This window comes from Desulfosalsimonas propionicica, assembly GCF_013761005.1.
Lineage (GTDB): Bacteria > Desulfobacterota > Desulfobacteria > Desulfobacterales > Desulfosalsimonadaceae > Desulfosalsimonas > Desulfosalsimonas propionicica.
Genome location: NZ_JACDUS010000009.1, coordinates 1 through 57,671, shown reverse-complemented (window position 1 = coordinate 57,671; position 57,671 = coordinate 1). Strand labels below are relative to the sequence as shown.

Annotated in this window: 51 protein-coding genes, 1 tRNA gene and 1 other RNA gene (1 of these 53 running past the window's edge); 40 read left to right on the top strand and 13 right to left on the bottom strand. The window is 55.1% G+C overall.

The annotated features are described in order from the left end of the window. The 5 genes in view from HNR65_RS13480 to HNR65_RS13460 are tightly spaced (at most 10 nt apart) and all read right to left on the bottom strand, a layout consistent with a single transcriptional unit that may run on beyond the window. On the bottom strand, positions 1-365 hold the 5' end (the start) of the coding sequence (locus HNR65_RS13480; protein WP_181552039.1) for an ABC transporter permease. It extends 775 nt beyond the left edge of the window; the window shows 365 of its 1,140 coding nt (coding positions 1-365); it begins with the start codon at positions 363-365; its stop codon lies beyond the left edge, outside the window. A 10-nt stretch (positions 366-375) separates the two neighbouring features. Beyond that, positions 376-2,211, bottom strand: coding sequence for a M48 family metallopeptidase (locus tag HNR65_RS13475; protein ID WP_181552038.1), 1,836 nt, complete (start codon positions 2,209-2,211; stop codon positions 376-378). After that, entirely contained in the window at positions 2,211-2,768 is a 558-nt protein-coding gene (locus HNR65_RS13470; protein WP_181552037.1) for an epoxyqueuosine reductase QueH, read from the bottom strand. The genes HNR65_RS13475 and HNR65_RS13470 overlap by 1 nt, the downstream gene beginning before the upstream one ends. Further along, a complete protein-coding gene (locus HNR65_RS13465; RefSeq protein WP_181552036.1) occupies positions 2,765-3,457 on the bottom strand; it encodes a YggS family pyridoxal phosphate-dependent enzyme in 693 nt (230 codons plus the stop codon). The genes HNR65_RS13470 and HNR65_RS13465 overlap by 4 nt, the downstream gene beginning before the upstream one ends. Positions 3,458-3,462: 5 nt before the next feature. Further along, positions 3,463-4,113, bottom strand: coding sequence for a Maf family protein (locus HNR65_RS13460; RefSeq protein WP_332309032.1), 651 nt, complete (start codon positions 4,111-4,113; stop codon positions 3,463-3,465). A gap of 203 nt (positions 4,114-4,316) precedes the next feature. Here HNR65_RS13460 and HNR65_RS13455 point away from each other — a divergent pair, with 203 nt between their 5' ends. From HNR65_RS13455 to HNR65_RS13400, 12 genes are all read left to right on the top strand, one after another. Continuing rightward, the gene (locus HNR65_RS13455; RefSeq protein WP_181552035.1) at positions 4,317-4,739 is read left to right on the top strand and encodes an NADH-quinone oxidoreductase subunit A; all 423 of its coding nucleotides are present in this window, start codon (positions 4,317-4,319) and stop codon (positions 4,737-4,739) included. Beyond that, positions 4,736-7,090, top strand: a complete 2,355-nt coding sequence (locus HNR65_RS13450; protein ID WP_332309031.1) for an NADH-quinone oxidoreductase subunit B/C/D — start codon at positions 4,736-4,738, stop codon at positions 7,088-7,090. The genes HNR65_RS13455 and HNR65_RS13450 overlap by 4 nt, the downstream gene beginning before the upstream one ends. A 163-nt stretch (positions 7,091-7,253) precedes the next feature. Beyond that, positions 7,254-7,730 carry an NADH-quinone oxidoreductase subunit NuoE gene (nuoE, locus tag HNR65_RS13445; RefSeq protein ID WP_181552033.1) on the top strand — a complete coding sequence of 159 codons (477 nt, stop codon included), beginning with the start codon at positions 7,254-7,256 and terminating at the stop codon, positions 7,728-7,730. After that, positions 7,731-9,041: a complex I 51 kDa subunit family protein gene (locus HNR65_RS13440; protein ID WP_181552032.1), complete on the top strand. Its 1,311-nt coding sequence runs from the start codon at positions 7,731-7,733 to the stop codon at positions 9,039-9,041. It begins immediately after the preceding gene. Further along, positions 9,022-11,067, top strand: coding sequence for an NADH-quinone oxidoreductase subunit NuoG (gene nuoG / locus HNR65_RS13435; RefSeq protein WP_181552031.1), 2,046 nt, complete (start codon positions 9,022-9,024; stop codon positions 11,065-11,067). The genes HNR65_RS13440 and nuoG overlap by 20 nt, the downstream gene beginning before the upstream one ends. Before the next feature lie 79 nt (positions 11,068-11,146). Continuing rightward, positions 11,147-12,136 carry an NADH-quinone oxidoreductase subunit NuoH gene (gene nuoH / locus HNR65_RS13430; RefSeq protein WP_181552030.1) on the top strand — a complete coding sequence of 330 codons (990 nt, stop codon included), beginning with the start codon at positions 11,147-11,149 and terminating at the stop codon, positions 12,134-12,136. Continuing rightward, on the top strand, positions 12,133-12,669 hold the full coding sequence (gene nuoI / locus HNR65_RS13425) for an NADH-quinone oxidoreductase subunit NuoI (protein WP_181552029.1): 537 nt from the start codon (positions 12,133-12,135) through the stop codon (positions 12,667-12,669). The genes nuoH and nuoI overlap by 4 nt, the downstream gene beginning before the upstream one ends. Positions 12,670-12,674: 5 nt before the next feature. After that, positions 12,675-13,199, top strand: coding sequence for an NADH-quinone oxidoreductase subunit J family protein (locus HNR65_RS13420; RefSeq protein ID WP_181552028.1), 525 nt, complete (start codon positions 12,675-12,677; stop codon positions 13,197-13,199). After that, complete coding sequence (gene nuoK / locus HNR65_RS13415; protein ID WP_181552027.1) at positions 13,199-13,546, top strand: NADH-quinone oxidoreductase subunit NuoK; 348 nt, start codon at positions 13,199-13,201, stop codon at positions 13,544-13,546. The genes HNR65_RS13420 and nuoK overlap by 1 nt, the downstream gene beginning before the upstream one ends. Before the next feature lie 24 nt (positions 13,547-13,570). Continuing rightward, a complete protein-coding gene (locus HNR65_RS13410; RefSeq protein ID WP_181552026.1) occupies positions 13,571-15,448 on the top strand; it encodes an NADH-quinone oxidoreductase subunit 5 family protein in 1,878 nt (625 codons plus the stop codon). 14 nt (positions 15,449-15,462) lie between these two features. Beyond that, the gene (locus tag HNR65_RS13405; RefSeq protein WP_181552025.1) at positions 15,463-17,010 is read left to right on the top strand and encodes a complex I subunit 4 family protein; all 1,548 of its coding nucleotides are present in this window, start codon (positions 15,463-15,465) and stop codon (positions 17,008-17,010) included. Further along, on the top strand, positions 17,007-18,428 hold the full coding sequence (locus HNR65_RS13400; protein WP_181552024.1) for an NADH-quinone oxidoreductase subunit N: 1,422 nt from the start codon (positions 17,007-17,009) through the stop codon (positions 18,426-18,428). Before HNR65_RS13405 ends, HNR65_RS13400 begins: the two co-directional genes overlap by 4 nt. A 13-nt stretch (positions 18,429-18,441) precedes the next feature. Here the strand turns inward: HNR65_RS13400 and lpdA are convergent, their stop codons facing one another. The 6 genes from lpdA to HNR65_RS18220 all read right to left on the bottom strand — a co-directional run bounded on the left by lpdA (position 18,442) and on the right by HNR65_RS18220 (position 25,727). Continuing rightward, positions 18,442-19,848, bottom strand: a complete 1,407-nt coding sequence (lpdA, locus tag HNR65_RS13395; protein WP_181552023.1) for a dihydrolipoyl dehydrogenase — start codon at positions 19,846-19,848, stop codon at positions 18,442-18,444. Between the two features lies 1 nt (position 19,849). Further along, positions 19,850-21,181 carry a 2-oxoglutarate dehydrogenase complex dihydrolipoyllysine-residue succinyltransferase gene (odhB, locus tag HNR65_RS13390; RefSeq protein WP_181552022.1) on the bottom strand — a complete coding sequence of 444 codons (1,332 nt, stop codon included), beginning with the start codon at positions 21,179-21,181 and terminating at the stop codon, positions 19,850-19,852. A 35-nt stretch (positions 21,182-21,216) separates the two neighbouring features. Continuing rightward, positions 21,217-23,979 (bottom strand): 2-oxoglutarate dehydrogenase E1 component, encoded by a 2,763-nt coding sequence (locus tag HNR65_RS13385; RefSeq protein ID WP_181552021.1) that lies wholly within the window; start codon positions 23,977-23,979, stop codon positions 21,217-21,219. Continuing rightward, positions 23,976-24,962 carry a lipoyl synthase gene (lipA, locus tag HNR65_RS13380; protein WP_181552020.1) on the bottom strand — a complete coding sequence of 329 codons (987 nt, stop codon included), beginning with the start codon at positions 24,960-24,962 and terminating at the stop codon, positions 23,976-23,978. The genes HNR65_RS13385 and lipA overlap by 4 nt, the downstream gene beginning before the upstream one ends. A gap of 120 nt (positions 24,963-25,082) precedes the next feature. Continuing rightward, positions 25,083-25,466: a redoxin domain-containing protein gene (locus HNR65_RS13375; protein ID WP_181552103.1), complete on the bottom strand. Its 384-nt coding sequence runs from the start codon at positions 25,464-25,466 to the stop codon at positions 25,083-25,085. 12 nt (positions 25,467-25,478) lie between these two features. Beyond that, positions 25,479-25,727: a thioredoxin domain-containing protein gene (locus HNR65_RS18220; RefSeq protein WP_181552019.1), complete on the bottom strand. Its 249-nt coding sequence runs from the start codon at positions 25,725-25,727 to the stop codon at positions 25,479-25,481. 337 nt (positions 25,728-26,064) lie between these two features. On the opposite strand from HNR65_RS18220, the gene HNR65_RS13365 reads away from it, so the two are divergent. From HNR65_RS13365 to HNR65_RS13355, 3 genes are all read left to right on the top strand, one after another. Then, positions 26,065-26,153 (top strand) — tRNA-Leu (locus HNR65_RS13365). Between the two features lie 38 nt (positions 26,154-26,191). Beyond that, positions 26,192-27,547 carry a UDP-glucose dehydrogenase family protein gene (locus HNR65_RS13360; protein WP_181552018.1) on the top strand — a complete coding sequence of 452 codons (1,356 nt, stop codon included), beginning with the start codon at positions 26,192-26,194 and terminating at the stop codon, positions 27,545-27,547. Between the two features lie 18 nt (positions 27,548-27,565). Beyond that, positions 27,566-29,413, top strand: a complete 1,848-nt coding sequence (locus tag HNR65_RS13355) for an ATP-dependent helicase (RefSeq protein ID WP_181552017.1) — start codon at positions 27,566-27,568, stop codon at positions 29,411-29,413. Between the two features lie 17 nt (positions 29,414-29,430). On the opposite strand, the gene HNR65_RS13350 is transcribed toward HNR65_RS13355, so the two are convergent. Continuing rightward, positions 29,431-29,862: a hypothetical protein gene (locus tag HNR65_RS13350; protein WP_181552016.1), complete on the bottom strand. Its 432-nt coding sequence runs from the start codon at positions 29,860-29,862 to the stop codon at positions 29,431-29,433. A gap of 244 nt (positions 29,863-30,106) precedes the next feature. Here HNR65_RS13350 and eno point away from each other — a divergent pair, with 244 nt between their 5' ends. The 11 genes from eno to HNR65_RS13295 all read left to right on the top strand — a co-directional run bounded on the left by eno (position 30,107) and on the right by HNR65_RS13295 (position 43,730). Continuing rightward, positions 30,107-31,381 (top strand): phosphopyruvate hydratase, encoded by a 1,275-nt coding sequence (gene eno, locus HNR65_RS13345; protein WP_181552015.1) that lies wholly within the window; start codon positions 30,107-30,109, stop codon positions 31,379-31,381. A 6-nt stretch (positions 31,382-31,387) separates the two neighbouring features. After that, positions 31,388-32,311, top strand: a complete 924-nt coding sequence (locus HNR65_RS13340) for a hypothetical protein (RefSeq protein WP_181552014.1) — start codon at positions 31,388-31,390, stop codon at positions 32,309-32,311. Between the two features lie 75 nt (positions 32,312-32,386). Next, entirely contained in the window at positions 32,387-34,033 is a 1,647-nt protein-coding gene (gene pyrG, locus HNR65_RS13335) for a CTP synthase (RefSeq protein WP_181552013.1), read from the top strand. A gap of 42 nt (positions 34,034-34,075) precedes the next feature. Further along, positions 34,076-35,026 carry a S66 peptidase family protein gene (locus tag HNR65_RS13330; RefSeq protein ID WP_181552012.1) on the top strand — a complete coding sequence of 317 codons (951 nt, stop codon included), beginning with the start codon at positions 34,076-34,078 and terminating at the stop codon, positions 35,024-35,026. Beyond that, on the top strand, positions 35,023-36,105 hold the full coding sequence (locus HNR65_RS13325; protein WP_181552011.1) for a serine hydrolase domain-containing protein: 1,083 nt from the start codon (positions 35,023-35,025) through the stop codon (positions 36,103-36,105). The genes HNR65_RS13330 and HNR65_RS13325 overlap by 4 nt, the downstream gene beginning before the upstream one ends. A 202-nt stretch (positions 36,106-36,307) precedes the next feature. Continuing rightward, positions 36,308-37,345 (top strand): rod shape-determining protein, encoded by a 1,038-nt coding sequence (locus HNR65_RS13320; RefSeq protein ID WP_269750886.1) that lies wholly within the window; start codon positions 36,308-36,310, stop codon positions 37,343-37,345. A gap of 4 nt (positions 37,346-37,349) precedes the next feature. After that, positions 37,350-38,189: a rod shape-determining protein MreC gene (gene mreC / locus HNR65_RS13315; protein ID WP_181552010.1), complete on the top strand. Its 840-nt coding sequence runs from the start codon at positions 37,350-37,352 to the stop codon at positions 38,187-38,189. Beyond that, positions 38,186-38,704 carry a hypothetical protein gene (locus HNR65_RS13310; RefSeq protein WP_181552009.1) on the top strand — a complete coding sequence of 173 codons (519 nt, stop codon included), beginning with the start codon at positions 38,186-38,188 and terminating at the stop codon, positions 38,702-38,704. The genes mreC and HNR65_RS13310 overlap by 4 nt, the downstream gene beginning before the upstream one ends. A 60-nt stretch (positions 38,705-38,764) precedes the next feature. Continuing rightward, positions 38,765-40,630, top strand: coding sequence for a penicillin-binding protein 2 (mrdA, locus tag HNR65_RS13305; protein WP_181552008.1), 1,866 nt, complete (start codon positions 38,765-38,767; stop codon positions 40,628-40,630). A 3-nt stretch (positions 40,631-40,633) separates the two neighbouring features. Continuing rightward, entirely contained in the window at positions 40,634-42,352 is a 1,719-nt protein-coding gene (locus HNR65_RS13300) for a glutamine--tRNA ligase/YqeY domain fusion protein (protein ID WP_181552007.1), read from the top strand. A 25-nt stretch (positions 42,353-42,377) separates the two neighbouring features. Next, positions 42,378-43,730: an acyl-CoA dehydrogenase family protein gene (locus HNR65_RS13295; protein WP_181552006.1), complete on the top strand. Its 1,353-nt coding sequence runs from the start codon at positions 42,378-42,380 to the stop codon at positions 43,728-43,730. A gap of 4 nt (positions 43,731-43,734) precedes the next feature. Here HNR65_RS13295 and HNR65_RS13290 read toward each other — a convergent pair whose 3' ends face one another. After that, entirely contained in the window at positions 43,735-44,841 is a 1,107-nt protein-coding gene (locus HNR65_RS13290; protein ID WP_181552005.1) for a DUF362 domain-containing protein, read from the bottom strand. Positions 44,842-44,962: 121 nt separating this feature from the next. On the opposite strand from HNR65_RS13290, the gene rodA reads away from it, so the two are divergent. The 14 genes from rodA (at position 44,963) to tyrS (ending at position 57,213) form a co-directional block, all read left to right on the top strand. Further along, on the top strand, positions 44,963-46,066 hold the full coding sequence (gene rodA / locus HNR65_RS13285; protein ID WP_181552004.1) for a rod shape-determining protein RodA: 1,104 nt from the start codon (positions 44,963-44,965) through the stop codon (positions 46,064-46,066). Positions 46,067-46,228: 162 nt separating this feature from the next. Beyond that, the gene (locus HNR65_RS13280; RefSeq protein ID WP_181552003.1) at positions 46,229-46,654 is read left to right on the top strand and encodes a F0F1 ATP synthase subunit B; all 426 of its coding nucleotides are present in this window, start codon (positions 46,229-46,231) and stop codon (positions 46,652-46,654) included. 62 nt (positions 46,655-46,716) lie between these two features. Then, positions 46,717-47,256 (top strand): F0F1 ATP synthase subunit B, encoded by a 540-nt coding sequence (locus tag HNR65_RS13275; RefSeq protein ID WP_181552002.1) that lies wholly within the window; start codon positions 46,717-46,719, stop codon positions 47,254-47,256. Next, entirely contained in the window at positions 47,253-47,804 is a 552-nt protein-coding gene (locus HNR65_RS13270) for a F0F1 ATP synthase subunit delta (RefSeq protein ID WP_181552001.1), read from the top strand. The genes HNR65_RS13275 and HNR65_RS13270 overlap by 4 nt, the downstream gene beginning before the upstream one ends. Next, positions 47,804-49,321, top strand: a complete 1,518-nt coding sequence (gene atpA / locus HNR65_RS13265) for a F0F1 ATP synthase subunit alpha (protein WP_181552000.1) — start codon at positions 47,804-47,806, stop codon at positions 49,319-49,321. The genes HNR65_RS13270 and atpA overlap by 1 nt, the downstream gene beginning before the upstream one ends. 56 nt (positions 49,322-49,377) lie before the next feature. Next, complete coding sequence (atpG, locus tag HNR65_RS13260) at positions 49,378-50,277, top strand: ATP synthase F1 subunit gamma (RefSeq protein WP_181551999.1); 900 nt, start codon at positions 49,378-49,380, stop codon at positions 50,275-50,277. 43 nt (positions 50,278-50,320) lie between these two features. After that, entirely contained in the window at positions 50,321-51,736 is a 1,416-nt protein-coding gene (gene atpD, locus HNR65_RS13255) for a F0F1 ATP synthase subunit beta (protein ID WP_181551998.1), read from the top strand. A 22-nt stretch (positions 51,737-51,758) separates the two neighbouring features. Further along, on the top strand, positions 51,759-52,178 hold the full coding sequence (locus HNR65_RS13250) for a F0F1 ATP synthase subunit epsilon (RefSeq protein ID WP_181551997.1): 420 nt from the start codon (positions 51,759-51,761) through the stop codon (positions 52,176-52,178). Positions 52,179-52,328: 150 nt separating this feature from the next. Next, positions 52,329-53,093, top strand: a complete 765-nt coding sequence (locus HNR65_RS13245; protein WP_232364776.1) for a sugar phosphate nucleotidyltransferase — start codon at positions 52,329-52,331, stop codon at positions 53,091-53,093. Positions 53,094-53,148: 55 nt separating this feature from the next. After that, on the top strand, positions 53,149-53,403 hold the full coding sequence (locus HNR65_RS13240) for a cell division protein ZapB (protein ID WP_181551996.1): 255 nt from the start codon (positions 53,149-53,151) through the stop codon (positions 53,401-53,403). A 36-nt stretch (positions 53,404-53,439) separates the two neighbouring features. Further along, complete coding sequence (locus HNR65_RS13235) at positions 53,440-53,748, top strand: cell division protein ZapA (protein ID WP_181551995.1); 309 nt, start codon at positions 53,440-53,442, stop codon at positions 53,746-53,748. Between the two features lie 63 nt (positions 53,749-53,811). After that, positions 53,812-53,991: non-coding RNA, 6S RNA (gene ssrS, locus HNR65_RS13230), on the top strand. A 262-nt stretch (positions 53,992-54,253) separates the two neighbouring features. Beyond that, entirely contained in the window at positions 54,254-55,816 is a 1,563-nt protein-coding gene (gene rny / locus HNR65_RS13225; protein ID WP_181551994.1) for a ribonuclease Y, read from the top strand. Positions 55,817-55,926: 110 nt separating this feature from the next. Continuing rightward, positions 55,927-57,213 carry a tyrosine--tRNA ligase gene (gene tyrS, locus HNR65_RS13220; protein WP_181551993.1) on the top strand — a complete coding sequence of 429 codons (1,287 nt, stop codon included), beginning with the start codon at positions 55,927-55,929 and terminating at the stop codon, positions 57,211-57,213. The last annotated feature ends 458 nt before the right edge of the window (positions 57,214-57,671 follow it).

Sequence of the window (57,671 nt, the reverse complement as noted above, 5' to 3'; positions counted from 1 at the left end):
ACGATCAGGTTGCCGGATTTGTGCGACGGGATACGGCAGTCCGGTTGGCCGAAATCCACCAGTGCAAGGGTTTTTTCATGGTCTGCGGCAAGATTGACAAAACTGAGCTGGTCGTGGTTGAGTTGCAGTATCTGAACAAGGCGCAGCAGCACCATGGCGCCGTAATCGTCAAATCTGGTGACATGGGCAAAATCCACCTTCAGCTGTTGGATCGTTTGGTTTGATGGCACAGCTGCCGGCAGCTGCCGGATGAGCACCGGTGCGGTGGTGATATCGGCCCGGCCGTGGAGGATCACGGTCAGGGTGTTTTCATCCTCCTGTTGCAGTTCAAAAAGCGGTTTTCCGGACGGCAGGGGGGGCTGCATTTTTTTGCTGTCACCGGGATCTGTGATTGTTGTTTAAGGCCTGCTCAAACCGCCTGAGCTGACCGCGGTAATAATCCCGCCTGTTTGTTGCTGCAGACAGGGCTTTTTCGGCGGTTTCAACGGCCTTTTCATATTGGCCGTTGATAAACCATGCCTCTGCCAGGGTATCTGTCACATGGGGCGCCAAAGACCTTTCTGCGGCTTTTTTGGCAAGCACAAGGGCCTGTTGCGGTTTAAACATTTCCGTATCCGGCTCTGATGTGGCATATAGCCAGGCAAGATTGTTTAATGCCGCCACATTGTCGGAATCCAGGTCCAGGGCCCGCTGGTAGGCCGCTGTTGCGGCGCTGAGATTGTTTCTGCTGTAATACAGATCCCCGAGCATCACGTGCAGCTCAGGGTCCTTGGGCTGCTGGCGGATTTGGCGGGTGAGGATCTGCTCGGCCATTTTCCCGGACAGTTGTTCCCCGGCTGCGCCGAAATGCAGACTGTAGCCCACTGATGCCAGCCCGAGGATGATGGCCAGGTAAACGGCCATGCTCACGCGTACCTTTCTGTGATGGCGCCGGATCCAGCCCGGATTGGCCTCGCATTTGCGAAGGTAGTCGATGCGGTCGGATATGCTGAAATGATGCCAGTTGGGCCGGTCCGGAGACTGGCCGCTGGAGGCCGCGATCTTGTGAAACGTTGTGATCAGCGGTACGGCCGAGTCCATGAGCCGGTAGACGGAGATATCGGCCTGGCGCTCGAAATTGCGCATGAAATAGCCGAATCCGAACCGGAAATAAACAAAAAAGGTCACAATCATGGCCAGGCTAAACACCACGGAAACAAAGGTTTCGCCCCCGGCATTGACCGCCCCGAAAACCGTCTGCAGATACACGGCCCCAAAGACGATAAAATCCAGGGCCGCAAACGAGATCACCATGTATCCGGCCAGAAAAATCAGGTAGAAATACAGGTGGCGGTGTTTGACATGCCCGATTTCATGGGCCACCACCGCCTCGATTTCCACGGGGGCCAGATAGCGCAGCAGCCCCGGGGTCACCAGGATATAGCGGAACTGCGAAACCAGGCCCATGACCCCGGCAGTGATCATGCCGCCGCCAAACAGCGGCCATTTCATGATTTCACGATAGGAAACCCCGGCCCGGCGGCACAGATCCTCGATCCGGGTGCGCGCATCCCCTGGTTCCAGGGGCCTGCATCCCCAGAAATACTGGATCAAGGCCGGGCCGAAAACCGCGATCACAAAAAGGAAAAACAGGAAATAAAGGATCTGGCCCGTGGTGGAATTCAGAAATGCCCGTGGCGCATCAAAGGGCAGCACATAAATCAGGTCCGCGGCCAGGGAGAGAAAAAACCAGGGCAGCAGCACCGGGATGGAAAAGGTAATATGGGACACCACATAGCGGCGCCGGGTGATGCCGGTTTGGTAAAGCTTTTCGTGGGCCTTGTGGGCAGATGCCCAGACAATGCACAGATATCCCAGAAAAATGCCCAGAAAAAGCACTGCGCCAAGGGTGGGCATGCTTTGGACAACAGGGATCCGTCCGAGGTATCCGCTTAATTCCAGTGCATAAATATTGACCGCAAACAGTCCGATGGCAATGATGCACTGGCGCACGATCAGGGATTCAAAGCTCTGGTGCAGGTCGCCGTTTCCGCCTTGTTCAATGCGGTCTTCGAGCTTTTTAAACAGAATCCGGGTCAGGGCGGCAAACAGCAGGGAAATGGCGGCAAAAAAGCCTAAGGCCTGGGAAAAAGGCATCTGCGGCTGTGCTGGCGGGGGATAGGTGGTGTAAATCAGCAGGGCGATGATAAAGTAGAGAAAATTGCCAAACATCAGCTATCGTCCTGCCGTTTTTTGGCCGCCCCGGTATAGAAGCGCTGTTTTTCACTGTAAATACAGCCGCAATAGGATTGACGGTACATGCCCAGCTGCTTTGAGGTTTCCACCCCGGTTTTCCACCCGGTTCTGAAATCCTCGTAGTAAAACGGCACGCCCGCGGATTTGCCAACGGCCTTGCCCATTTCGGCAATGGTGTCATGATTCTGGAATTTGCTGTAAAGCAGGGTTGAGGAGAAATAGTCGAATTTTCCCCTGCGGGCCAGTTTGGCTGTGGTCATGAGCCGGTCATGGTAGCAGAACCGGCACCTGTGGGCTTCCCTGAACACCACGCTTTGCAAAAATCCCTCGATATCATAGCCCTCCTGGTAGATCACCCGCAGGCCGGTTTGTTGTGCATAGGCCCTGAGGGTGTCTTCACGCTTCATGCATTCGGTAAACGGATGGATGTTATTTCTGTAAAAAAATCCCATGACCTCAAGGCCTTTTTGCTGCAGGCAGTCAACGGGATAGATGGCGCATGGCCCACAGCAGATGTGAAGCAGCAGTTTCATGAGCGCTCCCCGAAAATGGCGGTGCCAATGCGCACCAGGGTGGCGCCTTCTTCAATGGCGGTTTCAAAGTCGCCGGTCATTCCCATGGAAAGCTCTGCCATTTCCACGTTGGCAATGTTTTTGGCCGCAATTTCCCGGCGTAATGCCCCCAGCTGCCGGAAATAGGGCCGGACCTTTTCAGGGGCGTCAAAAAACGGCGGCAGGGTCATCAGGCCCCGGACAGAAAGGTTTTCCAATCCGGCAACATCGTAGACCAGTTCTTCTGCCGCCTGTTTTTCTGCGCCGGATTTGGTTTGTTCCCCTCCCAGGTTGACCTGGATCAATATTTTCTGGACCCGCCCGTGCCGGGCGGCCTGACGGTTGAGTTCTTTGGCCAGCTTCAGGCTGTCCACCGAATGGATCAGGTCAAACAGGCGCACTGCGTATTTGGCCTTGTTGGACTGCAGATGTCCGATAAAATGCCAGCTGATCCTTGTGTCGGACAGGTCTTTGATCTTTTTGTCCGCTTCCTGGATGTAGTTTTCCCCGAAACAGTCAAGGCCGGCTTCAGCGGCTTTTCTGATTTTTTCAGGCGAAACCGTTTTGGTGACAGCCACCAGACCGACGTCCTGCGGACTGCGGCCGCAGTCCAGGGCGGCTTTTTTGATGCGCTGTCTGATTTGTTTGATGTTTTCGGCGATGGCATTCATTTGTATCAACACTTTCCCCCGGCATCAGCTGTGGCCGGGCTGCGGGTTTGCCCGGTCCCGTGCCGGATGGCCCCATGCTGTGTCAAATGCCCGACAATTTCGCACATGGGCAGGCCCACCACGTTGGTATAAGATCCGTTTATGCTTTTGACCATGAACGCGGCAATGCCCTGGATGGCATAGCCCCCGGCCTTGTCCCGGGGCTCCGGGGTCTGTGTGTACCAGTTGATTTCATCTTCGGTCAATTCCTTAAATGTCACCTCGGTGATACAGACATTGCTGTGGCGGTGCCCCCGGCTTTCACACCAGATGCTGTAGCCGGTGATCACCCGGTGGGTGCGCCCGCTTAAGCGCCTGAGCATCTGCCCGGCCACGGCGGCTGACTCCGGCTTGTTTAGGATCCGTCCGTCAATGACCACAATGGAGTCCGCTCCGATCACCCAGGCATGGGGATATAGTTTTGCAACCGCTTCAGCCTTGGCCGCTGCCAGGATTTGCGCATGGCGCTCCGGCTCCGGTCCGCGGATGGCATCCTCATCGGTTCCGCTGGGCACCACGGAAAATGCGATCTGTGCCTGCTCAAGCAGCCGCCTGCGCCGGGGCGATTCAGAGGCCAGGACAATGCTGTTTTTTTCATTTAACGGATTCATAACCATTGATTAACAAATCCCTTCAGGATTGGCAAGAAAGAGCCGCAATGCCCGGCTGGTTGCGCTCATCGACGAACACTGCCGAGATATTGGCAAGACAGGATGTCTATGATTAGTATTGGTAAATAAGATTGGAATCGTCACCATGCCGCATAGACGCGGCACAAAAGAAATTGGCGCAATTGATGCGCACCGGCCGGGGAGTGACAATGGTTCCGGTAAATCACACATATGCGCTTTCGTCCTGGACGCCGGCAGTGTTCAGCTTCCTGGCATTTATTTTTGCCGTTTTTCTGATGCTGGCGGTGTTGATGATCCTCACCGGCTTTCTGGGTGAAAAACGCGTCAATGAAAATAAGCTTCGCCCCTATGAAAGCGGGATCATTCCAACCGGTTCAGTGCCGCTTCGCTACCCGGTGCCGTTTTTTCTGGTGGCGGTATTTTTTTTGATTTTTGACGTGGAAGGCGCATTTATCTTTTCCTGGGCCGTGGCCGTGGAGGCCCTCGGGGTAAAGGCCATGGTGCAGATGACCTTTTTTATTTTTGTTTTGCTCATGGGCCTGGTTTACATATGGTTCAAGGGAGGTCTGGCATTAAAGGAAGGAAAGGACAAAAGAGCCGAACGCCGGTGAGCCGGGCTGTGGACAGTGTTATCAACTGGGCCCGGGCAACGAGTCTCTGGCCCATGTATTTCGGGCTGTCGTGCTGCTTTGTCGAAGAGATCACCGCGTGGACGCCGCGATACGATATTGCCCGCTTCGGCGCCGAGGTGCTTCGCCTTTCGCCAAGACAGGCCGATTTGCTCATTGTTTCAGGAACCGTGTTTAAGAAGGTGGCGCCGGTGGTGCTGCGCCTCTATGAACAGATGGCCGAGCCCAAATGGGTGATATCCATGGGATCGTGCGCCAATACCGGCGGAATGTATGATGTGTACTCGGTGGTCCAGGGCGTCAATCAGATCCTGCCCGTGGATGTTTACATCCCGGGATGCCCGCCCCGGCCTGAAGCGGTACTCCATGGCCTGACCCGGCTGCAGGAAAAAATCCAATCCGGAGAACGGCCGTCGGGCAAGGTGTTTCATATGTCCGGGGGCAGCCACGGCACCGTGGCGCCCGTGCTCGTTGACGGCGAAACAAAGACCCGCGACACCCGTGGGCCGGGTATGAACGGAATTTCCGTTCGGGGCAGTTCCGTTACCCCGCCTGATTTCCACGGAACCCGCGCACAATTCATGTGGACCCCGCCTGCGGCGCAAATCACCCTGTCTCCGGTTGAAAACGAAGTCAAATCGCAACTGGTCCGGCGTTTCGGTGATGCCGTGGCGCCTGCAGAAAAAAGCGCTGACATGCTCACTGTTGATGTGGACCAAAGCCGGGCCGCCGAGGTTCTGCAGTTTCTCAAATTCGGGTCCAGCCCGCGCTTTCTGCGCCTGGAGGATTACACCGCAGTTGATCAATCCGCCCGGCAGAACCCGGAGCATTATCCGGATTTCACCCTGGTGTATCATCTGCTGGCCTTTGATCCGGCCGTGCGGGTGCGGATCCGGGCGCCCCTGTACGGCAGATACCCGGAGACGCAAAGCATCCACGATCTCTGGCAGAACGCCGCCTGGTACGAGCGGGAAATCTATGACATGTTCGGGATCCGGTTTTCCGGGCATCCGGATCTGCGTCGGCTTTTGATGCCCGAGGGCTGGCAGGGCCATCCGCTGCGAAAATCATACAATGGACGGGCTACGGATATGCCCGCCTACACCGCAGAAGATGCGCGCAATCTGCAGCCCAGGGCCGGAGAGCAGTTTTACCGGGTGGATGAACACGGCGAGTCCTATGTCTTAAACATCGGCCCGCACCACACCGGCACCCATGGCATTATCCGGTATATCGCAAAAATGGACGGGGAAACCATCACCGGCCTGGACATGGATATCGGCTACCATCACCGGGGGGCGGAAAAAATCGGCGAGCGCCAGCACTGGATCCAGTATATTCCCTACACCGACCGGGTGGATTATCTGGTAGGGGCGGCAAACGAGTTTCCCTACGTCCTGGCCGTGGAAAAGATAGCGGGCATACGCGTGCCCGAACGCGCCGAATACATCCGGGTGCTGTTTGCCGAACTTTCCAGAATTGCCAACCATATGGCCTACATGGGCATTACAGCCAATGACGTGGGCGCGCTTACCCCCAACTTCTATGCCTTCCGGGACCGGGAAATGATCATGGATATCGTGGAGATGATCTCCGGCGGCCGGCTTCATCCCGCGTTTTTCCGGCCGGGCGGCGTGGCCGCGGATCTTCCCGAAGGCTGGAAGGAGCCCGTGGAGGCTTTTTTGCGGGTATTTCCCAAAAGGCTTGGCGAGTATGAAAAAATTACACTCAAAAATCCGATTTTCAGGGCCCGTACCGTGGACGTGGGCCTGATGGAAAAACACGATGCAGTGGATCTGGGGGTAACCGGCCCCAATCTCAGGTCCACCGGCGTCAACTGGGACTTGCGCAAAAACATGCCCTATTCGGTATACGACAGCCTGGATTTTGACGTGCCGACCGATACGATCAGCGACTGCTGGACCCGGTTTCGTTTGCGGGCAGAAGAATGCCGGCAAAGCGTACGGATCATCCGGCAGGTCATCGACCAAATGCCCGGGGGGCGATACATCTCAGAGGATTACCGCTATGTGGTGCCCCAAAGACAGGACATGCTAAAAGACATTGAAAGCCTGATCCACCATTTTGTCAATGTCACCAGGGGGCCGAAAATCCCCAGCGGTGAGGCATATGCGGCAACGGAAAACCCCCGGGGCGAGCAGGGCTATTACATTGTCAGCGACGGGCTGGGCTTTGCTTATCGGGTGCGCATCCGCGGTTCGAGCTTTACCAATGTCCAGGCGTTTCCCAAAATCTGCAAAGGCGCAACCATCGCCGATTTTATTGCCATTATCGGGGCCCATGACTATACCCCGGCCGATATTGACAGGTAAAAGACAGATGGCGCCGTAAAAGTCCAATATCGGTGTTACGTGCAATTTCTCAGAATTTCACGTACGGAAAAGTACGCTGCATTCTTTGAAATTGCGCAAGCCTTGGGCTTGCACTTTTATCCGCCATCTGAAATCAGACTTTTTAGGGTGCCATCAAAAACAAATGCTGCCTGAAACTTACATCAATGAAGTGGAAAAACGGCTGCGCCGGGCCGGGCGCCCCAGGGAAATCATCATTGACGTGATGCTCGAGGTGCAGCAGTTCTACGGCTGGTTTTCAGACGAAGCCCTGGAGCAGACCGCACGGCTTTTAAAGATGAATCCTTTGGAAATCGAGGAACTGGCAACTTTTTACAACTACATCTACAGACAGCCGGTTGGAAAACACGTCATCCACGTCTGCGACAGTGTGATTTGCTGGATGAGCGAAGGTTATGCGTCCTTTGTGGAGCACATGCAGGAAAAACTCGGCATCCAAATGGGCCAGACCACCGATGATGGCATGTTTACTTTGCTTCCGGTTTGCTGTCTGGGCTATTGCGATCTGGCCCCGGCGCTGATGATCAATCAGAGGGTGTATGGTCATCTGACCGCGGAAAAATTTGATCAAATCATCGAAGACCTCAGGCGGGAAAAATAAATGCATCCCCGGGTACTGCTGAAAAACCGAAAATCCGGCCGGATCGCCACAATTGACGAATACCGGAAAAGCGGAGGGTATCAGGCGCTGGAAAACGCATTTGTCAAAAATGATCCATCACCCGGCGAAATTCGCGAGATTTTGCTTGAAGCCCGGCTTCTGGGCCGCGGCGGTGCCGGGTTTCCCATTGGAAAAAAAATGGAAACCGTGCCTGAAAATGCCCCGCACCCGAGATATCTGGTGTGCAATGCCGATGAAATGGAACCGGGCACTTTCAAGGACCGGGTGTTGATCCATGCCGATCCCCACCAGCTCATTGAAGGCATTGTCCTGGCCGCCCGGGCGATTGCGGCCGAAATCGCCGTGATTTTCATCCGGCGGGAATACGAAAACGCCGCCCGGATTCTGGAACGCGAGATTCAGGTCGCCCGGGATGCCGGGCTTGCCGGCAAAAACATTCTCGGCTCCAACAACGACTGTGAGCTGATTGTCCACCGCAGTGCCGGCCGGTATATCTGCGGGGAGGGCACTGCGGTGATCAACGCCCTGGAGGGAAAACGGGCCAACCCCCGGCGGCCGCCGCCTTATCCCACTACCAGCGGGCTGTGGCAGCTGCCCACCGAGGTGCAAAATGTTGAAACCCTGTGCTGTGTGCCCCATGTCATTTCCAACGGGGCCCCATGGTTCAGATCCCTGGCCCTGACCGAAAGCGGGGCCGGCACCAAGGTGTTTTCCGTCAGCGGCAGGGTCAATCATCCCGGCTGTTTTGAACTGCCCATGGGTATCCGGCTCTCGGAGCTCATTGAAAAATATGCCGGCGGCATGATACCGGGCTCAAGGTTTAAGGCGTGCATGCCGGGCGGGGCTTCCACGCGGCTTATGCCCGGATCCATGTATCACCTTCGGCTCGATTACAGCGAAATGGAAGAAAACGGCTATCGGCTGGGCACCGGAGCGATCATGGTTTTTGATCACAAGACCTGCCTGGTGCAGGTGGCCGCCAACCTGATGACGTTTTTTGTCAGAGAGTCCTGCGGCTGGTGCACGCCCTGCCGGGAAGGGCTGCCCTATATCCTGGATTTGCTAAACCGCATCGAGGCCGGGCAGGGCAGGGCTGAATACATTGAAATGATACGGAAAATGTGCGGGCACATGAAATATTCCTTTTGTGCGTTTGCCCCAGGAGCCGTGGCCCCGGTTCAGGCCCTGATCGAGGATTTTCACGCAGAGGTCACGGCCCATATCGAAAATCAGGGATGCCCGTTTAAAAACAGGCAATCAGACGAAAATTATGCCGAATCTCATCATTGACAACAAAAAGATCAGGGTTGCCAAAGGCACCCGGGTCATTGATGCCGCCGAAAGCGCCGGTATCTATATCCCGCGGTTTTGCTATTTCGCCGAACTCGGTGCGGTGGGCGCCTGCCGGGTATGTGCGGTGAAATTCATAGACGGACCCGTTGAGGGCATACAGATGAGCTGCATGGTAGAGGCTGAAGACGGCATGGTGGTCTCCACAGACGATGCCGAGGCCGTGGATTTCAGAAGGCATGTCATTGAGTGGATGATGATGAACCACCCGCATGACTGCCCGGTTTGCGACGAAGGCGGCCACTGTCTGCTCCAGGACCTCACCGTGGCCGGCGGCCACGGCATCCGCAGGTTTGCCGGCAAAAAACGGACATATGCAGACCAGTATCTCGGGCCGCTGATCCGCCACGAGGAAAACCGATGCATCCAGTGCTACCGCTGCTCCCGGTTTTACCAGGAATATTGCGGATATACAGACCTCGGGGTCATGGGCATTGCCCAGCGGATTTATTTTGGGCGTTACAAAGACGGCGTGCTTGAAAACCCGTTTTCCGGAAACCTCATCGATCTGTGCCCCACAGGTGTCTACACGGACAAGCCGTCGCGCTACACCGGCCGCAGATGGGATTTTGAGCGGACCACCGGCGTGTGTACCACCTGCAGTCTGGGCTGCAGCATCACGGTTTCGGCCAGGTACAGGCAGATTGTTCGTCTGGAGGCGGCTTTCAGCCAGTCGGTCAACGGCGCCTTTATCTGTGATCGCGGACGATACGGGTTTTTCTGGGTCAACTCGGAAAACCGGCCCAGGCAGGGCCGGGTGGAGACAAAAGCAACTCCCCCGCAAAAAGCCGCTGCTGCTGCGGCCGGGTGGCTCGATCGTCTGGCGGAGCAATACGGCGCCGGTGCCATTGCGGTTGCCGGCTCCGGGCGCAGCAGCCTGGAAACCCTGGCTGCATGGATGGATTTGTGCAGGAGCCGGTCCTGGCGCGGGTTTTTTTTCGATGATCTGGCAGCCGCCCCGGCGGCGCCGGTCGCGGTTTTCGGTCTGAGCCCGGAAAATGTCATATCCATGAAAGCTGTTGAATCCGCGGACATGATTCTGGCTGTGGGCACAGATGCTTTGGACGAGGCCCCCATGCTCGCCCTGGCCATGCGCCAGGCATGGCGGGCAGGGGCAGGAGTTGCAGCCATTGATCCCAGAGACCTTGAGTGGCCGTTTGAATTCCAGCAGGTTGTGGCCGCACATGATGAAATCGTTGATTTGTTGTCCGGTATTGAGCCGGAAAACGAAATTGGCGGCAATGCCGGCAACCATGCCGGCAAAATGGCGGCAATCCAGGATCAGGTCCGGCACAGCCGCTTTCCGGTGATCCTTTGCGGCACTGCTATTGTTGATCAAGGCACGGCTTTGGCCGCAGCCGGCCTTGTCAAACGATTGCGCAAAAACAAAAAGGACGCGCGCCTGTTTTACACCCTGCCCGGGGCCAACACCTTTGGCGGGATTTTGCTGGATCACCGGGTGAAACCCCCGGATGAACTCATCCATGCCATGGAATCCGGTGAAATCAAGGCGCTGGTGGCCGTAGAAAGCGATCTCTGGCAAAATTGCACAGACCGGGATCGTCTGGAGCGCGCGCTCAACGGCCTGGAATTTTTGTGTGCAGCCGACTGCATGGCCACTGAACTCGTTTCCCGGGCAGATATTGTCATCCCGGTGTCAAGCGTCTATGAATCCGGGGGAATCTATGTCAACCAGGAAGCAAGGGCCCAATGGTCACCCCCCGCCCATGCCGGGGGCACGCCCGTGCGCATAACCGGGGCAGGCGGCCATCCCCCAAGGGTTATCGGCCCGGGCATTGCCGGAGGTGATATGCCCAGTGCCTGGCAGGCAGCCTGGCAGATTGCGGGTCTGGATCCGCCGGCCGGCCCCGGGGAAATGATCGAGTGGATGACAAAAACCTATCCGGTGACAGGGTCGGTCAAAACCATGGCAGCACAAGGCGTGCGGATTTTTCCTCTGCAGTAACGGCGAAAAAATCCGGCCGGCCCGCGGCGGCAAAAATAGGGCCGGGCGGTTTGGGAACAATAAACACAAGGCAGCAGCAATGGGACTTTGGCTGACAGGATATGCCGTTTTAATGATTAAGGTCGCGGTGATTTTAACCGGCGTTCTTTTGCTGGCCGCTTACCTGGTGCTTTTGGAGCGCAAGCTGCTGGGCCGCTTCCAGGCCCGCATCGGGCCCAATCGTGCCGGGATTTTCGGCCTGCTCCAGCCTGTTTCCGACGGCATCAAGCTTTTGACAAAAGAAGATGTCATACCCCAGGGGGCCCACCGCAGGATTTTTTTGTTCGCCCCGGCTGTTGTTGCCGCCACGGCCCTGCTCACCTTTGCGGTGGTGCCCATGGGTCCGGACTTACACCTTGGCGGCAGAAAGATTCCCATGGTGGTCACGGACATGAATGTGGGGCTGCTCTATGTTTTTGCCATGGCTTCTTTGAGTGTTTACGGGGTGGTGCTGGGTGGATGGGCCTCGGATTCCAAGTATGCCATGCTCGGCAGCATCCGCGGCGCGGCCCAGATGATCAGCTACGAACTGGCCCTGGGGCTTTCCATTGTCCCGGTGGTCATGCTGGCGGGCTCTCTGAGCCTGGTCGATATCGTAGACGCCCAGGCGGGCAGGCCGTTTATCCTGGTTCAGCCCCTGGCCTTTGTCATATTTTTTCTCTCTGCCATGGCCGAAAGCAAGCGCATTCCCTTTGATCTGCCCGAGGCAGAGGCCGAGCTCGGCTCGGGGTATCACACGGAATACAGCGGCATGCGCTTTGGGATGTTTTTTCTGGGGGAATATGTGCAGATGCAGGTTCTTGGTGCCCTTACAGCGGTGTTTTTCCTCGGGGGCTGGCGCGGGCCGTTTTTGCCCGCTCCCCTGTGGCTGCTTGTAAAAATTGTTCTGGTGGTAACCGCCATGATCTGGATCCGGGCCACTTTGCCCAGGTTCCGTTATGATCAGCTCATGGGCCTGGGCTGGAAGTTTCTGATCCCTGCGGCCCTGATCAATATCGTGATTACCGGGTTTGTGATGGTGGGCATATGAAGGAATTGTTCCTGATCGTGCATTCGCTTTGCACGGGTTTTTACACCACATTGAAACACGTTTTCCGGGGACCGGCCACGGAGCTGTATCCCGAGTACAAGCGCCCCCTGCCGGCCCGATCCAGGGCGCGCATCATTTTAACCGCTGATCCGGACGGCAGGGAGCGCTGTGTGGCCTGCTATCTTTGCTCGGCTGCATGTCCGGTGGACTGCATTTCCATGCAGGCGGCCGAAAACCCGGAAGGTCGGCGGTATGCGGCATGGTTCCGGATCAATTTCGGCAGGTGCATATACTGCGGGCTCTGCGAGGAGGCCTGTCCCACCGCGGCCATCCAGCTCACCCCGTCTTTTGAACACGCAGACCGGGACATTCTGAAGATGGTTGCTGAAAAGCACGATCTCCAGGTGGACCACTGCGGAAAGGACCAAAATTACAATTTCTACGATCATGCCGGTGTGGCCGACGCGATTCGCCCAAAGGGCGGGCACGTAAACGAGTCGCCGCCGGTCAATGTGAGAACCAACATGCCGTGAGGGATATGACTGTTTACGCCGTGTTTTTCTATATCATTGCCGCGCTGATCATCGCCTCTGCTGGCCTGGCGATCACCAGAAAGCACATGGTTCATGCGGTGCTTTACTTGGTGGTGTCGTTTATTGCAACAGCCCTGCTGTTTTATCTGCTGGGCGCGCCGCTTGTGGGGATTTTTCAGGTGATCCTATATGCCGGGGCCATTATGGTGCTTTTTCTCTTCATTGTCATGATGATCCGAATGGCTCCGGGACCGGATCGGCCCTTTCCGGCAGGTCACTTTCTGGCGGCCTTTGGGGTCTGCGGGATATATGTTGCCGCTGCGTTGCTGGTCGCGTTTTCTTCCGGTCCTGAAACCGGCAGACCAATGGCTGCGGCAGCGGCGTCGCCCGCTGCGTTCGGGTTTTATTTGTTTGACCGGCACTGGCTGGCAGTGGAGATGATATCGCTTCTGCTCCTGGTGGCCCTGATCGGGGCCCTTCACCTGGGCAGGGCGGGAAGACGGAAAAAATCCGGAAACAAGGAGCCGTGATGATTGTACCCTACACCCATGTCATGCTGCTTGGGGCCATTGTGTTTCTGATGGGGATGATCTGCACTTTGACCCGCAGGAATCTGATCATGATCATTGTGGGACTGGAGATCATGTTAAATGCTGCTGCCATTGTGTTTGTGGGCGCAGGGCTGCAGTTTGGCCAGATCGAAGGTCAGGTCATGGCGCTTTTTATCGTGGCCGTGGCCGCAGCCGAGGTGTCAGTGGGCCTGGCCATGGTGGTTTGCATATACCGGCAGCGAAACAGCATTGATCCGCAATGCATGAAAGACAGCCCGTGTGTCCCGGATCCGAAAGAAACCGGTGAACTGCTTCCGAACGCTTAACACTTAAAACTTAAAATTTTCATCATGCTTTTCCAACCCGTACCCGAAATTTCGCTCTACCTGGCCTGGGCCGCAGCCGTGGTGCCCCTGGCGGCCTTCGGGGTCATCCTGGTGTTTCTCCGGCGCCTGCCCGGGGTTGCGGCCGGGACTTCCGTGGCCGCTGCAGCCGTATCCCTGATCTGCGCGGTTTGTCTTTTGGTCCGCCATTTGGGCATGGATGCGCCCCTGCAATCTTCTGTGACATGGATGGCCTCCGGGGATTTTGAGATTGCCGTTGGGGTGCTGCTCGATTCTTTGAGCCTTGTCATGCTGGTGATTGTGACCTGTATTGCGTTTCTGGTCCAGGTTTATTCCCTTGGCTACATGGCCGGTGATCCCGGCTATGGGCGGTATTTTGGGTTCATGTCCCTGTTTGCCTGGGCCATGGCCGGTTTGGTGCTCGCCCCCAATATCCTCCAAATCTTTATATTCTGGGAACTGGTGGGCCTTTCGTCTTATCTGCTCATTGGTTTCTGGTATGAAAAGTTTTCCGCCACCCGGGCGGGAAAAAAGGCGTTTATCATGACCCGGGCCGGCGATACCCTGTTTTTCTGGGGCTGGCTGATTCTTTTGGTCTCGGGGGGGACATTGCATATCTTTGAGTTAAACAGCGGCGCCCACGGGCTTTCCAGCGCCATGACAACCGCATCCGCGCTGCTGGTATTCGGGGGCATTATCGGCAAAAGCGCCCAGTTTCCGCTCATGACCTGGCTGCCCGATGCCATGGAGGGGCCCACGCCGGTCAGTGCCCTGCTTCATTCCGCCACAATGGTTGCCGCCGGGGTTTTTCTGCTGGGCCGGCTGTTTCCGTTTTTCAGCCAATCCGATACGGCCATGACCGTGTGCATGGCAGTGGGTACTGTCAGCATGCTGCTTTCAGCCACCATGGCAATGGTGAGCCGGGATATCAAGCAGGTGTGGGCTTATTCCACCATCAGTCAGCTCGGTTTCATGATCATGGCCCTTGGCGCTGGCGGTTATGCGGCCGGGATATTTCACCTCACCACCCATGCCGGGTTCAAGGCGCTTTTGTTTTTATGTGCCGGGGTTTTGATCCATGTCCATGAGACAAACGATATGTTTGTCATTGCCCGGGCCGGCGGACGCCGCATGAAAACGGCCATGATCTGCATGACAGCCGGCGCCCTGGCGCTTGCCGGAATATGGCCCTTTTCCGGTTTTTTCAGCAAAGAGGCGATCATGGGCGCACTGGCGGCCGCAGACAATCCCGTATGGCTGTTTTGCGGGCTTGCCGGGGTATTTTTGACCGCATATTATACGTTTCGCCTGATTTTTATCATTCTGTTTCCCCGCAGCGCAGCTACCGGGGGGCCCGGCGACCGGCACGGGTCCGTGCCCGCCAATGCGGCCATGTATGCGGTGCTGGTGATCCTGGCTGTGATTACCCTGGCGGCGGGGTTTTTTGCACAAGGCTTTCAGGATTTTATCAGTATCCACAGCGGACATGCCAAAGACGGTCACACGGCTTTTTGGGCCCATATCGCCTCTCCGGTTCTGGCGGTTGCAGGCATTTTTGCTGCGTGGATGCAATTTGGCCGCAGTGCCTCGGATCAGGTGGGGTTTGCTGAGAAAATCGGGCCCGTGGGCCGTCTTTTTGCCAGACGCTGGTACCTGGATCATGTTTACGCCTGGATAACAGATCGCGTGCTGGACCGCGGCATTGCCGAGGGGGCCCGGCGGGCGGAGAATCGGATGATCGAAGGGGCGCTGGCCATGATCACCGGCTGGGTTGTTTTCTGCGGCCGCATGGCCGCGGGATGGCACCGGGCCATGATTCAGCCGAAGCTGATGGTGGCGTTTGCCGTGATGTTCGGATTGACACTTATTTTGATGGTTGTTTAAAGGAAATGGGAAACATGCAGATGCATGCCGCACAATTTCCGTTTTTGAGCACGATCCTGCTGATATGCATATTCGGGCTGGCACTGGTGCTGGTGCTGCCCAAAAACAGCAATGCGGCGGTCAAATGGGTGAGTGCGGCGTGTTCGGCTGCAACCCTGGCCCTGTCGGTTTTTCTGTTTGCTGCATATGACCGGGGGGCGGGGGGCATGCAGTTCGTGGAGCGCCTGGACTGGATCCCCTCCATGGGCATTTCCTATTTAAACGGCATAGACGGATTTGCCGCGCCCATGCTTCTGCTCACGGGGATTGTGTTTTTTACCGGGGTTGTTTCCATGTGGGAACTCGACTTTCGGGTAAAGGAGTTCTTCGCCCTGTTTATCCTCCTGGTCATCGGCGTTTACGGCATGTTCATGGCCCTTGACCTGTTTTTCATTTTCGTGTGGTTTGATGTTTCGCTTCTTCCCATGTACCTGCTCATCGTGATCTGGGGCAGCAGCGCCCGGGAGTATGGGGCCATGAAGCTGACCCTGTATCTTTTGTTCGGAAGCGCAATGATTTTGCCGGGCATCATTTATCTGGCAGCCGTATCCGGCCTGGAGACGTTTTCTCTGCCCGCCTTGGTGGAAAATGCGTCTTTTTCCGGCTTTGAGCAGAAAACCGCATTTTTGCTGTTTTATATCGGATTCGGGATTCTGGCCGGGGTATGGCCGTTTCACTCCTGGTCGCCCACGGGTCACGTGGCCGCCCCCACGGCGGTGAGCATGCTGCATGCCGGCGTACTCATGAAGATCGGGGCTTTCGGCATCCTGCGGGTTGGCATGTTTCTGTGCCCGGAAGGCTGGATGTACTGGTCGCCGATGATGGCGGTTCTGGCGGTCATCGGGATTGTCTATGGGGTCATGGTGGGCCTTCGACAGACGGATCTCAAGTTTGTGATCGGCTATTCCAGTGTTTCCCACATGGGAATCGTGGGCCTGGGGTTTGCCACCATGACAGTTGACGGGATTAACGGGGCGGTGTTTCAGATGTTTGCCCACGGGGTCATGACGGCCCTTTTTTTCTCGGCTGTGGGACATATCTATGACCGCACCCACACCCGGGAAATCGGCGAACTCGGCGGACTGTCGGCTGTGATGCCCGCGGCCAGCGGTTATTTTGTTATTGCAGCGCTTGCCGGCATCGGTGTGCCCTGTTTGGCCAGCTTCTGGGCTGAACTGCTGGTTTTTATCGCCGCGTTCAGGGTCTACCCGGCCCTGGCAATGATATCCGTGGGTGTTTTGGTGGTAAATGCCCTGTTCATGCTCCGGGTTGTCCGCAATACCTGCTTTGGGCCCTTGAATGACCGCTGGGCGCATTTAAAGGACATGCGCTTTGCAATGGGTATGCCCCGGGCGGTGCTGGCCGCGGCAATCGTGGGCTTCGGTCTGATGCCGTTTCTCATGTATGATTTGATCCAGACCGCCTCGGTCCCCCTGATCCATTCCCTGGGCCAGGCAGTCGGGTTCGCCGGGCCGGAAAGCGTTGAGACCCTTTTCACGGAATTGATGAGCGTATGGCCATGACGGATTGGATCCTGTTTATTCCCGAGCTCTACACACTGGCGGCAGTTGGTGTGTTTTTCTTTCTCTGCCTGTGCCGGGCCCGTCCCGGCCGGGATTATGCCGCGGCCATGGTGCTGTCTGCGGGCGGTCTTGTGCTGACGGTCTGCACTGCGGGTTTTGAAGGCCTTGTCTTTGAGGGAGTCTATCAGGTGGATCTTTACTCCCAGGTGTTTAAGGCCCTTATCTATTCCGGGTTCTTTCTTACGGTATGTCTTTGCGCCGATCTTTCAGGAGTGGACAAGGCCCGGCACAGCGAATTCTACCTGCTGCTTTGCTTGTCTACCCTGGCCATGATGCTGCTGGCAAGCTCCGTACATTTGCTGACCATCTATATTTCCCTTGAGATTTCTTCTTACAGCCTTTACGTGCTGGTCTATTTTCGCCGGGGATACCCAAAAGGGGCAGAGCCGGCATTTCAGTATTTCGTCTTTGGCGCGGCCTCATCTGCCGTGATGCTTTTCGGGTTTGCCCTGGTTTACGGCGCGTTTGGAACAGCGCACATGGCCGAACTGATGGGGCAGGTGCCGGCAAGGATCAATGAGCCCCTGGTTTTTACCGGTTTTGTCCTGTCGTTGTCCGGATTTTTTTTCAAGCTCGCGGTTTTTCCCTTTCATTTCTGGGCGCCCGAGGCCTACGAGGCCGCCCCCCACCAGGTGTCGGCATATATTGCCACTGCCTCAAAGGTGGCCGCCATTGCCATTTTGGTGCGCATGATCGCCATGACCGGCGGGCAGGGCGACCGGATGGCCTGGGTGTTGATTTTCCTCTCTGTTGCTTCCATGACCGCGGGCAATCTCGCGGCCATGGCCCAAAAGGATATCAAGCGGCTTCTGGCTTTTTCCAGCGTGGCCCATGCCGGCTACGTGATGATTGGAATATTATGCGCAAACGCAATGGGCTATGCGGGCGCGGTATTTTACGGCCTGTCGCTTATGGTGATGAAATTCACCTGTTTCATGGTGGTGGTCAAGGCCGCAGACGGCGGCAGAAACATCAAAACAGATGCCCTTGCCGGCCTGCACCAACGGGCTCCTGTGCTGGCTTTGGCCCTGCTGCTGGCCCTTTTCGGACTGGCCGGCCTTCCGCCCACCATCGGGTTTACGGCAAAACTGCTTGTTTTTAAGGCCGCCATGGACCAGGGACTGCTGTGGCTGGTGATTATCGCAATGTTTAACGTGGTGATATCGCTTTATTATTACCTCGGTGTCCTTAAGGCCGCGTATTTTATTGCACCTGCGGCACAGCCCCGGGCCATTGCTGTATCCCTGCCCTTCAGGCTCCTGGCCCTTGCCATGATTGTTTTCATGGTGGCAGGCGGCCTTTATCCCCGATACATGATGGCCCTGGCAGGCGCCATGACAGCAGGCCTTTTTCCCTGAGCGGGTGGACGTTCTATCCCGAATATATGGAGCACTGCCGGGTCACCAGGGCGGCTTCCTGCAGGGCTTCGGCAAATGTGGGATGGCCGTGCATGATCCGGCCGATGTCTTCCGAGGACGCCCCGAATTCGATGGCAAATACCGCTTCTGCGATCATGTCCGAAGCCCGGGGCGAGAGGATGTGCACCCCCAGGACCCGGTCTGTTTTTTTGTGGGAAAGCACCTTGACCATGCCTTCGGTTTCGCCCATGCACCGGGCCCGGCCGGCGCCCGTGAGCGGGAAAGTGCCGGTGCAGTAGTCAATGCCCTGTTGTTTTAACTGCTCTTCTGTCTTGCCCACTGATGCCGCCTCGGGAAAGGTGTAGATGACCATGGGCACTGCGTCGTAGTTGACCTCGCCGGGTTTTCCCGCCATGATTTCCACTGCGGCCCGTCCTTCGGCCGAGGCCTTGTGGGCCAGCATGGGCTGGCCGATCAGGTCGCCTACGGCATAAATATTGGCAACAGCGGTGCGGAAATTGGCATCCACCTTGACAAAGCCCTGGGAATCGGTCTCAACGCCCGCGTCTTCCAGGCCCAGGTCTTCAGACAGCGGGCGCCTGCCCACGGCCACCAGCACGGTTTCGCAAACTTGCTCGGATTTTTCCCCGTCTGTATCCAATGTCACCTTTACGGTCTTTTTGCGCACATCCGCGCCGGTAACCCGGGTTTTGAGCTTAAATTCAATGCCCTGGCTCTTTAAGATCCGCAGCAGCCGGCGTGATAACTGGCTGTCTGCCGTGCCCGCAATCCGGTCTGTCATTTCCGCGACAGTTACCTTTGACCCCAGGCGTGACCAGACCGAGCCCAGTTCAAGGCCGATATATCCGCCGCCCACGATGAGAAGGCGCCTGGGAACCCTGTCAAAGGCCAGGGCATCGGTTGAGTTGACAATAAACTGGCCGTCAAACTCAAGACCCTTGACCCCGGCCGGGCTGCTGCCGGTGGCAAGCAAAATGTTTTTCGCTTCGATTGTCTGTGCCTGGCCGTTTTTTTCCACCCTGACCGCTGACGGGCCATGGAGTGCGGCGGTGCCTTTGATAATCTCTACATTGTTGGCTTTGAGCAGGTTTTCCACATTGTCGGTAAGTGCCCGCACAACCTCGTCTTTTCTGCCCATCATGGTCTTTAGATCGATTTCCGGCTTGCCCACCCGGATGCCGTGGTTTTTAAATGAATTGACCGCCTGGGCCGCATGTTCCGAGGAATCGAGCAGGGCTTTGCTCGGGATGCATCCGTAATTGAGGCATACCCCGCCGGGTCTGTCAAATTTGTCCACACAGGCCGTTTTCATGCCCAACTGGCCGGCTCTGGCCGCGGCCACGTACCCGCCCGGGCCGGCGCCGATTACAATCAAGTCATAACGCGACTGTTCACCCATTTTATATCTCCATGATCATGCGTTCAGGGGTTTCAATGAATTCCTTGATGCGCCGCAGAAAACTCACCGCGTCCTTGCCGTCCACGATCCGGTGGTCGTAGCTGAGCGCCACATACATCATGGGCCGGATCACCACTTCCTTGTTTTCCACCACCGGCCGGTCCTCGATCTTATGCATGGCCAAAATGGCGCTCTGGGGCATGTTTAAAATGGGTGTGGACAAAAGCGAGCCGTAGATGCCGCCGTTGGTGATCGAAAAGGTGCCCCCTTCGAGCTCGGAAAGGGTGATGCGGTTTTTTTCCACGCGCGTGGCAAAGTCCGCAATGGCTTCTTCGATGTCTGCAAAACCGAGCCGGTCTGCATGCCGGACAACCGGCACCACCAGGCCCTTTTTGGCGCCAATGGCAATGCCGATGTGATAATAGTGATGATAGACGATTTCATCTTCTTCTATGCCGGCGTTGATTTCCGGAAACTCCCTGAGGGCGGCAACGCATGCTTTGACAAAAAAGGACATGAATCCCAGGCGCACCCCGTGGGTGTTGTGAAATGTGTCCTTGAACCGCTCGCGCAGTGTCTTGACCCGGCTCATGTCGATTTCATTAAACGTGGTAAGCATGGCGGTGTTCTGCCTGGCATCAAGCAGGTGGGCGGCAATGGATTTTCGGATCGGAGACATGGGCGTGCGGGTGACGGCTTCCTTTGTTTCCGAAGGCCGGGGACTTTTTTGCTCCGGCTGGGCTGCCGTTTGTCCGGCGCCGGATTCAAGGTAGGCAATTACATCGCCTTTGGTGATCCGTCCGTTGGGGCCGGTTGCCCGGATTTTTGAAACATCCAGGTTGTTTTCAGCCACCAGTCGGCGCACTGACGGCGGCAGGATCTCTGCCTGTTGTGCCGCTTGTTTGTCATCGCCGGGCTCTTGGGGCTCCGGGGACCTGGCGGGTATGGCTTCAGGCCCGGGTTCTGTTTCGGCCTGTTTTGCTCCGGCCTTTGGGGCGGGTTCGGGTTCCGGCGTAGGGGCGGATTCAGCTGCCTTTTCTTCTGCTTCCGAGGGTTGTTTTTCCTGATCCGCCTTTTGTGCTGAATCCGTTTGGGCGGCATCCGTGTCGATTTTGCCCATAGCCTGTCCGATCTTCACGTTCTGGCCGGCCTGGACAAGGATTTCCAGGATGCCGCTTTGCTCTGCGGGGACCTCCAGGGTGACCTTGTCTGTTTCTATGACAAAGACCGGTTCGTCTTTTTCAATGCGGTCGCCGTCTGACTTGTACCATTCCGCCAGCAGGGCTTCCTTTACGGATTCGCCGACTTCCGGCACCTTGATATCCACTTTCATGGAGCCTCCTTACAGGGCTTTTTTGCTGCAGTTTCTTATTTTTTCTCCATGACCATGTCAATGATCTGCTGCTGCTGTTGCTTGTGTACGTGGTGGTATCCCGTGGCCGTGCTGGCCGAAGCCTTGCGGCCGATATAGTTGAGGGTGATTGAAAAACGGGTTTCCAAAAGCGGCCGGATGTAGTTCCACGCCCCCATGTTGGCCGGCTCCTCCTGGGCCCAGACCCAGCGGCGGCAGTTTTTGTATTTCTTGATTACCGAAACCAGTTGTTCTTCGGCAAAGGGATAGAGCTGTTCGACCCGGATGATGGCCGTGTTTTTTTCCTCCCTGTCATTTCGGGCCTCTGCCAGGTCGTAAAACAGCTTGCCCGATACCAGCACCACCTGTTCGGGATTTTTCGGGGCCCGGGTATCGTCTATAACTTTTTGAAATTTCCCTTTTGCCAGATCATCCAATGATGAGACAGCTTCAGGATGGCGAAGCAGGCTTTTGGGCGTCAGGATGATCAGGGGTTTTAATATTCCGGCGCATGCCTGGCGCCGCAAAAGATGATAATACTGGGCCGGGGTGGTGGGGTTGCAAACGCAAAAATTTTCATCTGCGGCCAGTTGCAAAAATCGCTCCACGCGGCTGCTGGAATGATCCGGGCCCTGGCCTTCATAACCGTGGGGCAGCAGCAGCACCAGGCCGCTTCTGCGCCCCCACTTGGTTTCGCCGCTGGCAAGATAGAGATCAATGACGGCCTGGGCGTTGTTGACAAAATCACCGAACTGGGCCTCCCAAAGGGTCAGACCGTTTGTGTGCACCAGGGAATAGCCGTATTCAAAGCCCAAAACCCCGGCTTCGGACAGCAGACTGTTGATGGCGGTAAATCCGCCCCCGCCTTTGGCTGCGTTATTTATGGGCACATGCTCCGCGTTGGTGGCGGTGTTAAACAATACGCTGTGGCGCTGGCTGAAAGTGCCCCGCTGGCTGTCCTGGCCTGACAGGCGGATGGAAATGCCCTGGTTTACAATTGTGGCAAACCCCAGGGCCTCGGCATTTGCCCAGTCTATACGCTTGCCGTCTTTTACTGCGGCCAGGCGTTTTTTCAGGAGTTTTTCAATTTTGGGGTGCAGATGGAAATCATCCGGGGCCGCGTTGATTTTTGCAGCCAGTTGCTTTAGCAGGGAGGGCTTGACAGCAGTGTCCACGCCGGAATCCTGTTGATCCTGGGGTTGCTGCCGGCCTTTTTCAGGTGCTGTTGTGGGCGGGTGACCCTCGGCAGTGGTTTCCTGCGCCGGTTCATTGGTTTGTTTCTGCACAGCATCATAGGCTTCCTGGATGCATTGGGTTGTTTGCTCCCGGATGTCGCTGGCTGTGTTTTCGTCCAATACGCCCTGTTCAATGAGCTGCCGGGCATAGACCCGGGCCGGGGTGGGGCGGTTTTTTATGCGTTCATACATGAGCGGCTGGGTGAAATAGGGCTCATCGCCCTCGTTGTGGCCGTATCTGCGGTAGCAGACCACATCCATGATCACGTCCTTGCCAAAACGCATTCGGTAGTCACAGGCCAGCTTTGCAATATGCACGGCCGCCTCGGGGTTTTCGCCGTGTACGTGGAATATGGGCACCATTAAACTTTTGGCAATATCCGTGGCATACCGGGTGGAGCGAAGGTCTTCGGGCAGGGCCGTGTAGCCGATCTGGTTGTTGACGATGATATGCACTGTGCCGCCGGTATGATAGCCATCGAGCTGGGACATGTTCAGTGTTTCAGCCACAATGCCCTGGCCTGAAAAGGCCGCGTCCCCGTGGAGCAGCAACGGCAGGACAGCACCGGTGTTTTCAATGCCCGCCGCATCCAGCCGGGCCCGGGCCATTCCCTCCACCACCGGGTTGACCGACTCCAGGTGACTGGGGTTGTCGGCCATGAGGATATCGATTTGCCTTTTTCCCGAGGTGGTGACTTTGCCGCGGAAACCCTTGTGATACTTCACGTCTCCGGCGCCCACTTCGGCTTCCGGGTTGTGGTGGCTTTCAAATTCACCGATGACATCTGCATATGGCCTGTTCAGGATATTGGCCTGAACATTTAACCTTCCCCTGTGGGTCATGCCCAGAACAATCTGTCCGCAGTCGTGTTCGCCCGCGGCATGGGCCAGCAGGGAATCGAGCAGGGGGATGATCACGTCTGCGCCTTCAACGCTGAAGCGTTTCTGGCCCAGATATTTTTTATGGATAAACTGTTCAAGGGCGGAAGCCTCGGACAGTTTCCGGAGAATCCGGATTTTTTCCTCCTCTGAAAGCGACGGCATGTTTTGTGTGGATTCCATCTGTTCCCGAAGCCACTTGCGTTCTTCCGGGTCCTGGATGTGCATGTATTCCACACCAACAGAGCGGCAATAGGTTTGGCGCAGATGGTTGACAAGCTCGCCAAGCGTCATTTGCCTGCCAAGATGTTCCGGCAGGCCCGGCGCGTGGAAGCGCCGCTGCATGTCTTTTTCATCCAGGCCAAAGGCGCCCGGGTTTAACAGGGGGTGGTCGATGGGACATTCCGCAAGGGGATCTGTGCACGACAGCAGGTGCCCGATATCGCGATACCTGTAGACAAGGGCCTCGACCCTTGACTGTTTTCTGACGGTTTGTTCGTCGCAGGGCTCACATCCTTCTCCGGACGCTGCCGGCTTTTTGCTCAGTCCGAGTTCAAAGCCCTGGAAAAAAAATTGCCAGTCCGGGTCCACGGAGTTTGGATCCTGCCTCCAGCGGCTGTATTGGGTTTCAATGTATTGGCCGCTCCAGGGTCCTTTGTAAGTCATTGTTTGTTGCGTCTCCTGATTTGTGGGGTTTTGATCTGTGGCTGCTTTTGTCCGCAGGCCGCATGCCTTGGATTTGTCTTGCCGGATTTCGGTGCCTGGATGATCCCCAGTGCTTCTGCCTGGGCTGCGGCCTTGTAGGAGCTTCGCACCAGGGGCCCGGATTCCACCAGGGCAAAACCTGTCTCTATTGCATATTGCTTCAGTTGCGCAAAGGTTTCAGGATGAAAATATTCGGTCACGTCCATATTTTCCGGTCCGGGCTTGAGATACTGGCCCATGGTCAGCACCTGCACGCCGGCCGCCCGGATGTCGGCGATGGTCTGGCGGATTTCGTCCATGGTTTCGCCGAGCCCGAGCATGAGCCCCGATTTTGTGATGCATTCAGGATTGATCTGTTTTGCCGTGCAAAGCAGGGACAGGGACTGTCGGTAGTCTGCCATGGGCCGCACCGTTGGATAGAGCCGGGCCGTGGTTTCCATGTTGTGTCCCACAATGTCCGGGCCGGCTGCGAGCACGGTTTCAAGGGCCCTGCGGCTTGCCGCAAAATCCGGAATCAGCACCTCGATGCCCGCATTCGGGCAGTTTTTCCGGATTTCTTTGATGGTTGTGGCAAAATGGCCGGCTCCCCCGTCGGAAAGATCATCCCGGGTAACAGATGTCACCACGGCGTGATCCAGCCCCATGGCGGCAACGGCTTTTGCTACGCGCCGGGGTTCGTCTCTATCCAGTGGCTGCGGCCGGCCGTCGACCCCGCAGAACCGGCAGTTCCGGGTACAGCCGTTGCCCAGGATCATGAATGTGGCATGTCCGGCATGCCAGCATTCCGCGATATTGGGGCAAAGGGCTGATTCGCAGACCGTGTGCAGGCCCGCGGCCGCTTTCAGGCGGCGGATGGTTTCATAATTATCCCCCCCGGGTGCGGCCACCCGGATCCACTGAGGCTTTGCCGGGGTTTTGTTTGTCCTGTTTTGGCGTTTTTCCATGGAATGTCAAAAAAAATCGTTTTAAAAATTTCAGGTGGTTGTGTCTTGTCCGCAGACCGGTTTGACGCTGCGGCCGCGCCCGGCAGATTTCTCCGGAATTTCTTCCCGGGGTTTGGACGGTTACAGGCTTTCGAGGGCCTCGATGGTATGGGACGGATCCGGTCGCACCGTATAGTCGGCATTGACCTGCGCGTATCGGATCGTGGCTTCCGTATCAATGATATAGCGCGCGGACATGGGAAGATCCCAGGATCCGTCTGCATTGTTTTTGTCCACGTGAATGCCGAACTGCTGATATACTTTTTGCAGATCACCGGGCACCGTGTAGACCAGACCGAATGCTTTGGCCGCCTGATTTCCCGAATCCACCAGCAATTGCATTGTAAGGCCCTTTTTTTCAGCAAACGCTCGGGATGCCTCTTTGCTTTGCGGCGAGACCATTATCAAAGATGCGCCCAGATCCTGAATTTTTTTGTGTTCGGTTTCAAGAGCGTCCAGCTCTATGTTGCAAAACGGTCACCACCCGCCACGGTAAAAACCCAGCACCACGGGGCCTTGTTTGAGTTTTTCATAAAGGTTTACGGTTTCACCCCTGTAATTTTCCAGGGAAAAATCCGGGGCCTTGTCGCCGGTTGTTTTGGCCTTGTCTGCCATGCCGGAGTCTTGGAGCTCCTCTGTGGCCTTGTGCATAATATCAATGGCCTGTTTTGGTGCCGCAGACTCAAGCTCTTTTTTCTGCGCATCAAGCTTTTCCTGCAAACCCATTTTTCCCCTCCATGGTTGGATTCTACATATAAAACGCTTTCTGGCCTAATGTTAACCATGCCGCAGCCGGTTAACAAAAAACAATGAAGGGCCTTTACCCCGAAGCATCTGCAGCCCGGATTGCATTGCCCGCGTCCCCGGCTCCCCATTTATCACCTGTCACCCGCCCCACCTCTATCTTGCGGGTTGACTTTATCGGGTCCGGGTGCTAAAAAAATTTCCAAATTCAATGTTTCGATTTGGTTTTATGGTTTCCGGGTTTGCATATATTTCTACACACCTCATTTGCAAAACAACCCCTTAAAACCATTCAGCAACCTCGCAGATTCAACCCTGTGCCTGGGTGGCGGAACAGGTAGACGCAAGGGACTTAAAATCCCTTGGGGCATAGTCCCCGTACGAGTTCGATTCTCGTCCCAGGCACCATTCAAGGCAGACAACATCAGGACAGAAGGGCCGAAGATATGAACGTATGTATCGTGGGAACCGGGTATGTGGGACTGGTGACAGCCGCCTGTCTGGCTGAAACCGGAAACCATGTCTTTTGCGTGGATATCAACGACGGGATCATCCAGCGGCTGAAAACAGGTGATGTCCACATTTTCGAACCCGGCCTGGAAGAACTGGTCCAGCGAAACCTGGCAGAAGAGCGCCTGGTGTTTACCACGTCGCTCAAAGATGCCATGGCCAGTGCGACCCTGATTTTTTCCTGCGTGGGCACCCCGTCCATGGAAGACGGTTCCTGTGATCTTTCCGCTGTATACCGGGTGGCCGGACAGGTGGGCGACAACATGGAGGATCACAAAATCGTGGTCAATAAGTCCACGGTACCCGTGGGCACGGCCGCCCGGGTCAGGGAAATCATTTCAGAACGGCTGGCTGCCCGGGGTGTTTCCCTTGATTTTGATGTGGTCTCCAATCCCGAGTTTTTAAAGGAAGGCGATGCGGTCAGCGACTTTATGAAGCCCGACCGGATCATTATCGGCACGGACAATCCGGAAGTGGCTCAATTAATGGAAAATCTGTATGAGCCCTATGCCAGAAGCCGCGATAAATTAATTCTCATGAGCCCGAAAAGCGCGGAGATGACCAAGTACGCGGCCAACTGCATGCTCGCCGCCAAGATTTCGTTTATCAATGAAATCGCCAATATCTGCGAGAAGGTGGGCGCGGATGTGCGCGATGTGCGAGCGGGCATCGGCTCGGATCACCGCATCGGCTATCATTTCATCTATCCCGGGGTGGGTTACGGGGGCTCATGCTTTCCAAAGGATGTCAGGGCACTGATACATACAGCCGCGGATCTGGGCTATGTGCCCGAAGTGCTCAGTGCGGTGGACAATGTCAACAACCGCCAGAGACAGATGGTGGCGCGCAAGGTTCAAAGCTTTTTTGAATCCGCCGGCGGGGTTTCCGGCCGGGTCCTGGCGGTGTGGGGACTGTCGTTTAAGGCCAATACCGATGACATCCGCCATTCACCGGCAATCGATATTGTCAATGAACTGAGCCGGGCGGGCATGCAGATCCGGGCCTTTGACCCGGGGGCCGGACAAAATGCAAAACAAATGTTTGCCGGCAACGATAATGTTTCTGTGGGAGACAAGCAGTATGAAATCCTTGACGGCGCCCACGCCCTGGCCGTACTCACTGACTGGCACCAGTTCCGGACCCCTGATTTTCCCGGTATTGAAAAGCGCCTGAAACAACCGGTGATCTTTGACGCCAGAAATCTTTACAGCACCGATCTCATTGTCCGGCATAACTTTACCTGCATCCGCACCGGCCGGCCCGATATCATTGCCGGGCCTGCCATTGACTGAAAAAGGAATGACATTTTAATGGAGCTCTCTGATCAGCAGAAAGCCGCTGTAACACATATCGGCCCGGCATTGGTAGTGGCCGGGGCCGGATCCGGCAAGACCCGCACCCTGACCGCCAAGGTGGCCCATCTCATTGATCTGGGTTACCGCCCGGAGCGCATCCTGGCCATTACATTTACCAACAAGGCGGCCGATGAAATGAAGCGCCGCCTTACAGAGCTTACCGGACTGGCCGTGGAGCGGTTTCCCTGGGTGCGCACCTATCATTCCGCCTGTTTCCGAATTCTGAGGGAACACTGTCGCCTGCTGGGCTATGAGCCCCCGCTTCAGATTTACTCCGATTACCAGCAGCAAAAACTCATCAAGGACCTGATGATCCGTTTTGACATGGATCGGAAGAATTTTTATGCCGTGCGTGCCGCGCTTTCCAGCGCCAAAAACTCCGGCAGCCCGGATGCCTACATGGACGCGCATCCCAGAATCGGCCCCGTGCGGTTAAGGGATCTGTTTTCCGCCTATGAAGACGAGCTCAAAGCCAGAAACGCAGTGGATTTTGACAATATCCTGCTCAAGGCCAGGGATCTGCTCCGGGATCATGACGGAGTGCGCGAGGATTACCGGGCTTATTTCTCCTATATCCTGGTGGATGAATATCAGGACACAAACAATCTCCAGGCCGAACTCACGCGGTTGCTTCTGGGAAACGGCAATCTTTTTTGCGTGGGAGACGACTGGCAGGCCATATACGGGTTTAGGGGCAGCAACGTGGACCATTTCCTGGGATTTGAGCGCTCCTACCAGGGCGCCAGCATTTTCCGGCTGGAGCAGAATTACAGATCCGCAGACGAGATCGTCAAGACCGCCAACGGGCTGATCCGCTTTAACCGCGACAGGATGGACAAATCCTGTTTTTCCGAGCAAAAGGGCGGGTCCGTGGCCATCCATGAATTTTTCAGCGACGAGGAGGAAGCCGGCTGGGTGGCGGACAAGATTGAAATGCTGCACCGCTCGGGCATCGCCTATGACAAAATGGCCGTGCTGTACCGCACCAAATTCTGCTCCCTTCCCTTTGAGCAGGCCTTTCGTTTTGCCGGCATTCCCTATCGGATGCTCGGCGACAAAGGCTTTTTTGAAAGAAAGGAAATCCTGGATATCAACTGCTATCTCACTGCAGCTGTATTCCCAAAGGATGACGCGGCATTTGAGCGGGTGTTAAACACTCCCAAGCGGGGCATCGGCCCGAAGATGGTCGAGAAATTAAATGCCTGCCGCCCCCCGGGGGGCAGCCTGCAGGATGCCGTGGCCCGGGCGGTTTCCGGAAAAATTCTGTCATCCAAAATTCATGCCGGCTTAAGCGCCCTGATTCAGCTGCTTAAAGACATCGAACCCATGGCCCCGGATGCAGCCATACGCACGGTCATGGACCGGGTGGATTATGAAACGCATTTGAATCAACAGTCAAAGACAGCAGATGAATTCACCACGCGCATGGAAAACATTGAACAGCTTGTCTATGCCGCCTCCACCTACGAGACCCTTCTGGATTACCTGGAAGAAGCCGCTCTTGTCCGGGAGGACAAGGAAGAGGCTGACAGCGATGAAGGCGGGCTGAGCATGGCCACCATTCATGCCAGCAAGGGACTGGAGTTTCACGTGGTTTTTGTGGTGGGATGCGACGAAAACCTGCTTCCCCACTGGAAGTCCCGGGAGTCAGAGTCCGAGCTCCAGGAGGAGCGGCGGCTGATGTATGTGGCCATGACCCGGGCGGAAAAATTCTTGTTTTTAACCACTGCCGATTACCGCAAGGGGCAGTACAGCCCGGCCAGCCGGTTTATCGCCGAAGTGGCCGAATGCCTGCGGCAGTAAGTAAAGCAGGGCCTGGATCAGCCATTGTTCCGGGGCTCCGGGCTTTGGGTTTTTAGCTGGGTTTTTAACCGGCGCTCGATTTGTTCATGCATTTTCTTTCGCTTGTCCGCCTGGCGGGTGCGCAGTTCATCCAGGGTTTTGCGTTCTGCCTGCTTTTGTTTCCGGAATTCTTCCAGTTCCGCGGAAAGCCTTGAGTCTTCGGCCTGGTCGGAAAGGTTTTCAATCCGTCGGTGGTCCCTGATAAAAATCCGGGTTTCACCGGATTTTTCAAGCGTTTCAATGATGCCCGCAGATTCGGATTTGCGGCACAACCGGCCGGCTTCCTCGGTGGACATGGAAAGCAGCTCTGCAATCTGTTCAAGGGCGGGCGGGCGCTGGTGCCGGTATTCCAGGACACGGACGGCGCCCACCAGCAGGTGGGCTTCTTTGTACGGGCTGTTGAGGTTCATTATGGGGTTCCTTGTTGCTATATTTGTGTAACTATGAATGATAACTATATATTTTTATTTTGTTGCCCTGCCCGGGGGTTCAAGTGCTTGACACGGTATCCTTCAAATCGTATCATGCCTGGCATTTGAGTCAAGGGGGACGTGATTTTGCATGAAAACCGCAAAAGAGCCGGTCTGTGGGCAATGCGCAAAAAAGACCGCCTTTAACGGTTCATATTGTTTGACAACCACTGGAGGATATTCCATGACAGCAATAATTGATGTACGGGCAAGAGAGATTCTCGACTCCCGGGGCAACCCGACCGTGGAGGTGGACGTGGAACTTGAAAGCGGGGGCATGGGGCGTGCTGCAGTGCCGTCCGGAGCTTCCACCGGCTCCCGGGAGGCTCTTGAACTGCGGGACAATGATGCCGGCCGCTACGCGGGCAAGGGGGTGCAGCAGGCAGTCGAAAACGTCAATACCCGCATTGCGCCGGCAATCCTGGGAATGGATGCCGCAGACCAGCACCAGCTTGATGCCGCGTTAATCGAACTCGACGGCACGGAAAACAAGTCGGCACTGGGGGCCAACGCCATTCTGGGCGTTTCCATGGCCGCTGCCCGGGCGGGTGCAGATGCTTATGCAATGCCGCTTTACCGTTATCTTGGAGGGCTTAATGCCCGCTACATGCCGCTTCCCATGATGAATATCGTCAACGGGGGCGCCCATGCGGCAAACAGTCTGGATATCCAGGAATTCATGATCATTCCCGTGGGCGCTGATTCTGTTTCCCAGGCCGTTCGCATGGGTGCCGAGACCTTCCACAGCCTCAAATCCCTGCTCAAAAAACGCGGCATGGTCACCGCTGTGGGAGACGAAGGCGGGTTTGCCCCGGATCTGGAATCCAACGAGGCGGCATTGAAAATCATTATTGAGGCCATTGAAGCAGCCGGATACCGTCCCGGAAAAGACATCGGCCTGGCCCTGGACGCGGCTGCTACGGAGTTTTACCAGGATGGGGCCTATTTTCTGGAATCTGAAAACCGGCGGCTGTCTGCATTAGAACTCATTGATTATTATTCTGATTTGATTGACCGATACCCCATCTTTTCCATCGAAGACGGCCTGGCTGAGCAGGACTGGGACAACTGGGCGGTTATGACCGACAAACTGGGCCGCCGGGTTCAGCTCGTGGGCGATGACGTGTTTGTCACCAATCCGGCCATATTCGCTCAGGGCATTGAAAAAGGGGTCTGCAATTCCATCCTGATCAAGCTCAACCAGATCGGTACGGTCTCTGAGACCCTGGAAGCCATCGACATGGCGCGGATAAACGGCTATACCACGGTGATTTCCCATCGTTCCGGCGAAACCGAGGATCACTTTATCGCCGATCTCGTGGTGGCCGTGGCCGGCGGACAGATCAAGACCGGTTCCATGTCCAGAAGCGACCGGGTGGCAAAGTACAACCAGCTTTTGCGCATTGAAGAGCAGCTGGGGCAAAGCGCGCAAATGGCCCAGAACCCGTTTATGGTATAGCCGATAATGCTGCGCTTTGCTGTGATATTTTTCCTGGCCGGCCTTCTGGCGGCCGTTGTTTGCACAGGGGTGTCGGGCTATGTCCTTCCGGCGCCGTTTGTGGCAGAGCAGATGCAAAAGCATCTGAATCTGCCCGATCAGATGGAAATCATCCAGCAGCTTCATGTGTATCCCGATGAAGCTGGCGGCATAAGCCAGGGTGCGGGCAGTGTTGGGCAAAACAAGGCGGATGCGGAAAAAGCTTCAGAGCCGGAGGCATCCGGGCCCGCCGGTTTTTCCCAAACCGTTCGCTACCGGCGGCCCGGGGCCTATCGGTCCGATATCAACACTCCGGATTTCAGCCAGATTTATATTGAATCATCCGGAGCACGGCTTTTTGTCCTTGACGGCGAGATCCTCGAGGACAGCCGGCAGTTGTATGCCTGCTACAAGGACCTGTTCATGTTTTCATCCCGGCCTCCCCTGGTACGGCACCTGGAGCAGCTCGGGGTTGACATGAATATTTCCAGCCTGGGCCGGCTCAACAAAAAAACCGTCTATGTGGCCGGCGCCGGATATCCCGACCTGAGCCGCGCCCAGGTGTGGTTTGACAAAAATACGTTTCTGCCCGTGCGCTGGGTCGTGGCCCCGGCCAAAGATACAGGACAGCCGCCGGCATTTGAGATCCGCTATCTTGACTGGCAGCGTTTTGATCGCATTCGCTATCCCGGAAAAATTGAATTTTATGAACACGGCCGTCTTGCCCGGGCTGTGACAGTGGAAAAACTGGACCGGATTTCGGGAGTACCGGCATCTGATTTTGACATCAGCGCCGTGCGCAAAAAATATCAATCTGCCTCAAAAATTCCTGAAAACAGGGGCGGGGCCGCAGAAGAAGTCCGCCGGCAGATCGAGGAATTCAAAAAAATATATGAAACCCCAACCCAATGATGGCACCGTAAAAAGTTTGATTTCAGATGGCCCATCAACCCAATAAAATGCACGCTTTGTTATAGAGGTAAACCCATGGCAGGAAAATCCAAATTTATTTTTGTAACCGGCGGGGTTCTTTCATCCCTGGGCAAGGGGCTGGCTTCGGCCTCCATCGGGGCGCTGCTCGAATGCCGGGGCCTGACAATCTCCCTGGTGAAGCTCGATCCCTATATCAACGTGGATCCCGGCACCATGAATCCGTTTCAGCACGGCGAGGTTTTTGTCACAGACGACGGTGCGGAAACCGACCTGGACCTTGGCCATTATGAGCGGTTTGTCAATGTGCGGCTGGGCCGTGACAATAATTTTACCACAGGCAAGATCTATGACTCGGTGATCAGCAAGGAGCGCCGGGGCGACTATCTTGGCGGCACAGTTCAGGTGATTCCGCATATCACCGATGAAATCAAGGCCAGCATCTGGCAGGCGGCCAAAGGCGCTGATATCGTGATTGTGGAAATCGGCGGCACCATCGGCGATATTGAAAGCCTGCCGTTTCTGGAAGCCATCCGGCAGTTTAAATTCGACGCCGGAAAAGACAATGTGCTCTACATCCACCTGACTTATATCCCATACATTGCCGCAGCAGGCGAGCTCAAGACCAAGCCCACCCAGCACAGCGTCAAGGAACTGCGCAGCATCGGCATTCAGCCCGACATCCTCATGTGCCGTACTGATCGGTACCTGTCTCCGGATATCAAGGCCAAGGTGGCCTTGTTTTGCAACGTGAGCCAGGATGCTGTGGTCACGGCCAAGGACGTGGACTGCATTTACGAATGCCCCCTGGTGTTTAACAAGGAGGGGCTGGATTCCAAGGTTCTGGAGTTGCTCAATATCTGGACAGGGTCACCACGGCTTGAGCAGTGGGAAAACATGGTGGACCGTTACAAGTCGCCCTCAAAGCGCGTGACCATTGCGGTGGTTGGCAAATACACGGATCTGACGGAATCCTACAAGAGTTTGAACGAGGCCCTGTATCACGGCGGAATCGCCAATGAAGCCAGAGTGGAGCTGGAATTCATCGATTCCGGAACCCTGACCCCCGACAATTGCGCCCGGGCCCTGGGCGGGGTTCAGGGAATTTTGGTGCCCGGCGGGTTCGGCTCCAGGGGGGTGGAGGGAAAGATCTGTGCCATCGGATATGCAAGAAAGCAGGGAATTCCCTATTTTGGCATCTGTCTGGGAATGCAGCTGGCGGTTGTCGAGTTTGCCCGCAACGTGGCCGGGATTGAAAAGGCGCATAGCTCTGAGTTTGATTCCGAGACCCCGGCACCGGTGATCTATTTGATGAAGGAATGGTTTGATGAGCGCACCCAGACCCTCCAGCAGCGGGATGTGAACTCGGAAAAAGGCGGTACCATGCGCCTGGGCGCCTACCCCTGCCGGCTGGCAAAAGACAGCCTGGCATACCAGGCCTACAGCACAGAAGAGATCTCCGAACGTCACCGGCATCGCTATGAATTCAACCTGGATTACAAACAGCCCCTTGAAGAAAACGGACTGGTGTTCAGCGGTTTTTCGCCCAAGGGCGATCTGGTGGAGATTGTGGAGCTAAAGGATCACCCCTGGTTTCTGGGCTGTCAGTTCCACCCGGAATTCAAGTCCCGTCCCATGGCGGCCCATCCCTTGTTTTCCCGGTTTATTGCCGCTGCCCTTGGCTACCTGCCGGATTCGCAATAGCGCACAGGTACCCCTGGCCGCCTTTTGTTAAGGAAGTATGCCATGACCCATTGCAGAGACATTCCGGCCTGCACCAGGCCCGCTCCTCTGCAGGCCGGCGATCGCGTGGGGGTTGTGGCCCCGGCCAGCCCCTTTGACAGGGACCGTTTTTTGCAGGGGCTGGAAGTGCTCCGGGATATGGGCTTTGATCCGGTGTGGTCGGACAGACTTTTTTTAAAAAACGGGTATTATGCCGGCAGCCGCCGACAGCGGGCCGATGACCTGCACGCGTTTTTCGCCGCCTCTGACATTCGTGCTGTCTGGTGTGTGCGGGGCGGATACGGATCCCTGGGCACACTTGAATGCCTTGACTACGCGCTTATTGAAAAGCATCCCAAAATTTTTGTTGGCTGCAGCGACATTACCACCCTGCTGATAACCCTGAATCTCAGATGCCGCATGCCCACGTTCCACGGTCCCATGGTGGCCTCTTTGGCAGATGCAGACAAGCTCACCAGAGACAGCATCACAAGGGCCCTGACCGGTCCGGGCGCATTGGCCGTCAGGGCGGAAAACGGGTGCGTGATACGGCCGGGCAAATCCGCCGGCTGCGTGCTTGGCGGCAACCTGGCGACTTTGTGCCATATGCTGGGCACACCTTATTTTCCGGATCTGACCGGCTGTATCCTGTTTGTGGAAGACACCGGGGAAAAGCCCTACCGTATTGACCGGATGCTGACCCAGATGCGCATGGCCGGATGCTTTGATCATCTGGCGGGCGTGGCTGCGGGATCCTTTACCCGGTGCGGCCCCATAGAGCAAATCCATCGGGTTTTCGCAGATGTATTTGCCGGTTTTGCCTTCCCCGTGGTATGCGGATTTCATGCAGGCCACGGCCGGCCCAACACGGTTTTGCCCATGGGCGTTTCCGCAAGTCTGGACAGTGACACCATGACTCTGACTTACCCGGAGCCTGCCGTTGCCGGCCGGCCTCAGAATAAGGGCCTGTCATGAAACAAGTGGATACCTTGATGCAGGAGGCCCTTGACACCGGGGTATTTCCGGGTGCCGTGGCCCTGGCCGCAAGAAAAAACAAAATCGTCTATCATAAGGCTTTTGGCTGTCTTGATCATTTCAAGAACAAGGTGGTGCACCAGGACACGGTTTATGATCTGGCCTCTTTGACAAAGCCCCTGGCCACGGCAGCAGCAGCCATGCATCTTGCAGACAGAGGGAAGCTGGATTTGAATGCCCCCCTGGGTCGGCTGCTGCCCGAGCTGGAAGGATCGGAAAAGGCGGGTCTTTGCGTTGAACATCTTTTGTGCCACAATGCCGGCCTGCCGGCCTGGCGGCCCTATTTCCGGGAGTTAAACTCCCTGCCGGCGGACCAGCGGAAAAAGCGCCTGCATCAATTGCTGGCAAAAGAGCTCCTTATCTGTCTGCCGGGACGCAAAACTCTCTACAGCGACGTCGGATTTATGCTTTTGCAATGGGTGGTGGAACGGACTGCGGGCACAAGCCTGGATGGCTATGTTTCAAAGCATCTGTATTTGCCCTTAAATATTTCGGATCTTTTTTTTCTTCCAAACAGGTTGCAGAATTCATCTGTGCCGGCAGACCGGGAATTTGCCGCCAGCGGAGTGGATGAAAACAACAGGGCCGTCTACGGCCGGGTAAATGATGAAAATGCCCGGACCATGGGCGGGGTGGCCGGCCATGCCGGGCTGTTTGGCACAGCGGGCGCGGTGTTTGACTTTCTTTGCCACCTGCTGGAGATCCGTTCCGGGACCGCGGAAAAGGGGCTTTTTTCCCGGGCAGCAGTGGAGCGTTTTTTGACAATACCGCCGGGAGCCGGCCGGACGCCGGGATTTGACGTGCCGGAAAAGCAAAATTCCAGCAGCGGCCGGTTTTTCCCCCGCGGCACGAGCGTGGGGCATCTCGGGTATACCGGCACTTCGTTCTGGGTTGAGATGCGGCGTGAAATCATGTTGATTTTGCTGAGCAACCGGATTTGCACGGATCCGGAAAGCCGGAAAATCAGAGATTTTCGTCCCCGGTTCCACGATGCTGTCATGAATTGCCTGAAAGCCTGAGATGTCTGCGGTCTTTATGGTATTTTCTGCTTGTCATCCAGGCGGACAACTGTTAATAATCCTAACTCAATCGTCAAATTGCAAATAATTGCAAATAAAAGCAGATGCAATAATGGGGCCGGCGTCCATCCATTTCAATACCTGTTTTAAAACTTCAGCCCTGTTTTTTTGTTTTCGTCAAATATCGTAAGGAGGCACGGACTTGTTCTGGGATTCATTGTTTGGTGTTTTTTCCAATGATCTGGCCATTGATCTGGGTACGGCCAACACCCTGGTTTACGTCAAGGGCAAGGGCATCGTGTTAAGCGAGCCCTCCGTGGTGGCGGTTCGAACCGATAATCGCGCCAAAAGCAAGGTGCTGGCCGTTGGCCTGGAGGCCAAGAACATGCTCGGCCGCACCCCGGGAAACATTGTGGCCATCCGGCCCATGCATGACGGGGTGATTGCCGATTTTGACGTTACAGAAGCCATGCTCCGGCATTTCATCCACAAGGTGCACAACCGCAGAACCTTTGTCCGGCCCAGAATTGTCATTGCCGTGCCCACGGGCATCACCCCGGTGGAAAAGCGGGCGGTGCGTGAGGCCGCTGAATCCGCCGGCGCCCGCGAGGTCTTTTTGATTGAGGAACCCATGGCCGCAGCCATTGGCGCCGGCATGCCCATCACCGAGCCCACCTGCAACATGGTTGTGGATATCGGAGGCGGCACCACGGAAGTGGCCGTGATTTCCCTTGCCGGAATTGTCTACAGCCGTTCCATCCGGGTGGCCGGCGATAAGATGGATGCCGCCATCACCCAGTACGTCAAGCGTAAATACAACCTGCTCATCGGCGAAAGAAGCGCGGAAATCATCAAAACCACCATTGGAAACGCCTACCCGGATTCAGAGAACTACGAAACCATCGAGGTCAAGGGCCGGGACCTGGTATCCGGGATTCCCAAGATTCTGGCCATTGATTCAGAAGAAATCCGGGTGGCCATTGCCGAGCAGATTGACGCAATTGTGGAGACAACCAAAATCGCCCTGGAGCAGACCCCGCCGGAACTGGCTGCAGACATTGTGGACCGGGGCATTGTGCTCACAGGCGGCGGGGCTTTGCTCAAAAACCTGGACAAGCTGCTTCGCGAGGAAACCGGTCTGCCCATCACGGTTACGGATGATCCCTTGTCCACCGTGGCCATGGGTTCCGGCAAGACCTTAAACAGCATTGAAATTTTACGACAGGTGGTCATCGACTGATTTCATGTTTTCCAAAAAGACGATGGTGGCAGCCGGGGCGATCATCCTGATCGTTTTAAACGGCATTGTGTTTTCCTTTAATTATATCCGCAAGTCCTCCTTTCAGGCAGCGGCCGTTGAAACCGCGTTTTTTTTTGTCTCTCCGGTACAGGAAGCCGTCACCGGCGTGATTGATACCGGCGAGGGCATCTGGCGCCAGTATTTTTACATGGTGGATGCCGCCCGTGAAAACCAGAAGCTTCGCAGGGACCTGGCCCGGGCCGGGCAGCGCATCCACGAGCTTACGGAAATAGAAAAGACCAATGAGCGGCTCAAACGCCTGGTGGATTTCAATGCCGGCTCAGCGCTTGAAATGCAGGCTGCTGAAGTGGTGGCAAAGGACCCGAGCCCCTGGTATCATACCGTGATCATCAACAAGGGGCGGGCCCATGGCGTAAAAAGGGCAAACCCCGTGGTGGTGCCCGACGGGGTTGTGGGGCAGGTAATTGATCTGTCCGAGCGATATGCCAAGGTGTTGCTGATTATTGACCGCAACAGCGCCGTGGATGCATTGGTGCAAAGAACCCGGGCCCGGGGGGTGAGCATTGGCAGTGCAGATCAGGGGTGCCGGTTTGAGTTCGTGCTGCGCAAACAGGATATCGAGGTGGGCGATCAAATCATTACCTCGGGCCTCGACGGTATCTATCCCAAGGGACTGCGCCTGGGATGGGTATCCAAGGTGTTCCGCCGGAATTCAGGCATCTTCCAGGAAATCCAGATCACTCCCAACGTGAATTTTCATAAACTTGAGGAGGTGCTGGTGGTGCTTGATCCGCCTGAAATCGACGAAGTTCTGGATCAATGATGCGCCGTCTGATCTCGCTGATGGTGATCATCGGGCTGATCGTTGTTGAGACCAGCATTCTGCCATATCTGCCCGAGATGTTACGTTTTTATGATTTTCTCGTGGCTTTTGCCGTTTACCTGAGTCTGTATCAACCCATTGCCACCGGCATTCCTGTGATGGTCATTGCCGGGCTGGCAATGGACATGCTTTCCGGTGCACCGCCCGGGATATACCTGGCTTCCTATCTGTGGGTCTTTCTGGTTTTTCGACATGTATCCGGCTGGGTCAGAATTGGCGATCATACCCTTTTTTTCTTTTTGTCCATCATTGGCGTCGGTGTGCAGAACGTTATTTTCGGGGTTGCGGCCTGGTCTGTTTCCCGTGTTCCGTTTTTCACCGGTGATACCGGCGTGATTGTTTTGCTGCAGTTGTTCTGGGCCCTGGTCACGGCACCCTTTCTGTGGCTTATGTTTCAATTTTTGTTTTCCGGTACCCATCAGGCATCCGGTACCGGGGAAGCCGACGGCAGATAGCCGCGGGGCGCAGCTTCAGGGAACCCCTGATTTTGTCATACGGCATATTAAAAAAACGCAATGTCCATTCCTTTTTTGCCAAAAATCGATAATGAATGGTTCAAGGGCCGGATTCTTTTGGTGATGCTTTTTGTGCTCACCGTGTTCGCCCTGCTGGCCGTCCGGCTTTTTTATCTTCAGATCTTAAAGGGTGAACATTACCGGGCACTGTCTGCCAACAATACTTTGCGCCAGCAGCGTATCGAGCCCCTGCGCGGATCGATTTACGACAGAAACGGCCATTTGCTCGTGGATAATCGCCCCTCCTTTGAGCTGCGCATCATCCCCAATGATGCCAAACCCCTGGAACAAACCGCAAATCGCCTTTCGCAGCTTATCGACATGACGGCCGAAGAGATTAAAGCAACGGTACGCGAAAACCAGGGCGCCTACGGTTATGCATCAGTGCTGCTAAAAGGCGATATCAGCCGGCAGTTGATGGCAGTGCTGCTTTCCCGCAGTTATGAACTGCCCGGCATTACCATTGCCACCAGTGCCAGGCGCAATTATATTTACGATCCGGCAGCCGCCCATCTGATCGGATATCTGGGAGAGGTCAGCAGGGATGAGCTGAGAAACGGGCTTTATCCTTACAAACGGGGCGGGGACATGGTGGGCCGGGCAGGTGTGGAAAAAACATTTGAAGACCAGCTAAGCGGCATTCCGGGCAGAAAAATCGTTCAGGTAAACGCCGTGGGGCAGGTGGTGCGCGTTCTGGGAAAGGAGCCGGCTGAAGCCGGGCATAATCTGTATCTGACCATTGATTTTGCACTCCAGCAGAAAGCAGAAGCTTTGCTTGAGGGAAAATCGGGTTCCATTGTGGCCGTGGATCCGCGAACCGGGGAAGTTCTGGCCATGGCCAGCAGGCCGGTGTTTCAGCAGGAGGACTTTGTCAGGGGGATGAACAAAAAGCAATGGCGGGCCCTGGTTAATGATCCCAAACGCCCCCTGCACAACAAGGCGATTCAGGCCGAATATCCACCGGCTTCCACATATAAGATCATCACTGCCATGGCCGCTTTGGAAGAGGGGGTCATGGATGAGCAGACAACGGTTTACTGCCCCGGCGGACTGCGGTTCGGCAACCGGACGTACAGGTGCTGGAAGCGGCAGGGGCACGGATCAATGGACATCAATGAAGCCATTGCCCAGTCCTGTGACGTGTTTTTTTACCAGGCCGGCAAGCAACTCGGCGTGGATCGGATTGCCGAATATGCAAAAGCAAGCGGCCTGGGTCAGAAAACCGGTATTCCTTTGGCCCATGAGGCAGAAGGCCTGGTGCCCACCTCGGAATGGAAACAGCGCAAAATCGGCATTCCCTGGCAGGCCGGGGAGAATTTGTCCATTGCCATCGGTCAGGGCTACAACCTGGCGACCCCCTTGCAGATGGCCATGCTTACGGCTGCGGTGGCCAATGGTGGAAAGCTTTATAAGCCCCGGATCATGCGCCGGGTTGAATCCGTGCAGGGCCGAATCGAGGAAAAAATACAGACCGGAAAGCCGGACCCTCTTCCGGCAAGCCAGGAAACGCTTGAAATCATCCGGAAAGGCCTCTATGATGTTGTCCAACACCGCAGAGGCACGGCATATTGGTATGTTCGCTCAAAAGAGGTGGCCATCAGCGGCAAAACCGGCACGGCCCAGGTGATCAGCCGTAAGGCCGGGCAGGAGGAGGCGGATCAGGGCGATCAATACCTGCCGCATGCCTGGTTTGTGGGATATGCTCCCTCGGATCGCCCCGAGATTGCGGTATGCGTTTTCATCGAGCATGGAGAGCACGGCTCCAGCGGTGCCGGTCCGCTTGCAAAAGAAATGGTGCTGTCTTATTTAACCTCCCAGGATGATCCGGAAGCAGAGGGTTCTGCGTCCAATCCGGATCCGGAGTAAACCATGAGTCAAAATCACGACGCGCAAAAAACGTCTGAAACCCGGAAACAGCCGGGTTCGCATTTTATCAAACACATCATCGAAGCCGACCTGGAAAGCGGAAAATATGACGGCCGGGTGGTGACCCGATTTCCGCCGGAGCCCAACGGGTACCTGCACATCGGCCATGCCAAGTCCATCTGCTTGAATTTCGGTCTGGCCCTCCAATACCAGGGGCGCTGTCATCTGCGGTTTGACGATACCAATCCCATGAAAGAGGAGATGGAATACGTTGAATCCATCAAGGAGGATGTGCGGTGGCTGGGTTTTGACTGGCAGGAGCGCGAGTATTATACTTCGGATTATTTCCAACAGCTCTGGGAGTTTGCCGTTGCCCTTGTCAAAAACGGGGATGCCTATGTTGACAGCCTGAGTTCGGATCAGATCCGGCAATACCGGGGAACTTTAAGCGAGCCCGGCCGGCCGAGCCCCTATCGGGACCGTTCAGTGGAAGAAAATCTGGAACTTTTTGAAAAAATGCGCAGGGGTGAATTTGCAGAAGGTGAATGCGTCCTGCGGGCGAAAATCGACATGGCCGCATCCAACATTATCATGCGCGATCCTACCCTATACAGGATCCGGCAAAAAAGTCATCACCGGACCGGTGAGAAGTGGTGCATCTATCCCATGTATGACTTTGCCCATTGCCTGTCCGATTCCATAGAGGGCATTACGCATTCCATCTGCACCCTGGAGTTTGAAAACAACCGGGAATTATACGACTGGATCCTGGACCGGCTCAATGCCTACCACCCCCAGCAGATCGAGTTTGCCAGGCTTAATCTCTCGCACACGGTGCTTTCCAAGCGCAAGCTTATTGAACTGGTGCGGCAAAAATATGTGGATGGCTGGGATGATCCGCGCATGCCCACCATTTCCGGGCTGCGGCGGCGGGGCTACAGCCCCGGGGCTATCCGGGATTTTTGTGACCGTATCGGCGTGGCCCGGCGCGACAGCATGGTGGATCTGGCTCTGCTCGAACATTGCGTGCGCCAGGAGCTTAACAAGACGGCCATGCGGGTCATGGGCGTGCTGCACCCCTTGCGGGTGGTTATTGAAAATTATCCCGAGGACCAATCCGAAATGCTGTCGGCGGTCAACAATCCCGAGGATGAATCCATGGGGAACAGGCAGATTCCGTTTTCCCGGGTGTTGTACATCGAGCGCGGTGATTTCATGGAAGATCCGCCCAAAAAGTTTTTCCGCCTCGCTCCGGGCCGTGAGGTCCGGCTCAGGTATGCCTATTTCATCCAATGCGAGCAGGTGGTGCGGGATGAAAACGGTGAAATTGCCGAACTGCGCTGTACCTATGACCCGGAGACCCGGGGAGGCGACGCCCCGGACGGGCGAAAGGTGAAGGCGACCCTGCACTGGGTTTCCGCTGCCCATGCCCTGCAGGCCGCAGTCCGGCTTTATGATCACTTGTTTACCGTGGAAAATCCCGCCGAACAGCCCGATTTTCTTGAGGTGCTCAATCCGGATTCACTCGAAACACTCACCGGGTGCATGCTTGAACCGGGTCTGGCCAAGGCGGCGGCCGGGCAAAGATATCAGTTTGAACGGCTGGGATATTTCTCCGTGGATCCCAAAGATTCCGCCCCCGGACAACCGGTTTTCAATCGTATCGTGACCCTGCGTGACACCTGGGCGAAAATTCAGAAAGCGCAGAAACAGCAGAATTGATAAAGGACATCAAAAGGAGGGGGAGATGTTGAATTTTCAGCTCTCGCAGCAGCAGCAGCAGGTGCAGCAGAAGGCGCGCGAATTTGCCGTAAACCGGGTTCTGCCCGTTGCCGCCTATTATGATCAAAGAGATGAAACACCCGTGGACATCCTCAGGGAAGCCTTTGATGCGGGCATTTCAACCGGTGATATTCCGGAGGCCTACGGCGGCATGGGCCAGGGAATGGTGGATGGGTGTCTGGTCACCGAGGAAATCGCTGCAGCATGCCCGGGGATTGCCACTTCCCTGTTTGACAACTCCCTGGGCCTGGAGCCCCTGATACTCTGCGGCAATGAAGAAGCAAAGAAAAAATACCTGCCCGCATTCACCCAATCCTTTAATCTGATCAGCTTTGCCACATCCGAGCCCACCATGGGTTCGGATGTATCCGGCATCCGTTGTCTGGCTAAAGAAGACGGGGATGACTATATCTTAAACGGCACCAAATACTGGGTGACAAACGGGGGAATTGCCGATTATTTTACCATTTTTGCCACAGTGGATCCGGAAAAGAAACACGAGGGCATTTGCGCTTTCATTGTTGAAAAGCAGTTTGAGGGCGTGCAGACGGGGTTGGCCATCCCCAAGCTGGGACAGCGCAACTCCAACACGGCCGCGGTGCATTTCAGCAATGTGCGCGTACCCAAACAGAACATGCTTGCCCCCCCGGGCGAGGGCTTTGGCCTGGCCATGCGCACATTTTCCCGAACCCGGCCGTCGATCGGCAGTTTTGCCGTGGGTGCAGCCCGTTCCGCCATGGAGTTTGCCATTGATTACGCCAAAAAGCGCCGGGCATTCGGATCCAAGCTTGCCAATTTTCAGGCTATCCAGTTTAAAATCGCTGAAATGTATCAAAAGATCGAGGCTTCGCGCCTGCTGGTGCTGAAGGCCGCCTGGGAGGCCGACAACGGCATGGATCCCACCATTTCGGCATCTGTTGCCAAGTTTTATGCCACAGAATCGGCCGTGCAGGTGGCCAGCGAGGCACTGCAGATTTTTGGCGGGTACGGCTATACCCGGTTTTTCCCGGTGGAAAAACTGCTGCGCGACGTTCGGGTTTATCCAATTTACGAGGGCACCAGTGAAATTCAGCGGATGATTGTGGCCGGTCATGCCTTAAACACCTATGAGCCGGTCATGCCGCCCCTTGACAATCTGCCCCTGCATCGGGACCGGCACCCCGATGATGCGGGCATCGAGGGCCGGCCCGAAACCAACGCCTGGCGGTGCCGGATGTGCGGCCATGTCCATTACGGACAGGAACCGCCGGAACAGTGCCCCTACTGCTTTTTTCCGGCCTCGGCATTTGTTCAGGTGGCAGGAGACAACGCCGAATAAGATTTTAAATGGTTATCAGTTCATACTGCCGGCTGCCCAGGCCGAGTTCCTCGGCATAGGAAAGCTGACGGGTCCAGTCCACATCCGGATATACGCCCCTGAACTTGTCTGCGCCGGCATCAGTGTGGGTGGATAGACAAGAGCCGGGCAGGGCCGGTTCCTGGTTGACCAGATCCACGCTGGCCTGGTCGATGGCCACCGGATCGGTGGAGGCCACGATGCCGATATCTCTGACAATGGGGGCGTCGTTGTAGGGGACGCAGTCACAGGCAGGGGATACATGGTTGATGAAATTGATGTAAAAGGCTTTTCCGGTCTTGTTCTGCAGTACGCCCAGGGTATATTCCACCATTCGTTCGAGAAAGTCTTCCCCGGACTGTGACCACTGGATCTGGATCGCCCCGTTTTCGCAGATCAGGATGCACTCGCCGCAGCCAATGCAGCGCTCCGGGTTGATCTGTGCCTTTTCGTCGACCATGTCAATGGCTTCGGAGGCGCAGTGCTCCGCGCAGTCTCCGCAGCCGATGCATTTTTTTTGCTTGACCTTGGGGGCCAGGCCGGAGTGCTGCTCCATTTTTCCCCTGCGGGAGGCCGAACCCATGCCGACGTTCTTGATGGCCCCGCCAAAGCCGGAAAGTTCGTGACCCTTGAAATGGGCAATGGAGATCAGACAATCGGCATTGACGATTTCGGTGCCGATATAGACCTCTTTGAACCGTTTTTTGTCAATTCGAACAGCGGTTTCGGTGCGGCCGCGCAGGCCGTCGGCAATCACTAAGGGGGCATTGACCACCGAATAGGCAAAACCGTTTGCCATGGCGGTCGTCAGGTGATTGGGAGCATCCCCGCGGCTTCCGGCATACAAGGTGTTGGCGTCTGTGAGAAACGGGGTGCCGCCGGCCTGTTTTACCCGGTCCACGATATGGCCGATATATACGGGCCGAATAAACGCGGTGTTGCCCAGTTCGCCGAAATGAAGTTTCAGGGCGGCCAGTTCCCGTTGGCCGACACACCTGTCAATGCCTGCGGCATCCATTAAACGCCTCAGCTTGGCCACGCCGCTGTCCTTGTAAGTGGCGCGGAAGTCCATGAAATAAACCTTGCTTGTCATCGTTGCTCCTTTTGATTGAACTTGATTCAAAATCCTTGCAATGATTTTTGGATTGGCTTAAAAAACACCTTGATTATAAATCAAAAAACAACCAATGGCAAACACGCCCGGAAAGGCTTTCATGTTTGATCGCCGGCTTGTGCAATATTTTGACTGGTGGCTGCTGGCACTGACCCTCGTGCTTGCTGGCACTGGCGTGTTTTTGATCCAGAGTGCGGTCAATGCCGGAGACAGCAATCCTCTGGGCGGGCTGTGGATAAGGCAGATTTTCTGGCTTTGCGTCGGGCTGGTGGTGATGGCAGCCGGTTTTGTGTTTTCCTATAAACGGCTCTACAGCGCTTCCCCCTGGATTTATGCCGGCATCCTGATCCTTTTGGCGCTGGTGCCGCTGGTTGGCAAAACCATGGGCGGCTCCACCCGGTGGTTGGATTTGGGGATATTTGTACTGCAGCCCTCGGAGCCGGCCAAACTGGCGGTCATTTTAATGCTTGCCCGCTATTATGCCAGGCACGTAAGGCCCGAAGGCCTTGGTCTGCGGGCGTTGATGCCACCCCTGTTGATCGGGGCGGGGCCTTTTTTGCTGATCGTATCCCAGCCCGATCTGGGAACCGCAGGCCTTATCGGTCTGGTTGCCCTGACCATGACGCTTTTTGTGAAAATAGAGCGAAAGACCCTGCTTTTTTTGCTGGTTTTGGGATTCGGTGTCCTGCCCATGGGCTGGTATTTGCTGGAGGATTACCAGCGGATGCGCATTATGATGCTGTTTTTTCCGGAAAGCGATGCCCTGGGGGCAGGATACCACATTCTGCAGTCCAAAATTGCGGTGGGATCGGGAATGCTTTCGGGTAAAGGCTACATGCAGGGTACCCAGAACATATTTTCTTTTCTGCCCGAGCAGCACACGGATTTTATATTTTCCGTTCTGGCCGAGGAGTTCGGGTTTATCGGCTCCATTGGCCTGCTGACACTTGTTTTGCTCTTGATTGCCTTTGGATTCAACATTGCCGATGCCTGCAGGGATGCTTTTGGTACAATCCTGGCCGTGGGCATTACTGCAATGATTTTTTGGCAGAGCGTTATCAATATCGGGATGGTCATGGGCCTGATGCCGGTGGTGGGAATGCCGCTGCCGCTGATCAGCTACGGGGGATCTTCGCTGGTCACGGTGATGCTGTCTCTGGGGCTGCTGATGAATATCAGCATGCGGCGTTTTGCTACTTCATAGGGAGGGGCAAAGGCAAAAAAAAAATCAAAATTATTTGACAAATTGCGAATACGTATGGTATGAGCTGTTGCTTCAAGCAATGATTTTATGGTCATAAACAGATACTGGGGTGACAGTTTTTTTTTGCGGAAGTGACAAGTTCTTTATGCGGAGGTTTATCCTATGATCAATGTTGATGGATCGCTATTCATCCAGATGGTAAATTTTGTGGTGCTGATCTGGGCGTTGAATTTTGTCCTTTATCGTCCGATCCGGGGCATCCTTGCCCAGCGCCGGGAAAAAGTCGAGGGTCTGGAGCAGGGTATTGCCACATACGAGCAGGATCTTTCTGAAAAGGAACAGGCGATTCAGGCCGGCATCAAGCAGGCACGGGAAAAGGGGCAGAAGGAAAAGGAAGAACTTGAGGAGCAGGCTCGTGAGCAGGAACGCCGGATGATGGAACAGATCAATGAAAAGGCGCGTTCCGATATGGCTGAAATCCGGGAGCGTGTGGGGCGGGAGGTTGAAACCGTTCGGAAATCTCTCCAGCCGCAGGTTGACCAATTTGCCGACCAAATCAGCGAAAAGATACTGGGGAGGGCGCTTTGATGATACCGGAGAAAGTGAAAAAACTTAACCTACGTACAGCCCTCCTCCTTGCTGGTTTGTTTATGCTGGCGACCGCCGGCATTGTTTTTGCCGCCAGCGGGGGAAACGGGGACCATGGCGGTCCCGGCTGGGTTGCCACCGATACTTATCGGGTGATGAATTTTATTGCCTTGGTTCTGATCCTGTTTTTTGTTTTAAAAAAGCCTCTCAAGCAGTTTCTTGGTGATCGGATTCGGCTGATCAAAGAGCAGCTCGATGATCTTGAAGCCCAGAAGCAGGAAACCGAGAAAAAACTCGCCGAATACAACGATCGCCTTTCCGCCCTTAGTCAGGAAGCCGAACAAATCATTGACCAGTACCGCCAGCAGGGTGAAAACCTGAAGGAAAAAATCCTTCAGGAAGCCCAGTCAGCTGCCGGTAAGCTCGAGGAGCAGGCCCGGCGCAATATTGAAATGGAATTTGCCCAGGCCAAGCTGAAACTGGAAACCGAGGTGTTTGAGAAAGCGATTGAAAAAGCCGAGGAAAAGCTCAAACGGGAAACAACCCCTGAGGACCAGGAGAAACTTGTGCAAGAATATCTAACTAAGGTGGTGACAAAGTGAGAAGCTCAGCAATCGCAAGACGTTACGCCAAGGCCTTGATATTGATCGGCAGGCAGGACGGCCAGGCGGAGAAATACCGTGAGGAACTTCAGTCGTTTGTGGGACTGCTGAATGCACAGCCGGAATTTGCGGCAACTGTAAGCAATCCCCTCCACAGTACGGAAAACCGGAAGCGGGTGCTAAACGCCGTGCTTGCAGAACTGGACATGTCAGCCGTCATGAAATCCTTTGTAACCCTTTTGTTTAAGAAAAAGCGATTCGGTTACATTCAGGACATCAATGATCATTACCAAAGGCTTGCAGACGAATTAAAAGGTGTTGTGCGCGCCGAACTCACTTCGGCCACTGAACTTTCCTCTGATTCTTTTGAACAAATCCGCCAGTCCCTGTCCCGTCTGACCGGCAAGGAAGTGGTGGTTGAGGCCAAACAGGACCCCGAACTCATTGGCGGGGTGGTGACAAAGATTGGGGATCTTGTGCTCGATGGCAGCATTCGGACACAACTGAAAAATATGCGTGAATCTTTAAAAAGGGGTGAGAGTGTCTAATGGAAATAAAAGCCGAAGAAATCAGCCAGATTATTAAGGATCAAATCCAGGAGTTCGACAAGAAGGTAGAGCTTTCCGAAACCGGAATTATCTTGTCGGTTGGTGACGGCATCGCCCGCGTATATGGCCTTGACAAGGTCCAGGCACTGGAGCTTGTGGAATTTCCCAATGGGGTGCTCGGGCTGGCCATGAACCTTGAGGAAGATAATGTGGGTGTCGCCGTTATGGGTGAAACCACCGATATCAAGGAAGGCGACATTGTCAAGCGTACCGGCCGGATTGCTGAGGTGCCGGTGGGCGACGGCGTCCTTGGCCGGGTGCTTTCCGCAGTGGGCGAGCCGGTTGACGGCAAGGGACCCGTGGAAACCAAGGAAACACGAAGAATTGAGATGGTTGCACCGGGCGTTATTGACCGCAAAAGTGTGCATGAACCCCTCTATACCGGTTTGAAGGCCATTGACGCCATGACCCCTGTTGGCCGCGGTCAGCGGGAACTGATTATCGGCGACCGCCAGATCGGAAAAACTGCAGTAGCCATTGACGCGATCCTGAGCCAGAAAGGGCAGGATGTTTATTGCATTTACGTTGCCACAGGTCAGAAACGATCCACTGTCGCCCAGGTGGTTGCCACCCTGGAAAAGCACGGCGCCATGGAATATACCACGGTGATTTCCGCCTGTGCCTCTGACCCGGCAACCCAGCAGTACGTCTCTCCGTACGCTGGATGTGCCATCGGCGAGTATTTTCGTGACAACGGCAAACATGCCCTGATTATATATGACGATCTTTCCAAGCAGGCCGCAGCTTACCGCCAGGTCTCCCTGCTGATGCGCCGTCCGCCGGGACGCGAAGCCTATCCCGGAGATATTTTCTACAACCATTCCCGGTTGCTGGAACGCGCTGCCAAGCTAAATGATGAGCTCGGCGCCGGATCCCTGACCGCCCTGCCCATTATTGAAACTCAGGCAGGTGATGTTTCCGCATATATTCCCACTAACGTGATTTCCATTACAGACGGCCAGATTTATCTCGAACCCGGTCTGTTTTTCGCCGGTGTCCGCCCGGCCATCAACGTCGGACTCTCGGTTTCCCGGGTCGGTGGTGCCGCCCAGGAAAAGGCCATGAAACAGGTGGCCGGAACCCTGCGGCTGGATCTTGCCCAGTACAGGGAACTGGAGTCATTTGCAGCTTTTGGTTCCGATCTCGACGCGGCCACCCAGAAGCAGCTGCTGCGCGGTGAACGCCTGGTGGAGATCCTCAAGCAGCCCCAGTATCAGCCTCTTCCCCTGGAAAAGCAGGTGCTGATTCTCTACGCCGGTGCAAAGGGTTTTCTGGATAAGCTTCCCATCAATACCCTGGCCAAGTATGAGGTTGGTCTTTATCAGTTTATTGATAGCCGTTATCCCGACATTCTTTCCGGCATTTCCGAAAAACGGGAAATCACGGACGATATCGATCAGCAGCTCCAGAAGGCACTTGCCGAGTACGGCGAAGAGTTCAAGGATACGATCAAATAGGTGTTTGGCCGTTTTTAACCGCAACTGGATAACAAGCGAATAAGGCGAGTCGATATATGGCATCCTTAAAAGAAGTCAAATCCAAGATTAACGGCGTCAAAAAGACCAAGCAGATTACCAAGGCCATGAATATGGTCGCGGCTTCCAAACTGCGCGGTGCCCAGACGGCCATGGAGTCTTTCCATCCGTATGCGGAAAAATTTGCCGAGGTATTGGGAAATATTGCCGGAAAAGCCGGTGATGAGGTCAGTCCGCTTCTCATTGCCCGGGAGGAAGTCAAAAATGTACATATTGTCCTGCTCACTTCGGACCGTGGGCTTTGCGGCGGCTTTAACACAAATCTGCTTGAAAAGGCAGAATCCTTCATGGAGGAAAAGGTCAATGCCGGTGCTGATGTTTCCTTTACCGCTTTTGGCAAAAAGGGAAGGGACTGGTGCCGGAGGGAGAAATTGTCCATCGTGGACGAATACATCAACGTGGTCGGCGGTAAATTCGGATTTAACACGGCTTCAACCTCGGCGCAAAAAATCATTGATGCGTTTTTAAACAATGAATATGACGAGGTCCACGTGGTATATGCCAGATTTATGAGCATGGCCAGTCAGCCGCCGGTGGTCCAGCAGCTGCTTCCCATCCCGGTGATCGAAACCGCGGAAAGCCAGGAGCAAGTCGCTGAAGAGGAAAAGGGCTACCTGCCCGAGCATATTTGCGAGCCTTCCCCGGATGCCCTTCTCGACGAGATGCTTCCGCGTAACGTCTATGTTCAGCTATATAATGCATTGCTGGAGACGTCCACCAGTGAACACGCATCCCGGATGAAGGCGATGGATAATGCCACCAAGGCATGTGATGATATGATTGAAAGCCTCACCCTGGCATACAATAAGGCCCGGCAGGCGGCAATTACAATGGAACTGATGGATATCGTCGGCGGTGCCGAAGCCCTGCGGGGATAATCCAAAACGTCAATTCTGCGTATATAGGATAGGAGGTCGATTCATGGCAGAGAATATGGGTAAGATAACACAGGTTATGGGACCTGTGGTTGACGTCGAGTTCGAGCAGGGCAAGCTGCCGGAAATTCTGACAGCCTTGTTGATCACGAACCCGTCGATTAATGATCAGGAAGACAATCTTGTGGTTGAAGTGGCCCAGCATTTGGGTGACAATGTTGTGCGTACCGTTGCAATGGACATTACTGACGGCCTTGTTCGCGGCATGCCGGTCAAGGATACCGGCAATCCCATCATGGTTCCCGTGGGTGAACCCGCCCTGGGCCGGGTGCTCAATGTTGTGGGCCGGCCCGTTGATGGTCTGGGTCCTGTCAGCAATGAAAAAATGTCTCCCATTCACAGGCTGGCTCCGGCGTTGACAGAGCAGGATGTGTCCGTGCAGGTTCTGGAAACCGGTGTCAAAGTTATTGACTTGCTGGTTCCGTTTCCCCGCGGCGGGAAAATGGGTCTGTTCGGCGGTGCCGGTGTTGGAAAAACCGTTATTATGATGGAGATGGTCAACAATATCGCTATGCACCATGGCGGTATTTCCGTGTTTGCCGGAGTCGGGGAGCGAACCCGTGAAGGCAATGACCTGTACCATGAAATGAAGGATTCAGGCGTTTTGCCCAAGGCTGCACTTGTTTACGGGCAGATGACTGAGCCTCCCGGCGCACGTATGCGTGTGGCGCTCAGCGCCCTGACCAGCGCGGAGTATTTTCGCGACCAGGAAGGCCAGGACGTGCTGCTGTTTATTGACAATATTTTCCGTTTTACCCAGGCAGGTCAGGAAGTTTCCTCACTTCTCGGCCGCATGCCTTCGGCTGTTGGTTACCAGCCCACCCTGGCAGTGGAACTCGGTGAACTCCAGGAGCGCATTACCTCCACGGACAAGGGCTCGATTACAGCCGTCCAGTGCGTGTATGTGCCTGCTGACGACCTGACCGACCCGGCTCCGGCCACCACCTTTGCCCATCTTGACGGTACAGTGGTGCTTTCCCGTCAGATTGCAGAGCTTGGTATCTATCCCGCGGTTGACCCGCTGGATTCCACATCCCGCATCCTGGATTCCAACTTTATCGGCGAAGAGCATTACCGGGTCGCCCGGGAAGTGCAGACCACCCTGCAGCGTTACAAGGATTTGCAGGATATTATCGCCATTCTGGGTATGGAAGAGCTTTCTGACGAAGACAAAGTCACGGTTGCCCGGGCACGTAAAATTCAGCGATTTCTGTCCCAGCCTTTTCACGTGGCAGAAACCTTTACCGGCTTGAAGGGCGCATTTGTCAAGATAGCAGACACCATCCGCGCCTTTCAGGAAATCTGCGAAGGCAAGCACGATGATCTGCCGGAACAGGCTTTTTACATGGTGGGTACGATCGAAGAAGCGGTGGAAAAAGCCAAGAACATGGCTTCTGCATAATCAGTGAGAAAAGGAACTGTGCATGGCTGAAAATATTCAACTCGAAATTGTGACCCCGGAAAAATACGTGGTCAGTGAATCGAGCCAGATCGTTATGGCCCCCGGCACTTTGGGCGAATTTGGTGTCCTTTCCGGTCATACGCCTTTTCTGACTTCACTTCAGGTGGGCAAGGTGCGCTATCGGAATGAAAAGGGCGATGAACACTACGTTTTTGTAAGCGGTGGATTTGCCGAAGCACTGCCCGATAAAGTCACCATTCTGGCCGAATCCGCCGAACGTTTAGAAAACATCGATTATGAGCGGGCCAAGGATGCCTATGAGCGGGCACAGCAGCGTCTGGCGGGTGACAAGGAAGATGTGGACTTTGCCCGGGCCCGGGCGGCGATGCAGCGGGCCCTGACGCGCATGAACATTGTGCAGGGCAGTGGCTCCACCCACTAGCCAGCGGCGCCGATGAACACGGACTGCCGTGTATCACTGTATTTTACAATAAACCCCGATTCTGCTCGGGGGAATAGAATACGCAAAAAGGGCAATGCCATTGATATGGCTTGCCCTTTTTGCCTTGTTTCACAGGCTTAGGGTTTAGAAATGATATCTGGTCAGGATAAACACAATATTCCTCCTATGGTTGCAGCCATTGTCCTTGCAGCCGGCAAGGGAACCCGGATGAAATCGGAAAAGGCCAAGGTGCTCCACCCGGTTGCGGGCAGGCCGATGATTCTCCATGTTGTTGATGCGGCTTTGGGCGTGGCCGGAAATATCGTGGTCGTGGTCGGCACCCAGGCCGATGAAGTTAAATCCATAGTGCTTTCCCACGCGACCGTGGATTTTGCCCTTCAGGCAGAGCAGAAAGGCACGGGGCATGCGGTGTTGTGTGCAATGCCGGCTTTGCCGGAAAATGCAGACCATGTCATGATTCTGTGCGGCGACGTCCCCCTGATTTCCAGGGAAACTCTGGCCATGCTGGTTGCCCGGCATACCGGAAATGGTCAGGATATCACAGTGCTTGCCGCCAAAGTGGAGGATCCAACCGGCTATGGAAGGCTTAAGCAAAATGCGGATGGAAACGTGGCATGCATTGTGGAAGAAGCGGACGCAACTGTGGCCGAAAAAGCGATTACCACTATAAATACCGGAATCTATATCGTCGACCGCCTCTTTCTGGAAACCGCGCTTATGCAGATCAATACGAACAACTCGCAAGCTGAGATGTATCTCACCGATATTGTAGGAATTGCCGTTGACTCCGGCAGGCGGGTGGGGCTGATGATCTGCCGGGATAATCGTGAAGTGATCGGCATTAACAGCCCCAGGGATCTCCAAAGTGTCGAGTCCCTGATTTCATCACAATGAAAAGCCTTGACTTTCTTTGTTGTCAACCTTATATACCAAATAAAGAGGTGAGATAGTGGAAACTGATGAAGTGATGCATCAGCTGGATACGCTTCAGGAAAAAGTGGAACACTTGATTGAGCAATGTCAAGCACTTCAGCGAAACAATACCGATTTGCAGGCCAAAGTGCAGCAACTGGAATCGGAATTGGATCAAAAGACTGAAGCTGAGAATCAATTTTTACAGCAAAAGACGCAAATTCGATCCAGAATCGACGATTTACTGGCCAAGCTCAACAATGCAGCCGAAACACCGTCCCCGGAAGAATAAAAGGGACTACAAAAGCGGTTGCCAGGCAGGGTGATTATGCCTTCGTTGGAACAGATCATTACAATAGAGCTTTTGGGCGAATATTTTAAATTCCGGGCTGATAAAGACAGTCCGATGGATGCGCGGGAAGTGGCCGACTATTTGGTTGACGAGGTTCACCAGGTGGCCTCACGATTTCCCGCGCATGCGCAGAAAACCAATAAGCTTGCCATCGTGGTGCTCGCAGCTTTAAATGTTGTCAAACAGCACATGGAGTTGAAGCAGGATCACGACGAACTTTTACAGTCTGTGGCCAACCGTGCCTTGACAATGGACCGGATGATTGCGTCAAGCCAATGCCATTGATGGCTTGTTTGATGTGTCATTGCTTAGAGCAAAAATATGCGCCGTGAAACATGGAGATGAAATAATCCCCTGCTATGTTCGTGATTGAATAGTGCCCCTTGACCCAACACCTATGAAAAAGGGAGCCTTCCCTGGCTTTGGTGTGCAAGTTCCGCATGTACGGAAAAGCCTGAAGAAGTCATAAGGCGCCCACCTCAATGAGCCCGGTTCAAGGCTCTTTCAACACGGCGTGGCGGGGGTTATTTTCCCGCCAAATTTTACGGTGACTGGCTTTTTAAACTGTGCAGGAACTTTTGCTCTTCTTTGCTTTTCCATCAGCTGCATCACGACATTCTTTCCCGTTGACCACCTCAAATCAACCGCACCATTTACAGATGCATCAATAGTGATTTTGATTCTCAGCCAATCGTTGAGAAGATGGTGTTGTGACACAAAACAAACACACCCCGGGACCCTTTGCCGACATCTCAGGGCCTCCGTTGGATCTTATGCTTAGGGGGCAAGAATGGATGGAATTTATATTTTAATGTTCATTGCAGGCGCTGCGCTGGGCTTTGGCGCATCGCAACTGCTCCGGCACCGGCTTGCAGGCCAGAAGATAGCCGATGCCGAAGAAAAGGCTAAAATGATCGTTGAGGCTGCGGAGCGCAAGTCTGATTCCTTGATCAAGGAGGCACAGCTTGAGGCCAAGGATCGGCTTTATAAAATGAAAAGCGATTTTGACGCCGAAACCGCCGAAACCCGCGACGAGCTTAAAAAACAGGAAAAACGCCTGCTTTCCAAGGAAGAAAATCTTGACAAGAAAAACGAGCAGATAGAGCATCAGGCAAAAGAAAACGCACGCATGGAACGCGAACTCCAGGAACGGGAGTCGGGCATTGCCAAGCGGGAAAAACACTACCAGGATCTCATAGATGAGCAGAAACGTCAGCTGGAAACCATTTCCGGCATGACGGCCGAGGAGTCCAAGGAACTGCTTATGCAGTCCATGGAAAATGAAGCCCGGCACGACAGCGCCAAGATGATTAAGCGGATCGTGGCCGAGGCAAAGGAAAATGCGGACAAGGAAGCCAAAAAGATCATGGCCACGGCGATCCAGCGCTATGCTGGAGATTTTGTTGCCGAGCGCACGGTTTCCGTGGTGCAGCTCCCGGATGATGAAATGAAGGGCCGGATCATCGGCAGGGAAGGACGAAATATCCGGGCCCTGGAAGCGGCCACGGGAATTGATCTCATTATTGACGATACGCCGGAAGCTGTGATTCTATCCGGGTTCAATCCTGTGCGCCGGGAAGTGGCCCGCCTGTCTCTTTTGCGTCTGATCGAGGACGGCCGGATTCATCCGGCAAGAATCGAGGATGTGGTCAAGAAAGTGGATCAGGAAGTGGAGGTCACCATCAAGGAGGCCGGAAGCCAGGCCGCATTTGATCTGGGCGTGCACGGCATTAACAATGAGCTGATAAAATATCTGGGCCGGTTGAAGTTTCGCACCAGTTACGCGCAAAACGTGCTTCAGCATTCCATAGAGGTGGGCTTTCTGTGTGGGGCCATGGCAGCGGAACTGGGCCTGAACGTGAAAATGGCCAAGCGTATGGGTCTGCTCCATGACATCGGCAAGGCCATTGATCACGAGGTGGATGGCAATCATGCCGAAATCGGTGCCAGGCTGGCCAAGAAGCATGGTGAAGCCCCCAAGGTGGTCCATGCCATTGCCGCCCATCACGAGGATGTAACCCCTGAATCCGTGTATGATCTTCTGGTGCAGGCAGCAGATAGTCTTTCCGGCGCCCGGCCTGGAGCGCGCAAGGAATTGCTCGAAAATTACATCAAGCGCCTCGAAGACCTGGAGGGCATTGCCAAGGAGGCCAAAGGCGTGGCCAATGCCTATGCGATTCAGGCAGGCCGGGAGCTTCGGGTCATCGTGGATGGGGGCAAAATGTCTGATGATGATGCCGTGATTCTTGGAAAAGACATCGTTAAAAAAATCGAGGAAAAACTAACCTTTCCAGGCCAGATCAAGGTAACGGTCATCCGTGAGACCCGGGCCGTGGAATACGCCAACAAGTAAGCCAGAGCCGGTACAGGTGCGGGCTTCTATAGTCCCGGCACCCGTGATTCGCAGTAAAATCAGCGATCAGGGAAGCACATAACCCAATCAGCCTGAAAAGAACCACTGCCATGAATGTATTGGAGACACTCCGGGAGCGGGGCTTTGTTGAAGCCACCACACATGACGAACAATTGGGGCGGGAACTGGAAGAAAACGCGCCCGTAACCTGTTATGTCGGATTTGATCCCACCGGATCGAGCCTGCATGTGGGTCATCTGCTGCCGATCATGGCCCTTTCCCATATGCAGCGCGCCGGCCATCGGCCCATCGCCCTGGTTGGCGGGGGTACCGGCCTTGTGGGCGACCCGAGCGGTAAAACCGAAATGCGTCAGCTTCTGACCCTGGAAATGGTTCAGGAAAATGCGAATGCCATCAAGGGGCAGCTGTCCCGGTTTATCGCATTTGACGAAGGTAACGCCGAACTGCTAAACAATGCCGACTGGCTGGTGGACCTGCGATACATTGAATTTTTACGAGATATTGGCCGCCATTTTTCGGTTAACCGGATGATCAAGGCCGAAAGCTACCGGGTGCGCCTGGATTCTGAAGAAGGGTTGAATTTTATCGAGTTTAACTACATGCTGTTGCAGGCCTATGATTTTTTAAAGCTCTATGACAGCCACGGATGCCGGCTGCAGATGGGCGGCAGCGATCAATGGGGCAATATTGTGGCCGGCATTGATCTGATTCGGCGCATGCGCCAGGCAGAAGCCTACGGGCTGACCTTTTCCCTGGTGACAACCAGCAGCGGTGCCAAAATGGGCAAAACCGCCCAGGGTGCTGTCTGGCTGGATCCCGGTCGGACGAGTCCCTATGAATATTACCAGTACTGGGTCAATACCGACGATCGGGATGTGGTCAAGTTTTTGTTTCTTTTTACGTTCCTGCCAGCTGAAGAGATCCGGGCTGTCCAGAACCTCAAGGATGCCGACATCAACAATGCCAAGGCGGTGCTGGCCTACGAGGCCACATGCCTGGCACATGGCCGCCGGGCAGCGGTCAATGCCTTTCAGGCAGCCTCACAGATGTTTGGCGCACGGCGCATTGACGAAACCCTTTTGCCGTCAAGCGAGATTCCAAGGCAGCCTTTGGATCATGACGCTGGTGTGCCAAGTTCGGTGTTTGACAAAACAGATCTGGACCAGGGCATTCCTGCTTTCAAGCTCTATCAGCAGGTTGGGTTGAGCGATTCGGCCAGTGCCGCACGCCGTCTGATCAAACAGGGGGGCGCTTATATCAACGGCCGCCGCATTGACCGGCAGGATTACATGGTCAGCGCAGAGGACCTTGAAGACAATGAGATCGTGCTGCGGGCGGGCAAGAAGAAGTACCACAAAATCAAGATCCAGGGCTGATTTGTAGATGAAGGATTTTTTTCTTGACACATCTGGATGCTTAGGGTAGAAGTTTAATTCTTCACATGGGCAAAGCCCTTGCGGGGAGGCGGCGCAAAAAAACATAAGATTTGTTCTTGACTGGGCCGTGGATTTGATTATAATTGGAAATAAGCTTGAACATGGAATCTGCTCTCCTCTGACCGAAAACATACGGTCTCGATTGTTTGCGATTACCTGATTGATCTTTCCAAAAAAAAACAAAATAAGGCTTGACACTGCCTTGTTTTGCAGATAGAAAGAATACTTTTGCCCGGAGCTGTTTATCCGGCAGGTCTTCTTGATCTTTGAAAACTAAATAGTGGCAATAAGCGGGCCAAGTTGATTTTTATTTTCGCTTATCCGTATTTATAAGATACGTACGATTTAAGTGGAGAGTTTGATCCTGGCTCAGAATGAACGCTGGCGGCGTGCTTAAC

Bases quoted from the DNA above. Each gene is read 5' to 3' on its own strand.
- HNR65_RS13235 (WP_181551995.1), top strand. From the start codon at position 53,440: ATGCCTTCGTTGGAACAGATCATTACAATAGAGCTTTTGGGCGAATAT.
- tyrS (WP_181551993.1), top strand. From the start codon at position 55,927: ATGAATGTATTGGAGACACTCCGGGAGCGGGGCTTTGTTGAAGCCACC.
- HNR65_RS18220 (WP_181552019.1), bottom strand. From the start codon at position 25,727: ATGGGTTTGCAGGAAAAGCTTGATGCGCAGAAAAAAGAGCTTGAGTCT.
- HNR65_RS13465 (WP_181552036.1), bottom strand. From the start codon at position 3,457: ATGAATGCCATCGCCGAAAACATCAAACAAATCAGACAGCGCATCAAA.
- nuoE (WP_181552033.1), top strand. From the start codon at position 7,254: ATGCTGCCTGAAACTTACATCAATGAAGTGGAAAAACGGCTGCGCCGG.
- HNR65_RS13400 (WP_181552024.1), top strand. From the start codon at position 17,007: ATGACGGATTGGATCCTGTTTATTCCCGAGCTCTACACACTGGCGGCA.
- HNR65_RS13250 (WP_181551997.1), top strand. From the start codon at position 51,759: ATGGCTGAAAATATTCAACTCGAAATTGTGACCCCGGAAAAATACGTG.
- nuoI (WP_181552029.1), top strand. From the start codon at position 12,133: ATGAAGGAATTGTTCCTGATCGTGCATTCGCTTTGCACGGGTTTTTAC.
- atpA (WP_181552000.1), top strand. From the start codon at position 47,804: ATGGAAATAAAAGCCGAAGAAATCAGCCAGATTATTAAGGATCAAATC.
- nuoG (WP_181552031.1), top strand. From the start codon at position 9,022: ATGCCGAATCTCATCATTGACAACAAAAAGATCAGGGTTGCCAAAGGC.
- eno (WP_181552015.1), top strand. From the start codon at position 30,107: ATGACAGCAATAATTGATGTACGGGCAAGAGAGATTCTCGACTCCCGG.
- lipA (WP_181552020.1), bottom strand. From the start codon at position 24,962: ATGGAAAAACGCCAAAACAGGACAAACAAAACCCCGGCAAAGCCTCAG.
- HNR65_RS13455 (WP_181552035.1), top strand. From the start codon at position 4,317: ATGGTTCCGGTAAATCACACATATGCGCTTTCGTCCTGGACGCCGGCA.
- HNR65_RS13330 (WP_181552012.1), top strand. From the start codon at position 34,076: ATGACCCATTGCAGAGACATTCCGGCCTGCACCAGGCCCGCTCCTCTG.
- mreC (WP_181552010.1), top strand. From the start codon at position 37,350: ATGTTTTCCAAAAAGACGATGGTGGCAGCCGGGGCGATCATCCTGATC.
- HNR65_RS13410 (WP_181552026.1), top strand. From the start codon at position 13,571: ATGCTTTTCCAACCCGTACCCGAAATTTCGCTCTACCTGGCCTGGGCC.
- HNR65_RS13340 (WP_181552014.1), top strand. From the start codon at position 31,388: ATGCTGCGCTTTGCTGTGATATTTTTCCTGGCCGGCCTTCTGGCGGCC.
- HNR65_RS13325 (WP_181552011.1), top strand. From the start codon at position 35,023: ATGAAACAAGTGGATACCTTGATGCAGGAGGCCCTTGACACCGGGGTA.
- HNR65_RS13360 (WP_181552018.1), top strand. From the start codon at position 26,192: ATGAACGTATGTATCGTGGGAACCGGGTATGTGGGACTGGTGACAGCC.
- HNR65_RS13280 (WP_181552003.1), top strand. From the start codon at position 46,229: ATGATCAATGTTGATGGATCGCTATTCATCCAGATGGTAAATTTTGTG.
- atpG (WP_181551999.1), top strand. From the start codon at position 49,378: ATGGCATCCTTAAAAGAAGTCAAATCCAAGATTAACGGCGTCAAAAAG.
- rny (WP_181551994.1), top strand. From the start codon at position 54,254: ATGGATGGAATTTATATTTTAATGTTCATTGCAGGCGCTGCGCTGGGC.
- rodA (WP_181552004.1), top strand. From the start codon at position 44,963: ATGTTTGATCGCCGGCTTGTGCAATATTTTGACTGGTGGCTGCTGGCA.
- HNR65_RS13460 (WP_332309032.1), bottom strand. From the start codon at position 4,113: ATGGTTATGAATCCGTTAAATGAAAAAAACAGCATTGTCCTGGCCTCT.
- HNR65_RS13405 (WP_181552025.1), top strand. From the start codon at position 15,463: ATGCAGATGCATGCCGCACAATTTCCGTTTTTGAGCACGATCCTGCTG.
- odhB (WP_181552022.1), bottom strand. From the start codon at position 21,181: ATGAAAGTGGATATCAAGGTGCCGGAAGTCGGCGAATCCGTAAAGGAA.
- HNR65_RS13300 (WP_181552007.1), top strand. From the start codon at position 40,634: ATGAGTCAAAATCACGACGCGCAAAAAACGTCTGAAACCCGGAAACAG.
- HNR65_RS13420 (WP_181552028.1), top strand. From the start codon at position 12,675: ATGACTGTTTACGCCGTGTTTTTCTATATCATTGCCGCGCTGATCATC.
- HNR65_RS13475 (WP_181552038.1), bottom strand. From the start codon at position 2,211: ATGTTTGGCAATTTTCTCTACTTTATCATCGCCCTGCTGATTTACACC.
- atpD (WP_181551998.1), top strand. From the start codon at position 50,321: ATGGCAGAGAATATGGGTAAGATAACACAGGTTATGGGACCTGTGGTT.
- mrdA (WP_181552008.1), top strand. From the start codon at position 38,765: ATGTCCATTCCTTTTTTGCCAAAAATCGATAATGAATGGTTCAAGGGC.
- HNR65_RS13245 (WP_232364776.1), top strand. From the start codon at position 52,329: ATGATATCTGGTCAGGATAAACACAATATTCCTCCTATGGTTGCAGCC.
- pyrG (WP_181552013.1), top strand. From the start codon at position 32,387: ATGGCAGGAAAATCCAAATTTATTTTTGTAACCGGCGGGGTTCTTTCA.
- HNR65_RS13385 (WP_181552021.1), bottom strand. From the start codon at position 23,979: ATGACTTACAAAGGACCCTGGAGCGGCCAATACATTGAAACCCAATAC.
- HNR65_RS13350 (WP_181552016.1), bottom strand. From the start codon at position 29,862: ATGAACCTCAACAGCCCGTACAAAGAAGCCCACCTGCTGGTGGGCGCC.
- lpdA (WP_181552023.1), bottom strand. From the start codon at position 19,848: ATGGGTGAACAGTCGCGTTATGACTTGATTGTAATCGGCGCCGGCCCG.
- HNR65_RS13470 (WP_181552037.1), bottom strand. From the start codon at position 2,768: ATGAAACTGCTGCTTCACATCTGCTGTGGGCCATGCGCCATCTATCCC.
- nuoK (WP_181552027.1), top strand. From the start codon at position 13,199: ATGATTGTACCCTACACCCATGTCATGCTGCTTGGGGCCATTGTGTTT.
- HNR65_RS13310 (WP_181552009.1), top strand. From the start codon at position 38,186: ATGATGCGCCGTCTGATCTCGCTGATGGTGATCATCGGGCTGATCGTT.
- HNR65_RS13295 (WP_181552006.1), top strand. From the start codon at position 42,378: ATGTTGAATTTTCAGCTCTCGCAGCAGCAGCAGCAGGTGCAGCAGAAG.
- HNR65_RS13290 (WP_181552005.1), bottom strand. From the start codon at position 44,841: ATGACAAGCAAGGTTTATTTCATGGACTTCCGCGCCACTTACAAGGAC.
- HNR65_RS13440 (WP_181552032.1), top strand. From the start codon at position 7,731: ATGCATCCCCGGGTACTGCTGAAAAACCGAAAATCCGGCCGGATCGCC.
- HNR65_RS13355 (WP_181552017.1), top strand. From the start codon at position 27,566: ATGGAGCTCTCTGATCAGCAGAAAGCCGCTGTAACACATATCGGCCCG.
- nuoH (WP_181552030.1), top strand. From the start codon at position 11,147: ATGGGACTTTGGCTGACAGGATATGCCGTTTTAATGATTAAGGTCGCG.
- HNR65_RS13275 (WP_181552002.1), top strand. From the start codon at position 46,717: ATGCTGGCGACCGCCGGCATTGTTTTTGCCGCCAGCGGGGGAAACGGG.